Source organism: Tissierella pigra (genome assembly GCF_009695605.1).
Classification (GTDB): Bacteria; Bacillota; Clostridia; order Tissierellales; family Tissierellaceae; genus Tissierella; species Tissierella pigra.
Window position 1 is genome coordinate 57,672 of the sequence record NZ_VUNQ01000001.1, and the last position, 57,671, is coordinate 115,342.

61 protein-coding genes (2 of these 61 cut by a window edge) are annotated in these 57,671 nt (G+C 28.9%); 42 read left to right on the forward strand and 19 right to left on the reverse strand.

All coding sequences use genetic code 11. From position 1 onward, the window contains the following. The 35 genes from FYJ83_RS00335 to FYJ83_RS00505 form a co-directional block, all read left to right on the forward strand. Nucleotides 1–437, forward strand: the 3' portion of a protein-coding gene (locus tag FYJ83_RS00335) for a glycosyltransferase family 2 protein (RefSeq protein WP_154437960.1). 256 nt of this gene lie to the left of the window's left edge; the window shows 437 of its 693 coding nt (coding positions 257–693); its start codon lies off the left edge, out of view; it ends in the stop codon at nucleotides 435–437. Nucleotides 438–441: 4 nt separating this feature from the next. After that, complete coding sequence (locus tag FYJ83_RS00340) at nucleotides 442–1,248, forward strand: MraY family glycosyltransferase (RefSeq protein ID WP_154437961.1); 807 nt, start codon at nucleotides 442–444, stop codon at nucleotides 1,246–1,248. Between the two features lie 9 nt (nucleotides 1,249–1,257). Next, complete coding sequence (locus FYJ83_RS00345) at nucleotides 1,258–2,328, forward strand: DUF3866 family protein (RefSeq protein WP_154437963.1); 1,071 nt, start codon at nucleotides 1,258–1,260, stop codon at nucleotides 2,326–2,328. Nucleotides 2,329–2,343: 15 nt separating this feature from the next. Beyond that, the gene (locus FYJ83_RS00350) at nucleotides 2,344–2,886 is read left to right on the forward strand and encodes an NUDIX hydrolase (protein WP_154437965.1); all 543 of its coding nucleotides are present in this window, start codon (nucleotides 2,344–2,346) and stop codon (nucleotides 2,884–2,886) included. A gap of 64 nt (nucleotides 2,887–2,950) precedes the next feature. Beyond that, the gene (gene spoIIM / locus FYJ83_RS00355) at nucleotides 2,951–3,571 is read left to right on the forward strand and encodes a stage II sporulation protein M (protein WP_195837875.1); all 621 of its coding nucleotides are present in this window, start codon (nucleotides 2,951–2,953) and stop codon (nucleotides 3,569–3,571) included. Nucleotides 3,572–3,601: 30 nt separating this feature from the next. After that, nucleotides 3,602–4,489 (forward strand): site-specific tyrosine recombinase XerD, encoded by an 888-nt coding sequence (gene xerD, locus FYJ83_RS00360; RefSeq protein WP_154437969.1) that lies wholly within the window; start codon nucleotides 3,602–3,604, stop codon nucleotides 4,487–4,489. An 11-nt stretch (nucleotides 4,490–4,500) separates the two neighbouring features. After that, entirely contained in the window at nucleotides 4,501–5,319 is an 819-nt protein-coding gene (locus FYJ83_RS00365) for a purine-nucleoside phosphorylase (protein WP_154437971.1), read from the forward strand. A 14-nt stretch (nucleotides 5,320–5,333) separates the two neighbouring features. Continuing rightward, on the forward strand, nucleotides 5,334–6,638 hold the full coding sequence (locus tag FYJ83_RS00370; protein WP_154437973.1) for a pyrimidine-nucleoside phosphorylase: 1,305 nt from the start codon (nucleotides 5,334–5,336) through the stop codon (nucleotides 6,636–6,638). A 93-nt stretch (nucleotides 6,639–6,731) separates the two neighbouring features. Continuing rightward, nucleotides 6,732–7,892 carry a D-alanyl-D-alanine carboxypeptidase family protein gene (locus tag FYJ83_RS00375; protein WP_154437974.1) on the forward strand — a complete coding sequence of 387 codons (1,161 nt, stop codon included), beginning with the start codon at nucleotides 6,732–6,734 and terminating at the stop codon, nucleotides 7,890–7,892. 96 nt (nucleotides 7,893–7,988) lie between these two features. After that, complete coding sequence (locus FYJ83_RS00380) at nucleotides 7,989–8,579, forward strand: site-2 protease family protein (RefSeq protein WP_154437976.1); 591 nt, start codon at nucleotides 7,989–7,991, stop codon at nucleotides 8,577–8,579. Nucleotides 8,580–8,584: 5 nt separating this feature from the next. Then, nucleotides 8,585–9,328: a segregation and condensation protein A gene (locus FYJ83_RS00385; protein WP_154437978.1), complete on the forward strand. Its 744-nt coding sequence runs from the start codon at nucleotides 8,585–8,587 to the stop codon at nucleotides 9,326–9,328. 5 nt (nucleotides 9,329–9,333) lie between these two features. Continuing rightward, nucleotides 9,334–9,879, forward strand: a complete 546-nt coding sequence (scpB, locus tag FYJ83_RS00390; RefSeq protein ID WP_154437980.1) for an SMC-Scp complex subunit ScpB — start codon at nucleotides 9,334–9,336, stop codon at nucleotides 9,877–9,879. A gap of 69 nt (nucleotides 9,880–9,948) precedes the next feature. Then, nucleotides 9,949–10,518 (forward strand): DUF2953 domain-containing protein, encoded by a 570-nt coding sequence (locus tag FYJ83_RS00395; RefSeq protein WP_154437982.1) that lies wholly within the window; start codon nucleotides 9,949–9,951, stop codon nucleotides 10,516–10,518. Continuing rightward, nucleotides 10,472–10,900 carry a GerW family sporulation protein gene (gene ytfJ, locus FYJ83_RS00400; RefSeq protein ID WP_154437984.1) on the forward strand — a complete coding sequence of 143 codons (429 nt, stop codon included), beginning with the start codon at nucleotides 10,472–10,474 and terminating at the stop codon, nucleotides 10,898–10,900. Before FYJ83_RS00395 ends, ytfJ begins: the two co-directional genes overlap by 47 nt. 80 nt (nucleotides 10,901–10,980) lie before the next feature. Further along, a complete protein-coding gene (locus FYJ83_RS00405; RefSeq protein ID WP_154437986.1) occupies nucleotides 10,981–12,081 on the forward strand; it encodes a D-alanyl-D-alanine carboxypeptidase family protein in 1,101 nt (366 codons plus the stop codon). A gap of 69 nt (nucleotides 12,082–12,150) precedes the next feature. Continuing rightward, on the forward strand, nucleotides 12,151–12,858 hold the full coding sequence (locus FYJ83_RS00410) for a pseudouridine synthase (protein WP_154437988.1): 708 nt from the start codon (nucleotides 12,151–12,153) through the stop codon (nucleotides 12,856–12,858). A 13-nt stretch (nucleotides 12,859–12,871) separates the two neighbouring features. After that, on the forward strand, nucleotides 12,872–13,279 hold the full coding sequence (locus tag FYJ83_RS00415) for a GNAT family N-acetyltransferase (RefSeq protein WP_154437990.1): 408 nt from the start codon (nucleotides 12,872–12,874) through the stop codon (nucleotides 13,277–13,279). Further along, complete coding sequence (locus FYJ83_RS00420) at nucleotides 13,266–13,850, forward strand: class I SAM-dependent methyltransferase (protein ID WP_154437992.1); 585 nt, start codon at nucleotides 13,266–13,268, stop codon at nucleotides 13,848–13,850. Before FYJ83_RS00415 ends, FYJ83_RS00420 begins: the two co-directional genes overlap by 14 nt. Before the next feature lies 1 nt (nucleotide 13,851). Beyond that, a complete protein-coding gene (locus FYJ83_RS00425) occupies nucleotides 13,852–15,252 on the forward strand; it encodes an oxaloacetate decarboxylase subunit alpha (protein ID WP_154437994.1) in 1,401 nt (466 codons plus the stop codon). A 270-nt stretch (nucleotides 15,253–15,522) separates the two neighbouring features. Then, nucleotides 15,523–15,723 carry a 4Fe-4S binding protein gene (locus FYJ83_RS00430; protein WP_229768443.1) on the forward strand — a complete coding sequence of 67 codons (201 nt, stop codon included), beginning with the start codon at nucleotides 15,523–15,525 and terminating at the stop codon, nucleotides 15,721–15,723. Between the two features lies 1 nt (nucleotide 15,724). Then, a complete protein-coding gene (locus FYJ83_RS00435; protein WP_154437998.1) occupies nucleotides 15,725–16,861 on the forward strand; it encodes a 2-oxoacid:acceptor oxidoreductase subunit alpha in 1,137 nt (378 codons plus the stop codon). A gap of 1 nt (nucleotide 16,862) precedes the next feature. After that, nucleotides 16,863–17,684 carry a 2-oxoacid:ferredoxin oxidoreductase subunit beta gene (locus FYJ83_RS00440; RefSeq protein WP_154438000.1) on the forward strand — a complete coding sequence of 274 codons (822 nt, stop codon included), beginning with the start codon at nucleotides 16,863–16,865 and terminating at the stop codon, nucleotides 17,682–17,684. A 1-nt stretch (nucleotide 17,685) separates the two neighbouring features. Next, nucleotides 17,686–18,249 carry a 2-oxoacid:acceptor oxidoreductase family protein gene (locus FYJ83_RS00445; RefSeq protein WP_154438002.1) on the forward strand — a complete coding sequence of 188 codons (564 nt, stop codon included), beginning with the start codon at nucleotides 17,686–17,688 and terminating at the stop codon, nucleotides 18,247–18,249. Then, nucleotides 18,233–19,111 carry a MurR/RpiR family transcriptional regulator gene (locus tag FYJ83_RS00450; RefSeq protein ID WP_154438004.1) on the forward strand — a complete coding sequence of 293 codons (879 nt, stop codon included), beginning with the start codon at nucleotides 18,233–18,235 and terminating at the stop codon, nucleotides 19,109–19,111. The genes FYJ83_RS00445 and FYJ83_RS00450 overlap by 17 nt, the downstream gene beginning before the upstream one ends. 145 nt (nucleotides 19,112–19,256) lie before the next feature. Beyond that, the gene (locus tag FYJ83_RS00455) at nucleotides 19,257–19,871 is read left to right on the forward strand and encodes a histidine phosphatase family protein (RefSeq protein WP_154438006.1); all 615 of its coding nucleotides are present in this window, start codon (nucleotides 19,257–19,259) and stop codon (nucleotides 19,869–19,871) included. Then, nucleotides 19,872–21,098: a BaiN/RdsA family NAD(P)/FAD-dependent oxidoreductase gene (locus FYJ83_RS00460; protein ID WP_154438008.1), complete on the forward strand. Its 1,227-nt coding sequence runs from the start codon at nucleotides 19,872–19,874 to the stop codon at nucleotides 21,096–21,098. A 91-nt stretch (nucleotides 21,099–21,189) separates the two neighbouring features. Continuing rightward, nucleotides 21,190–21,543: a chorismate mutase gene (gene aroH / locus FYJ83_RS00465; RefSeq protein WP_326828276.1), complete on the forward strand. Its 354-nt coding sequence runs from the start codon at nucleotides 21,190–21,192 to the stop codon at nucleotides 21,541–21,543. Nucleotides 21,544–21,591: 48 nt separating this feature from the next. Next, the gene (gene cmk / locus FYJ83_RS00470) at nucleotides 21,592–22,251 is read left to right on the forward strand and encodes a (d)CMP kinase (protein WP_229768444.1); all 660 of its coding nucleotides are present in this window, start codon (nucleotides 21,592–21,594) and stop codon (nucleotides 22,249–22,251) included. Between the two features lie 3 nt (nucleotides 22,252–22,254). Continuing rightward, nucleotides 22,255–22,869: a lysophospholipid acyltransferase family protein gene (locus FYJ83_RS00475; RefSeq protein WP_154438012.1), complete on the forward strand. Its 615-nt coding sequence runs from the start codon at nucleotides 22,255–22,257 to the stop codon at nucleotides 22,867–22,869. Then, entirely contained in the window at nucleotides 22,850–24,817 is a 1,968-nt protein-coding gene (locus tag FYJ83_RS00480) for a bifunctional 4-hydroxy-3-methylbut-2-enyl diphosphate reductase/30S ribosomal protein S1 (RefSeq protein ID WP_154438014.1), read from the forward strand. The genes FYJ83_RS00475 and FYJ83_RS00480 overlap by 20 nt, the downstream gene beginning before the upstream one ends. 87 nt (nucleotides 24,818–24,904) lie before the next feature. Then, the gene (locus FYJ83_RS00485) at nucleotides 24,905–25,681 is read left to right on the forward strand and encodes a CheR family methyltransferase (protein ID WP_154438016.1); all 777 of its coding nucleotides are present in this window, start codon (nucleotides 24,905–24,907) and stop codon (nucleotides 25,679–25,681) included. Nucleotides 25,682–25,715: 34 nt separating this feature from the next. Next, the gene (locus tag FYJ83_RS00490; protein ID WP_154438018.1) at nucleotides 25,716–26,771 is read left to right on the forward strand and encodes a M42 family metallopeptidase; all 1,056 of its coding nucleotides are present in this window, start codon (nucleotides 25,716–25,718) and stop codon (nucleotides 26,769–26,771) included. Beyond that, on the forward strand, nucleotides 26,762–27,781 hold the full coding sequence (locus FYJ83_RS00495; protein ID WP_154438020.1) for a M42 family metallopeptidase: 1,020 nt from the start codon (nucleotides 26,762–26,764) through the stop codon (nucleotides 27,779–27,781). Before FYJ83_RS00490 ends, FYJ83_RS00495 begins: the two co-directional genes overlap by 10 nt. Further along, nucleotides 27,781–28,779, forward strand: coding sequence for a M42 family metallopeptidase (locus tag FYJ83_RS00500; RefSeq protein ID WP_154438022.1), 999 nt, complete (start codon nucleotides 27,781–27,783; stop codon nucleotides 28,777–28,779). Before FYJ83_RS00495 ends, FYJ83_RS00500 begins: the two co-directional genes overlap by 1 nt. Nucleotides 28,780–29,004: 225 nt before the next feature. Further along, nucleotides 29,005–29,601, forward strand: a complete 597-nt coding sequence (locus FYJ83_RS00505) for a MerR family transcriptional regulator (RefSeq protein WP_154438024.1) — start codon at nucleotides 29,005–29,007, stop codon at nucleotides 29,599–29,601. Between the two features lie 35 nt (nucleotides 29,602–29,636). Here the strand turns inward: FYJ83_RS00505 and FYJ83_RS00510 are convergent, their stop codons facing one another. Further along, nucleotides 29,637–30,953 carry a pyridoxal phosphate-dependent aminotransferase gene (locus FYJ83_RS00510; RefSeq protein WP_154438026.1) on the reverse strand — a complete coding sequence of 439 codons (1,317 nt, stop codon included), beginning with the start codon at nucleotides 30,951–30,953 and terminating at the stop codon, nucleotides 29,637–29,639. A 138-nt stretch (nucleotides 30,954–31,091) separates the two neighbouring features. Then, nucleotides 31,092–31,298: a hypothetical protein gene (locus tag FYJ83_RS00515; RefSeq protein WP_154438028.1), complete on the reverse strand. Its 207-nt coding sequence runs from the start codon at nucleotides 31,296–31,298 to the stop codon at nucleotides 31,092–31,094. Between the two features lie 318 nt (nucleotides 31,299–31,616). Between FYJ83_RS00515 and miaB the strand changes: the two genes are divergently transcribed. The 6 genes from miaB (at nucleotide 31,617) to FYJ83_RS00545 (ending at nucleotide 40,155) form a co-directional block, all read left to right on the forward strand. Further along, on the forward strand, nucleotides 31,617–33,071 hold the full coding sequence (gene miaB / locus FYJ83_RS00520; protein WP_154438030.1) for a tRNA (N6-isopentenyl adenosine(37)-C2)-methylthiotransferase MiaB: 1,455 nt from the start codon (nucleotides 31,617–31,619) through the stop codon (nucleotides 33,069–33,071). Between the two features lie 27 nt (nucleotides 33,072–33,098). Beyond that, nucleotides 33,099–35,720: a DNA mismatch repair protein MutS gene (mutS, locus tag FYJ83_RS00525; protein ID WP_154438032.1), complete on the forward strand. Its 2,622-nt coding sequence runs from the start codon at nucleotides 33,099–33,101 to the stop codon at nucleotides 35,718–35,720. After that, a complete protein-coding gene (mutL, locus tag FYJ83_RS00530; RefSeq protein ID WP_154438033.1) occupies nucleotides 35,713–37,542 on the forward strand; it encodes a DNA mismatch repair endonuclease MutL in 1,830 nt (609 codons plus the stop codon). The genes mutS and mutL overlap by 8 nt, the downstream gene beginning before the upstream one ends. Nucleotides 37,543–37,554: 12 nt before the next feature. Next, nucleotides 37,555–38,502: a tRNA (adenosine(37)-N6)-dimethylallyltransferase MiaA gene (gene miaA, locus FYJ83_RS00535; RefSeq protein ID WP_154438035.1), complete on the forward strand. Its 948-nt coding sequence runs from the start codon at nucleotides 37,555–37,557 to the stop codon at nucleotides 38,500–38,502. 12 nt (nucleotides 38,503–38,514) lie between these two features. Continuing rightward, nucleotides 38,515–38,736 (forward strand): RNA chaperone Hfq, encoded by a 222-nt coding sequence (gene hfq / locus FYJ83_RS00540; protein WP_154438037.1) that lies wholly within the window; start codon nucleotides 38,515–38,517, stop codon nucleotides 38,734–38,736. Between the two features lie 114 nt (nucleotides 38,737–38,850). Further along, nucleotides 38,851–40,155 (forward strand): methionine gamma-lyase family protein, encoded by a 1,305-nt coding sequence (locus FYJ83_RS00545; protein ID WP_154438039.1) that lies wholly within the window; start codon nucleotides 38,851–38,853, stop codon nucleotides 40,153–40,155. Nucleotides 40,156–40,185: 30 nt separating this feature from the next. Here the strand turns inward: FYJ83_RS00545 and lexA are convergent, their stop codons facing one another. After that, nucleotides 40,186–40,803, reverse strand: coding sequence for a transcriptional repressor LexA (gene lexA / locus FYJ83_RS00550; RefSeq protein WP_154438041.1), 618 nt, complete (start codon nucleotides 40,801–40,803; stop codon nucleotides 40,186–40,188). A gap of 186 nt (nucleotides 40,804–40,989) precedes the next feature. Between lexA and yneA the strand changes: the two genes are divergently transcribed. Then, nucleotides 40,990–41,295, forward strand: a complete 306-nt coding sequence (gene yneA, locus FYJ83_RS00555; RefSeq protein ID WP_154438043.1) for a cell division suppressor protein YneA — start codon at nucleotides 40,990–40,992, stop codon at nucleotides 41,293–41,295. Nucleotides 41,296–41,305: 10 nt separating this feature from the next. Here yneA and FYJ83_RS00560 read toward each other — a convergent pair whose 3' ends face one another. From FYJ83_RS00560 to FYJ83_RS00635, 16 genes are all read right to left on the reverse strand, one after another. Further along, complete coding sequence (locus tag FYJ83_RS00560) at nucleotides 41,306–42,280, reverse strand: tyrosine recombinase XerC (protein WP_154438045.1); 975 nt, start codon at nucleotides 42,278–42,280, stop codon at nucleotides 41,306–41,308. A gap of 615 nt (nucleotides 42,281–42,895) precedes the next feature. Continuing rightward, nucleotides 42,896–43,516: a WecB/TagA/CpsF family glycosyltransferase gene (locus tag FYJ83_RS00565; protein WP_326828272.1), complete on the reverse strand. Its 621-nt coding sequence runs from the start codon at nucleotides 43,514–43,516 to the stop codon at nucleotides 42,896–42,898. A gap of 395 nt (nucleotides 43,517–43,911) precedes the next feature. Beyond that, entirely contained in the window at nucleotides 43,912–45,105 is a 1,194-nt protein-coding gene (locus FYJ83_RS00570; protein ID WP_154438047.1) for a pyridoxal phosphate-dependent aminotransferase, read from the reverse strand. Between the two features lie 26 nt (nucleotides 45,106–45,131). After that, entirely contained in the window at nucleotides 45,132–45,515 is a 384-nt protein-coding gene (locus FYJ83_RS00575; protein WP_216585154.1) for a PadR family transcriptional regulator, read from the reverse strand. Beyond that, nucleotides 45,515–46,330, reverse strand: a complete 816-nt coding sequence (locus tag FYJ83_RS00580) for a PHP domain-containing protein (RefSeq protein WP_154438049.1) — start codon at nucleotides 46,328–46,330, stop codon at nucleotides 45,515–45,517. Before FYJ83_RS00580 ends, FYJ83_RS00575 begins: the two co-directional genes overlap by 1 nt. Before the next feature lie 65 nt (nucleotides 46,331–46,395). After that, nucleotides 46,396–46,656 (reverse strand): stage V sporulation protein S, encoded by a 261-nt coding sequence (locus tag FYJ83_RS00585; RefSeq protein ID WP_154438051.1) that lies wholly within the window; start codon nucleotides 46,654–46,656, stop codon nucleotides 46,396–46,398. A gap of 76 nt (nucleotides 46,657–46,732) precedes the next feature. Beyond that, on the reverse strand, nucleotides 46,733–48,268 hold the full coding sequence (gene rny / locus FYJ83_RS00590; RefSeq protein WP_154438053.1) for a ribonuclease Y: 1,536 nt from the start codon (nucleotides 48,266–48,268) through the stop codon (nucleotides 46,733–46,735). Between the two features lie 163 nt (nucleotides 48,269–48,431). Continuing rightward, nucleotides 48,432–49,085 carry an AAA family ATPase gene (locus FYJ83_RS00595; RefSeq protein ID WP_154438055.1) on the reverse strand — a complete coding sequence of 218 codons (654 nt, stop codon included), beginning with the start codon at nucleotides 49,083–49,085 and terminating at the stop codon, nucleotides 48,432–48,434. Between the two features lie 4 nt (nucleotides 49,086–49,089). Beyond that, nucleotides 49,090–49,338, reverse strand: coding sequence for a hypothetical protein (locus FYJ83_RS00600; RefSeq protein WP_154438057.1), 249 nt, complete (start codon nucleotides 49,336–49,338; stop codon nucleotides 49,090–49,092). Nucleotides 49,339–49,349: 11 nt separating this feature from the next. Beyond that, nucleotides 49,350–50,804 (reverse strand): AAA family ATPase, encoded by a 1,455-nt coding sequence (locus tag FYJ83_RS00605; protein ID WP_154438059.1) that lies wholly within the window; start codon nucleotides 50,802–50,804, stop codon nucleotides 49,350–49,352. After that, complete coding sequence (locus FYJ83_RS00610) at nucleotides 50,794–51,786, reverse strand: metallophosphoesterase family protein (protein ID WP_326828273.1); 993 nt, start codon at nucleotides 51,784–51,786, stop codon at nucleotides 50,794–50,796. Before FYJ83_RS00610 ends, FYJ83_RS00605 begins: the two co-directional genes overlap by 11 nt. Before the next feature lie 39 nt (nucleotides 51,787–51,825). Beyond that, on the reverse strand, nucleotides 51,826–52,884 hold the full coding sequence (recA, locus tag FYJ83_RS00615; protein ID WP_154438063.1) for a recombinase RecA: 1,059 nt from the start codon (nucleotides 52,882–52,884) through the stop codon (nucleotides 51,826–51,828). Between the two features lie 80 nt (nucleotides 52,885–52,964). After that, entirely contained in the window at nucleotides 52,965–54,203 is a 1,239-nt protein-coding gene (locus FYJ83_RS00620) for a competence/damage-inducible protein A (protein ID WP_154438065.1), read from the reverse strand. Nucleotides 54,204–54,214: 11 nt separating this feature from the next. Continuing rightward, complete coding sequence (gene pgsA / locus FYJ83_RS00625; RefSeq protein WP_154438067.1) at nucleotides 54,215–54,760, reverse strand: CDP-diacylglycerol--glycerol-3-phosphate 3-phosphatidyltransferase; 546 nt, start codon at nucleotides 54,758–54,760, stop codon at nucleotides 54,215–54,217. Further along, nucleotides 54,757–56,085 (reverse strand): 30S ribosomal protein S12 methylthiotransferase RimO, encoded by a 1,329-nt coding sequence (rimO, locus tag FYJ83_RS00630; protein WP_154438069.1) that lies wholly within the window; start codon nucleotides 56,083–56,085, stop codon nucleotides 54,757–54,759. Before rimO ends, pgsA begins: the two co-directional genes overlap by 4 nt. Before the next feature lies 1 nt (nucleotide 56,086). Further along, a protein-coding gene (locus tag FYJ83_RS00635; protein WP_154438071.1) for a DNA translocase FtsK crosses the window boundary here: on the reverse strand, nucleotides 56,087–57,671 show its 3' portion. 623 nt of this gene lie beyond the right edge of the window; only the last 1,585 of its 2,208 coding nucleotides appear in the window; its start codon lies off the right edge, out of view — the gene reads right to left on this strand; it ends in the stop codon at nucleotides 56,087–56,089.

Below are 57,671 nucleotides of genomic sequence, written 5' to 3' on the forward strand. Positions count from 1 at the left end.
TTGATGGAGATTTAGGGGAATCTAGTATTCAAACAGAAAAATTAATTTTACCCGTAATAAATGGGGAGGTGGATGTATCTATAGCTAAATTTTCAGATAGAAGTACAATGACTAATACTAAAGGTGGATTTGGTATAGTAAAGAGATTTGCAAAAAGTGGAATTTATTTTTTTACTAAAAAAGAAATAGATACATCTTTATCTGGACAAAGAGTATATAAAAAGCAAGTTATAGAGAAAATGAACTATATACCAGATAGATATGGTATAGAAGTGGCAATGACTATTCAAACTATAAATAACGGTTTTTCAATAATGGAAGTACCAGTAACTATGAATCATAGGTATAGTCAAAGAAATTTACAGGGCTTTATTCATAGGGGAAAACAATTTATAGATATATTAAAGACATTTATAGTAATGTATTTTAGAGGGTGATAATATGATGATAATTAGTTTTGCTATATCTATTATTTTATCTTGTATTGGACTGCCAATGATTAAGGATTTGCTATTGAATGCAAATGTGGTTTGTGAAAACTATGAATCAAAAACTATACCAATATCCATGGGTCTTTTATTTATATTTGTTCAAGTAGCCACATTGGGAACTATGGAAATATTATTTGATTTTAATAGTAATTTTAATTTAGTGTATCTTTTAGGAATAAGCTTTATTGGATTAATAGGATTATTAGACGATTTAATAGGAGAAAAAAAAATAAAGGGATTAAAAGGACATATAAAATCTTTTTTTAAAGGAGTTCTTACAACAGGGGCAATTAAAGCTTTTTTAGGATTTTTTATTGCCTTGGTAGTCAGTTCTTCTATTTCTCATACATTAGTTGACTTTATTATTAATTCATTATTAATTGGTTTATTTACTAATTTTATTAATTTATTTGATTTACGTCCTGGCAGGGCAACTAAGGTTTTTTTAATTATTTCCATATTATTATTTTTAACTAGCTTTAAAAATGAGAATACATATATTTTATTTTCATTTTGGGGCATACTTATACCTTATATAGGATTAGATTTAAAAGCTAAGGCAATGATGGGCGATGTAGGTTCTAATGCTTTAGGATTTACATTAGGTATATATACTGCATCATATTTCAATACTATGACTAGAGGAATAATTTTATTGATACTGATTATTTTTCATATTATGGCTGAAAAGGTATCTTTCTCTAAAGTTATTGACAGCAATAGATTTCTGAAGTTTTTAGACAATATAGGAAGGTAGTGAAATAGTTTGATTAATTATAGAAGTGGAATTGTAAAATCCATAATTAATGATGAAAAAGATATAACCATAGTTAATGTTAATGTTGAGGGTAAAGTATGTAAAGCTGTAAATTACAAGGCTTTTACAGGTGAAGTTAATGTAGAAGATGAAGTTGTATTAAATACTACAGCAGTCGATCTATGTCTAGGTACAGGGGGGTGCCACTTTATTATATATAATCATAGAAATAAAGTAATGGAATCTAAAGGGCCAGGACATATAATGAAATTAAGATATACTCCTTATCAAATGAGTTGTTTAGTAACAGAGGAGGAAGATAGTCCCTATCATAATATATTTAATGACTTTAAATCGTTAGATAATCATGTATTTGTTGTATCCACTCTACATAGCATGGTTGCACCTATTGCTGCTATGATTAAATATATAAATAAAGATTTGAATATTAACTACATTATGACAGATGGTGGAGCATTACCAATAGCATTTAGCAACACTGTCCGTGATTTAAAGCATAAGGAAATACTGAATAAGACAATAACTGTAGGACACGCATTTGGTGGAGATTTAGAGACTATAAATATATATACAGGTTTAATAGCTGCTAAGGAAATACTAAAAGGAGATATAACAATAATATCTATGGGTCCTGGAATTGTAGGAAGTGGTACGAAATATGGATTTACAGGTATGGAGCAAGGTTATATAGTTGATGCTATAAATAATCTAGGAGGATTAGCGGTTGCTGTACCTAGAATAAGCTTTAAAGATTTAAGAGAAAGACATAAAGGTATTAGTCATCATACTATTACAGTTTTGTCTCAGATTACTAATACTAGAGCAAATATAGTTTTACCTTATTTAGAAAAAGAAAAAGAAGATTATATTATAAATCAAATAAGCAAAGCAAAAATTCAGGAAAAACATAATATCATATTCCAAAATGGGGAAAAGATTCAGAAAGCAATGGATAAGTTTAATTTAAAAACAAGTTCTATGGGAAGAACAATAGAAGATGATAAAGATTATTTTATTAGTTTAGGTTCTGTAGGACAATATGTAACAAGTCTATTTTAATAGAGGAGGATATTTATGATATTTGAAGAAAAAACTATGAAATCAGACAAATTATATGAGGGGAAAATACTTAATTTAAGAGTAGATACCGTAGAAATACCAGATAAAAAATATTCTAAAAGAGAGATTATTGAGCATCCAGGGGGAGTAGCAATAGTAACTTTAACTGATGATAACTCTATTATTCTTGTAAAACAATATAGAAAAGCAGTTGAGAAATTTTTGCTTGAAATTCCTGCTGGTAAATTAGAAGTAAATGAAGAACCAAGGGAAACAGCCGTAAGAGAACTAAAAGAAGAAACAGGATTAGAGGCTCAAAAAATAGAATATATAACAGAATTCTATACATCTCCTGGTTTTTGTAATGAAAAAATATATTTATTTTTAGCTACAGATTTAATGGAAGGAGAACCTAATCCAGATACTGGTGAATTTATTGAAATTGTAAAGTATAGTATGGATGAAGTTGTTAAGATGGTTGATAGAGGTGAAATAATAGATAGTAAAACCATAATAGGTATTAACTTTGCAAAAAAATATTTAGACAAAAAACAATAAGTGATATTATTCTCCCTTTTAGCATAATAATGTATAAGGCTTGTATACAAAGGGGGAAAATAAATTGTTATCTGTAAGAATTAGAAATTTAAGCAAAAGACATTTTCAATCTAATTTTAGTGTATATTTTATTTTAACTATTTGTTTTATATTAGGTATAATTGCTGGGGCATTTTTAATTAACAGACTGAATTATGAAGAAAGTTTAAAGTTTGCTAACTATTTTAGCTGGATTTTTGAGTATATACAAGTAGGAAACTCTAAATCAATAAATATATTTAAATCATCTTTATTCTACAATACAAAGATGATATTAATCATTTGGTTTTCAAGTCTAATTAGCATAGGAGTATTAATTATACCATTAATTGTTTCTTTAAAAGGTATAACCATAGGAGTGACAGTTGGTTTTCTAGTTAAAAAATTTGGAATGAAAGGTTTTATATTTGCATCATCAGGTCTTTTGCCTCATTATTTAATAATTATACCTGGATTTTTGGCAATAGGTGCATTAGGAATAACTTATTCACTCTATAGTACAAAAAATAAAAAAGGTAAAGTCAATAATAATATGATAGACTATTCAATTTTAATTTTATTGTTTTTTATAATTATTATATTGGGAGTTTTAATAGAAGGATTCTTTACTCCTTATTTATTGAATTTAATTCAATTTAAATTATAGCTTTTAAAATCACTACAAAGGAGAAGTAAAATGTCAGACAGGATTATGATAGATTATTTAGATTATATAAAAGAAGAAAAGAAATTGAGAAAAAATACATTAGAAGCATATAGCAGAGATATTTTACAATTCAGGGAGTATCTATTAGAACATGAAATCAAAGGATATGAAGATACAAATAAAACCATTATTATTACATATCTAATGAGTTTACAGAAAGAAGGTAAAGCTACATCTACAATATCCAGAAGTTTAGCTTCCATTAGATGTTTCTTTCAATTTTTATTAAATAATAATATAGTCAAAGAGGATCCAACATTAAATTTAAAATCACCAAAGACAGAAAAAAAAATACCTTCTATTTTAACTATTGATGAAGTCAATCTTTTATTATCTCAGCCTAAGTCAAAGAATTTTAAAGAAACTAGGGACAAGGCAATGCTTGAATTGTTATATGCTACTGGTCTTAGGGTTTCAGAGATAATTTCTATTAATATTAATGATATAGATTTAGAGTTAGGACTACTTGCTGTAAAAGAAAATGATGATAATCATAGAGTAATACCTATTGGTACTTTGGCATTGGAGGCATTAAATAGCTACATTTCCATATATAGACCTAAAGATAAAAGTGATGAAGAACCACTTTTTATAAATTATAGCGGTAATAGATTGAGTAGACAAGGATTTTGGAAAATAATAAAACAATATACTAAAAAAGCTAATATAGATAAGATCATAACTCCTCATACCTTGAGACATTCCTTTGCAGTACATTTAATAGAGAACGGCGCAGATATTAAGACGGTTCAGGAAATTTTAGGACACTCTGATATATCTACAACACATATATATTCATTTGCATCTAATGATGAAGAGTTAAGAGAAGTATATAAAAAATCACATCCAAGAGCATAGGAGGAAAAGAAATGGAATACATAAATAAAATAAAAGAGGCAGTTACGTTTATAGCATCAAAAACTACAGATTTACCTAAAGTTGGATTAGTGTTAGGATCAGGACTAGGAAGTCTGGCAGATAAAATCGAAAATCCTACTATAATTAAATATACAGATATACCTAATTTTCCTAAGTCAACTGTAGAAGGCCATGCTGGACAGTTAGTAATAGGAAAACTATCAGGTAAAGTAGTTGTTGCCATGCAGGGCAGGTTTCACTATTATGAAGGCTATCCACTAAAAGATGTTACTTTTCCCATTAGAGTAATGACTAGCTTAGGTGTAGAAAGTCTTATAGTAACTAATGCAGCAGGTGGTGTAAATACAGAGTTTACTCCAGGAGACTTGATGATAATTACAGACCATATTAATTTTACAGGACAAAATCCATTAATCGGTGAAAATTTAAATGATTTAGGTCCTAGATTTGTTGATATGTCGAAACCATATAATAGAGAATATATTAAAATGACTAAAGAAATAGGAGAAAAACTAGGATTAAACTTAAAGGAAGGGGTTTATATGTGGTTTACAGGGCCTACATATGAAACACCGGCAGAAGTAAAACTGGCTAGAATTGTAGGTGCTGATGCAGTTGGTATGTCCACTGTTCCAGAAGTAATAATTGCTAATCACGAGAATATTAAAGTTTTAGGAATATCCTGTATAACTAATATGGCATCTGGAATATTAGACCAGCCCCTTAATCATGAAGAAGTAGTAGAGACTTCCAATAAAGTAAAGAACAATTTTGAAAGACTATTAATAGAAATAATTAATAATATATAATAGGAGTTGAGCTTATGAGAATCTATGATATTATTAAGAAAAAAAGAGATGGTTACTCTTTAAGTACTGAAGAAATTAATTATTTTGTTGAAAATTATACAAATGGAAATATTCCAGATTATCAGGCGTCAGCTTTATTAATGGCTATTTATTTTAACAAAATGGATAAAAGAGAAACTTTAGATTTAACAAAGGCTATGATTAATTCAGGAGATACATTTGATTTATCTAATATAAATGGTATAAAGGTAGATAAGCATTCTACTGGAGGAGTAGGAGATAGTGTAACATTGATATTAGGGCCTATGATTGCAGCCTGTGGTGTTCCCTTTGTAAAAATGTCTGGTAGAGGATTGGGGCATACTGGTGGTACTTTAGATAAATTAGAGTCTATTAAGAATTTTAAAGTTGAATTAAGTAATGATGAATTTGTGAGAAACACCAATGATATTAATATTTCTATTTGTAGCCAGACGGGAAATATTACTCCGGCAGATAAAAAATTATATGCTTTAAGAGATGTTACGGCTACAGTTGAAAATCTGTCTTTAATAGCTGGAAGTATTATGAGTAAAAAACTTGCTATAGAGTCAGATGCCATAATCTTAGATGTAAAAGTTGGTTCTGGAGCATTTATGAAAAATATAGATGATGCTATTTCTCTAGCAAATGAAATGGTTGATATTGGGAATTCTTATGGTAGAAAGACCATAGCCATAGTTACAAATATGGATGAGCCTTTAGGTAAAGCCATAGGAAATGCTTTGGAAGTAAAAGAGGCAATAGAAACTTTACAGGGTAATGGACCAAATGATTTGTACGAGCTTTGCTTAAAATTAGGTTCTAAACTCCTGCTTCTTGCTAAAAAAGTGGACAAAGAAGAAGATGGAAGAAATATGTTAATAAATGTTATAAAATCAGGTAAAGCCTATGAGAAATTAATAGAGCTAGTACAACATCAAGGAGGGGACATTTCCTATGTGAAAGATACTGATTTGCTTCCAAAGGCTAAGTATATAGTGGAAGTTAAATCGAAGGTGGAAGGATATGTTAAATCTATTGATGCAGAAGAAATTGGCAAAGCTGCCTTATATTTAGGAGCAGGAAGGGAAACCATAGAATCTAAACTGGATTTAGCTGTAGGTATTGTTTTAAATAAAAAGGTAGATGATAAGGTAGAGTTAGGTGAAGTCTTAGCTTATATTCATTTAAATAATATGGAGAAAGCCGAAGAAGTAGAGAGGAGGCTACATGAAATATATTTGATTGGTGATAAAAATAATGCTAAAAAACAATTAATTTATAAAGAAATAGAATAGATTATTTCCAATTAATGTAAAGAACTTAGACATTGCATAAGTAAAGATTTTGTGGTTAATATAAAAGCAAACATATGAAATGGAGGTAATAGCTTGAAAAAGAAACTTATATCCGCCATATTATTGCTTTTAATTTTAATCACTTCTATTCCATCAGAAATATATGCAGTAGAGGATTTAAAGATTAATGCTAAATCAGCAGTACTTATGGACATTAATACTGGTGCTGTTCTTTATAAATTAAATGAAGATGAAAAATTGGCTCCAGCTAGTATAACTAAAATAATGACTATGGTACTGGGTATGGAAGCTTTAAGCAAAGGTAAAATTACTCTGGACGATAAAGTAATGGTAAGTGAGTATGCAGCAGGAATGGGTGGTTCTCAAGTATTTCTAGAAGCAGGAGAAACTCAAACTGTGGAAAATTTATTTAAGGCTATTGTAATAAGGTCTGCAAATGATGCTTCAGTAGCTTTAGCTGAACATATATCGGGTTCAGAAGATATATTTGTAAAGATGATGAACCAAAAAGCTAATGAATTAGGTATGCGAAATACTCAATTTTATAATTGTAGTGGATTACCTCATAATGAGCATCATACTTCTGCATATGATGTAGCTTTAATGTCTAAGGAATTGTTAAAGTACGAAAAAGTTCACGAATGGTTGACTATTTATATGGAAGATTTAACTGTAGGAAAAAATAAAAACAGTATACAGACCATGGTAAATACCAATAGATTAATTAAAGAATATGATGGAACTACTGGTGTAAAAACTGGTTCTACAAATGAAGCAGGTTTCTGTGTATCTGGATCTGCAAAGAAAGGTAATTTAGAATTAGTAGCAGTAGTTATGGGAGCTACTGATTCAAAGACTAGATTTAATGAAGCTAAAAGAATGTTAGATTATGGATTTGCAAACTATGATTCTGCTGAGATTGGTAAGAAGGGAGATATTTTGGCCACAATACCTGTAGAAAAAGGTAAGTTAGAAGAAGTGGATATAATGCTTTCCAAAGATTCTTATGTACTATTACCAAAAGGTAAGAAAGGTAATATTGAAAAGGAGACTGTCTTACCAGATATACTACATGCACCTATATTAGCAGGGGATGAAATAGGAGAATTAATAATCAAAATAGATGGAAAAGAAATGGATAGGATAAAATTAGTTTCTAAATCTGATGTAGAAAAGGCAAATTTAGTTAATATTTTAAATAAATTTATAAATAATTATTTAAAGGGAAGATAATTATTTGATATAAAGATTTTTTATACAACCTCGACTTTATTGAGTCGAGGTTGTATAATGTTATAATATAGATTAATAGAAAGAAAGGTGTTAATAATGGATATGATTTATAATTTACCAGGTCTTTTTACTGCTATTATATTCCATGAACTAGCTCATGGATTGATGGCTTATAAATTAGGGGATTCTACAGCAAAGGATGCAGGGAGATTAACCTTAAATCCTTTAAAACATCTTGATTTAACAGGATTCATTTTTCTACTTTTATTTAGATTTGGATGGGCCAAGCCTGTTCCTATAAATTCTTTTAATTTTAAGAATAGAAAACTAGGTACTATAATGGTTTCTTTAGTGGGTCCTATATCTAATTTTATAATAGCTTTTATTGTTGGATTTATTTTATCTTTAGATTTGATTACCAATGCCATAGTATTTGAAATATTATTTATAACTCTATGGTATAATATTATGCTAGGTGTGTTTAATTTACTTCCTTTTCCACCTTTAGACGGCTCAAAGATAGTTGCATCTTTACTTCCTAAAAAATTAGAATATTATTTCTATAAATATGAGAGATATTTCTATTTAATTCTTATTATTTTAATAGCTACTAATACTGTAGATAAGTTAATGAGACCTATTATAGATGCAGTATTAAATTTATTAATCTTTATAGTAGGATGGTAAAGTAGATGGATTACAAAATAGTAATAGATGCTTTTGAAGGTCCTATGGATTTATTAATTCATCTTATTGATAAGGCGGAAATAGATATATACGATATACCTATTAGTCTCATAGCAGAACAATTTGTAGAATATATTCGTCAAATGGAAGAATTGAATTTAGAAGTAACAGGCGAATTTTTAGTAATGGCAGCCACGCTTTTAGAAATAAAATCTAAATTATTACTTCCAAACAAAACTACTTCGGAAGATATGCAGTTAGAACTTGAAGAAGTAGATCCTAGGGTAGAGTTAGTCAGAAAGCTAGTAGAATATAAAAAATATAAAAATGCAGCAAATGAATTAAAAACTTTAGAAAATATATATTCTAAAGTTTATTATAAGCCAAAAGAAGATTTAATAGAGTTGGAAAGTGAAGACTTTCAACTGGAAGGTTTAAATATAGAAGTATTACTAAAATCCATAAATAATATTATTAAGAAAAGAAATAAGACTACATTAAGTCTAGACATTGGAGAGATTCAAAGGGAAGAATATACATTAGAAGAGTGCATGGAAAGTATAAAAAGTAATATAGTAGTAGGAGGAGTATTAAAATTTAGTTCTTTAATTGATGAAGATAGTACTAAAAATCAAATAATAACTTATTTTTTATCTGTACTGGAATTAATTAGACTTAAGTATATAAATGTATTTCAAGAGGAGGATTTTTCTGACTTAGTCATTAGTAGAAGAATAGAAAAGGAGTAATATGTATGGATTCTAAAGAGCTTAAATCAATTATTGAGGCATTATTATTTACTTGGGGTGATCCTCTGGAGATTAAAGACATAGCTTCAATTTTAGAATTAGATAAAGAAGAAGTGGGTACTATTATGAGTGAAATGATAGATGAATTCGATTATAATATGAGAGGGTTGAAAATAATAAAAGTAAATGATTCCTATCAGTTGGGAACAAGACCTGAACATTTTTCATGGATAAAAAAATTATCTAGTCCTAAGGTAGTAAAAAATTTATCTAACGCTGCCTTAGAAACATTATCTATTATAGCTTATAGACAGCCCATTATTAAATCCGATATAGAAGCCATAAGAGGTGTAAGATGTGATAAGGCAATAGAAACATTGACGGACAGGGAATTAATAGAAGAAATTGGAAGACTTGAACGAGTAGGACGTCCAATATTATATGGAACTACAGATGTTTTTTTAAGAACTTTTGGATTGGAAGGTTTGGAAAACTTACCACCATTAAATGAACTTATTGATGATTTTGATAGTAGAGAAGATGAAAAATAATACTAAAACTTAGTATTATTTTTCTTTTTTGGGAAATATTACATAGTGACCTTAAAAGGATGTGATTAAATGCTATATGTTATATTTTCATTGTTTTTATTTGTAATTTTATTTATTATGCCATTAAAAGTTAATATATACTATGAGTTTACTGATGAATCAAAATATAAAATAATTATTACATATTTATTCGGACTTATAAAAAAAGAAATTGATTCAACTAAAAAGGAGGAAACTAAATATAAAAATAGAAAAATCAAATTTAAAATAAATCCTAAAGATTATATATATTATATGATTCATGGTGGTAATGTAAAAAAAATACATTTTAAGATGAATATTGGATTTAAAGATCCCAGTTTACTAGGTATGTCTATTGGAATTATTTGGGCAATAGTCAATGGCTGTTTTGCTTATATCTTCAGAAATAAAAATATAGACAAAATTAAAGAAAAAAACATACAGGTAAATCCTATTTTTGATGCAGATGTATTTGAAATATTTTTTTTATGTATAATTAATGTAAAATTGGTTTATATTATTATTGCATACATTAGAATTTTAAAAGAAAGAAAAGAAGGTGGAGATAGTGTTGCCAGAACATCCAATAGAAGGCTTAATGAAAACTACAATGAATAATCTAAAAGAAATGGTAGATGTAAATACTATAGTAGGTGAAGCAGTCCATGCAGCAGATGGGTCTGTAATAATACCTGTATCTAAAATTTCCTTTGGATTCGCATCGGGTGGTAGTGAGTTTAATAGAGGAAAAAATAATGGACAGGAAGAAAAACTGCCCTTTGGTGGTGGAAGTGGAGCAGGAGTTGCAGTATCCCCTGTAGGATTTATTGTAGTTGGTAATGAACAAATAAAGTTGTTGACAGTAGATGAAGGTAGTAGTGCTTTAACAAATCTATTTGGATTTGTTGAAAAAATGACTGATAACTTACAGAAATCATTTACTAGTAAAAATGATACTATGAATACAGCGGAAACTGCCAATACTACTGAAATGAAGTAAAGGTTTATAAATAATTTTCCATAGGAGCAGGATGAATATCTTGCTTCTTTTAAATTATTTATATTTAAGGAGGGTATTATATGAAGAAAACAATATATCTTATTATAATTGTAATGATTATTTTAAGCTGGAATATAGCATATGGTGAGGACCTAAATTTAAGTGGAGAATCATATGTTTTAATAGATGCTGAAACAGGAAGAGTTTTATATGAAAGAAATGCACATAAAAAGATGCCTATGGCAAGTACTACAAAGATAATGACTGCTTTAGTTGCCTTAGAAAATGGGAAACTAGACGATAAAATAGCAGCTAAAGGAGAATGTATTGGAGTAGAAGGATCCAGTATATATTTAAGAGAAGGGGAAGTTCTTTCATTAAAAGACATGCTTTATGGTCTAATGTTAAGATCAGGTAATGATTCATCTGTGGCAATTGCTAATTATATTGGAGGTTCTTTAGAAGGTTTTGTATCTTTAATGAATAAAAAAGCACAATCCATAGGAGCAATAAATACTAATTTTGCTAACCCACATGGTTTACATGATGATTCACATTATTCCACAGCATATGATTTGGCATTAATAACAAAAGAAGCATTTTCTTATGAAGAATTTGGTAATATAGTAAAGTCTAAATCCTATACTGCAGATAGGGAGGAGAACAATTATTTTTACAATAAGAATAAAACTCTTTGGGAATATAATGGGGGGGATGGAGTAAAAACTGGATATACCATGAGATCAGGTAGGTGTTTAGTTTCATCTGCCACGAGAAATGGTATGCATCTTATAGCTGTATCTCTAAATGCAAGTAATTGGTTTAATGATAATTATAAACTATTAGATTATGGATTCAATAATTATAACAGACAATTTGTATATGATAGCAATCAATTCATTAAAAAAATTTATGTTTTAAATGGAAATAAGGAATATCTCAACTTAGTAACTGAAAACAGTTTGTTTTATCCTTTTAAAGAGGGAGAAAGAGAAAATATAAAACTTAGTATTGACGTACCTGATACTATAGAAGCACCTATAGAAAAGGGAGATAAAATAGGTTATATTTATACTTATCTTGATGGGAAATTAATACACGAAGGTAGTTTAATAGCAAAATCCACTATAAAAAGAATCAATAAATTTGAAAGTATAATTAATAAGTTTAAATTCAAATAAATATTTGATTTTACTTTTTAATGGAAAAAAGGTAATATAGTAGTACAAGATGGTGAGAGGGGTATTGAAATGAGACTGCAGAAATATATTGCATTATGTGGAATAAGCTCAAGAAGAAAAGCAGAACAATTAATAATAGAAGGTAAGGTAATGGTAAATAATAAAATAATTACAGCATTAGGAACTACAATAGATCCTAGTAAAGACGTAGTTAAGGTAAACGATAAAAAAATAAAGGAAGAAAAAAGCAAAGTTTATATTATGTTAAATAAACCCATAGGATTTGTAACTACTTTAAAAGATGAAAAGGATAGAAAAATAGTTACAGATTTAATAGAAGGAGTTAAAGAGAGAATCTACCCAGTAGGAAGGTTAGATGCTGATACTACTGGATTATTATTATTGACAAATGATGGAGATATGGCATATAAACTTACTCATCCAAGTAATGAAATAATGAAAAAATATATAGCCATAGTAGAAGGAGTTCCTAACAAAATGGAACTAGAAAAATTCAGACGTGGATTAATAATAGATGGGAAAAAAACATCTAAAGCATATATTAAAATAGCTAAAAGATATGATACTGAATCTATTCTTGAGATTGTAATCCATGAAGGTAGAAATAGACAGGTAAAAAAAATGTGTGAAGCAATAAATCACCCTGTTAAAAAACTTAAAAGAGTTTCCATAGGAGAAATCGAACTAGGCGGTTTAGATATTGGAAATTGGAGATATTTAAATGATGAGGAAGTTAAATATTTAAGAGGAATATAGTAGTGGAGGAAATATGTTATCATTAAGAAAATGTTTAGAAGAGGAAAAGCATAAAATTCAACAAATTCTAACTAAGGAAAATATCATAGACTTATGTTTAAAAGATATTGTATATGTAGGGCTAGAGAATGAAGAATTATTTGGAGTAATAAAGGCAGAAAAAGAAGGAAATAAATGGATATTAAAATATTTAGTAATTAATGATGATAAAAGGGGACAAAACTTAGGGGATGCACTTCTGAGATCAATACTTAATTATCTTTACAGCCAAGGAGTTCATAGGATTTATTTCAAATCTAAGGAAACCTATTTTCTTAAAAAAGGTTTTTCTGTAAATAATAATGATGAATTGGAGTTAAATATACCTGATTTCTTCAGTAAAGGATGTAATAGTTGCGGAGGATGTAATGAAGTACAATGAAATAGTAAATACTTTAAAAATAGCTAAAGATATAATTTTAAATTGCGTAAAAGATGGACAAGTTGTAGTAGACTGCACTGTAGGTAATGGAAATGACACTATATTATTAGCAAAATTAGTAGGAAAAACTGGAATAGTATATGGCTTTGATATTCAAAAAACAGCTTTAGAAATAACAAAAGAAAATTTAGCTTGTGAAAACATAGACAATGATGTAAGATTAATACATGACGGTCATGAAAATATTGATTTATATATTAAAGAAAAAGTTGATTTTATTATTTATAATTTAGGGTATCTACCTAAGGGTAATAAAAGTATAAAGACTAATAAGGATACTACTCTTAAATCTTTGCAAAAAGCAATAACTATACTAAATGATAGTGGTATAATATTGATTACTTGTTATATTGGGCATGAAGGTGGTTTAGAGGAAAAAGAAGAAGTAGAAGAATTTTTAAAAACTTTAAACCAGAAACAATTTAATGTAATAAAATATGATTTTATTAATCAAATAAATCATCCGCCTATTTTATATGGCGTAGAGAAATCCAAAACTAGGAGGGAGTAAAATGGCAGGTGTAAAAATTACAGATACAATTTTAAGAGATGCTCATCAGTCTTTAATAGCAACAAGAATGAGACTGGAGGATATGCTTCCTATAGCAGAAAAACTTGATAATGTTGGTTTTTATGCACTTGAAGTATGGGGAGGAGCTACTTTTGATTCCTGTTTAAGATTTTTAAATGAAGACCCTTGGGAAAGATTAAGGGCTTTAAGAAAGGCTTTTAAAAAGACTAAGCTTCAAATGCTGTTAAGGGGACAAAATCTTTTGGGGTACAGACATTATCCTGATGATGTTGTAGAGGAATTTGTTAAAAAATCTATAGAAAATGGTATAGATATTATTAGAGTTTTTGATGCGTTAAATGATTTAAGAAATATAAAGACGTCTATAGAAGCTACAAAAAAATATGGTGGACATGCACAGGCTGCTATTTCATATACTACTAGTCCTATACACAATATCGAATATTATGTAGAATTAGCTAAAGATATGGAAAAAATGGGTGTTGATTCAATATGTATTAAAGATATGTCAGGTATTTTACTGCCATATGTAGCTGAAGATTTAGTTAGAGAAATGAAAAAGAGTGTTAAAGTTCCTATAGAAATTCACTCACATTTTACTAGTGGATTAGCAAATCAAACATATATGAAGGCTATAGAGGCAGGAGCAGATATAATAGACACAGCAATATCTCCACTTGGAAACGGAACTTCTCAACCAGCTACTGAGCCAATGATTGCATCTTTAGAAGGTTCACCATATTATCCAAAGGATATTAATATGGAGTTATTACTAGAGGTTTCAGAATACTTTAAAAAACTTAGAGATAGATATTTAGAGGAAGGTCTCCTTAATACTAAGGTATTAAACGTAGATGTAAATACATTAGTATATCAAGTACCGGGTGGAATGCTTTCAAATTTAGTATCTCAATTAAAAACTCAAGGAAAAGAAGATAAATTTGATGAAGTATTACAAGAGGTACCTAGAGTAAGAGAGGATTTTGGTTATCCTCCTTTAGTAACTCCAATGAGTCAAATGGTAGGAACTCAAGCAGTATTTAATGTTATACTTGGAGAAAGATATAAAATGGTTCCAACAGAAGCTAAAAACTATGTAAAAGGTTTATATGGAAAATCTACTCTACCTATTTCTGAAGAAATTAGAAAGAAAATCATAGGAGATGAGGAAGTATTTACAGGGAGGCCTGCCGATTTAATGGAACCGCAATTAAATCAATTTAAAGATGAAATAAAACAATATATTGAACAAGATGAAGATATATTAACTTATGCCTTATTCCCACAGATTGCTATAGAATTTTTTAAGCAAAGACAGGCAGAAAAGTATAAAATAGAAAATGATTTATTAAATGAAGAGTATAAAACTCATCCAATATAAAAAATAAAAAGTAAGCTTATTCATAGGATACTTCCAAAGTAGATAGTTTAATTAATTTTTAATAGATTATCTACTTGGAGGTATTTTTTGATGGAGAAAATTAATAATTCTTTAGAAATATTTTTTATTATAGATTGTTATAAATATTATCAATATGAAGTGAAACTTGCAAAAAAATATTAATTGTTATAAAAATGAAATAAATCTTGCAATGAATATTTTATTTTGATATTATTATATTAACAAATAATGTATAAGGGGGAAATAGAATTGCCAACCAAAACTGATAAGACTCTCACAGTAGACAAAAAATGGTGTAAGGGTTGTGGAATATGTGTTGCATTTTGTCCGAAAAATGTACTCGAGATAAAAGAAGGCAAGGTTAATATTAAAGATTTAGAAGCATGTATACAATGTGGACAGTGTGAACTTAGATGTCCTGATTTTGCTATTTATTTGGGAGGTAAGTAATATGGCTGATAAAATAATCAAATTAATGCAGGGAAATGAGGCTTGTGTAGAAGGTGCTATAGCTGCTGGTATGAGATTTTATGCAGGATACCCTATTACCCCCTCTACTGAAATTGCAGAACTATCTGCAGAAAAACTACCGCAAGTAGGTGGTAGATTTATTCAAATGGAAGATGAGATAGCTGGAATTTCTGCTACTATAGGTGCTGCAATCGCTGGAGAAAAAGCTATGACGGCCACTAGTGGTCCAGGATTTTCTTTAAAGCAAGAAGGCTTAGGATATGCAGTTATAACTGAAACTCCTTGTGTAATAGTTAACGTACAAAGAGGAGGACCAAGTACAGGTCTACCTACTGCGCCAGCTCAAGGCGAGATTATGCAAGCAAGATGGGGAACACATGGAGATCATTCCATTATTGTCTTATATCCTTGGTCAGTTAAAGAAATATATAATACTACTATTAGAGCTTTTAATTTAGCAGAAAAGTATAGAACTCCAGTTATTCTCTTAATGGATGAAGTAATTGCTCATATGAGAGAGAAAATTGAACTATCTAATGATAATAAAGTAGAAATTTATAATAGAAAAAAACCAACTTGTTCACCAGAAAACTATAAGCCTTATGAAGTTAAAGAAGGTGATTTAGTTCCAGAAATGGCTGGATTTGGTGAAGGATATAGATTCCATGTAACGGGGTTAGTACATAGTGAATCAGGATTCCCATCTGGAAATGAAAAAGTGGCAGAAACATTAATTAATAGATTAATAGATAAAATAGAAGATAACAAAGATGATATAGTTGAAGTAAATGAATATCTTACTGATGATGCAGATATTGCCATAGTAGCTTTTGGTGCTACATCACGTTCCGCTAAGTCAGCTGTAGATACTTTGAGAGAATCTGGTATAAAAGCAGGACTATTTAGACCTATAACTATTTGGCCTCTTGCCGAAAAAGAATTACTTGAATTAGCAAAGAAAGTAAAACGTATAGTAGTTGTAGAGATGAATATGGGACAATATTTCTTAGAAGTTGATAGAATTGCTGGTAAGTTTACTAAAGTAGAGAAATACGGACGTCTAAATGGAGAACTAATAACTCCAGAAGAGATTATTTCTTTTGTTAAGGAGGGTTAATATGCCTAGTCAACTAGTTAATGAATATTTTAGAACGGAAAATTTACCACATATATGGTGTCCAGGCTGTGGTAATGGTATAGTTACAAGAGCGATAGTTAAGGCAATTGATAATTTAGGATTAGATAAAGATAATGTATGTGTAGTATCTGGAATAGGATGTTCTTCTAGAGCATCAGGATATTTGGATTTTAATACTATACATACCACTCATGGTAGAGCTCTTGCTTTTGCTACTGGAATTAAACTTGCAAAACCAGAACTAACAGTAATAGTTATAACAGGAGACGGAGATTGCTCTGCCATAGGCGGAAATCATTTAATTCATGCTGCTAGAAGAAATATAGATATAACAACTGTTGTATTCAACAATAATACTTATGGAATGACAGGAGGGCAATATTCTCCTACGACTCCTACTGGAGATAAAGGAACTACTGCGCCTTATGGAAATATTGATATGAATTTTGACCTATGTGAACTTGCTAAAGCAGCAGGTGCTACTTATGTAAGCAGAGGTACTATATTTACTGCAAATATGTTAATCAAACAAGTAGAAGAGGGAATAAAGAATAAAGGATTTTCTTTTGTAGAAGCAATTACAATTTGCCCTACTTATTATGGTAGAAAAAATAAAAAAGGCGAAGCTGTGGATATGATGACTTATTTAAAGGAAAATGCTATAAATATTGCCGCATATGATAAATTAACTGAAGAACAGAGATTAGGCAAATTTGTTGTTGGAGAATTATATAAAAATAATAGGGCGGAATACACAGAAGAATATCAAAAAATAATTGAATCTTTTCAAAAGGAGCGATAATATGATACGTCAAGAATTAAGATTAACTGGTTCAGGAGGTCAAGGACTTATACTGGCAGGAATTATATTGGCGGAAGCAGCTTTGTATGATGGCATGAACGTAGTTCAATCTCAATCTTATGGCCCTGAAGCTAGAGGTGGGGCAAGTAAAGCAGAAGTAATAATAAGTAAGGAAAAAATAAATTATCCAAAAGTCAATGAATGTGATATAATGCTTACTTTAACACAAGTTGCCTGTGATAAATATATAAACTCATTAAAATCAGGTGGAATATTAATAGTAGATAAATCTATAGAAAAATTGCCAGAAAGAGACGATATTAAAATATATAGAGTTCCTATATTAGAAACTGCTATAGATAAGCTAGGTAAGCCAATGGTGGCTAATATAATAGCTTTAGGAAGCATATATGAGTTGACTAAAATAGTATCAAAAGATTCTCTTGAAAGAGCTGTACTTGGGAGAGTACCAAGGGGAACAGAGGAACTTAATAAAAAAGCCTTAGAAGAAGGATTTAATCTAATAAGGGAACATAAGGAAGATTGCTATGGAGAAGTATGTTGATCTTCTAAAGAATATTCAAAACAGCTTTAATAACCTGAGTAAAGGTCAAAGACTCATAGCAGAGTTCATTATAAATAATTATGATAAAGCTGCTTTTATGACCGCTGCATCCCTTGGAGAAACTGTTAATGTAAGTGAGTCTACAGTTGTACGATTTGCTAATACATTAGGATATAATGGGTATAGAGAACTTCAAAAAGAACTTCAGGAACTAGTGAAAAACAAACTTACTACTGTTCAAAGACTTACAATGGTAAATAAATACTCAAGTAAAGAAAACGCATTAAAAGCAGTTATGGAAAAGGATATAGAGAATATAGGAAAAACCATACATGAAATGGAATATGGTGCATTTCAAGAGGCTATAGATTTAATATTGAATGCAGAAAATGTTTATATCCTTGGATTAAGATCATCCTCATTTTTATCAGGATATTTAGGTTTTTATCTTAATTTCCTAATTAAAAGAGTTACAGTAATTGCTTCTGGGCCTAATGATGTATTTGAACAGTTGCTAAAAGCAGATTCGCAAGATGTTATTATCGGCATTAGTTATCCTAGATATTCTAAGAGGACTCTTGAAGCATTGGAGTTTTGTAAAGACGAGGGATGTAAAATTATAAGTATAACAGACAGTTTAATTTCTCCTGCTTCGAAATACTCAGATATTGCCTTAATTGCTGGTAGCGATATGCTGTCATTTGTTGACTCATTAGTTGCTCCAATGAGCTTAATAAATGCTTTAATAGTATCTATTGCAATGGAGAGAAAGGATGATATTAAATCGTCATTTGAGGATTTAGAAAGTATATGGAACAAATTTAATGTATACAATATAAATGATAAAGAAAACAACAATTAAAACAACAAATAAAAACGATATTCTATATATCGTTTTTATTTGTTTCCATACTATCAAAACAAATCTTATCATAAATGATACATTTGTTTATAAATTAAATTTGTTATAATATAAATATAAGCAAAAAAACATAGAGGTGATATAATTGATAAAAATATTTTTAATCAGACATGGACAATCTGAATGGAATAAATTAAATAAAATACAAGGACAAAAAAATACTATATTAACAGAACTTGGGGAAAAACAAGCTCTATATATGGGAAATAGATTAATTAATGAAAAGATAGATATAATATATACTAGTGATTTAAAAAGAGCTTATGATACAGCAAAAATTATATCCAATGAAATAAATAAGCCTTTGATATCAAGTGATGCCATTAGGGAAATAAATTTTGGACCATGGGAAGGTTTAAATACAGAAGAATTATTAGATAAATATAAAGATGAGTATCTCACATGGAATAAAGAACCAGATAAATTAAATATGGATGGGGTAGAAACTCTAGAGGATTTAAAGAATAGAGGTATGAAATATATAAATAATATAATTAAAGAAAATCAAAATAAAAATATTGCAATTGTATCACATGGAGCCATGTTAAAGGTTATTATTCTAGGATTATTGGGTATGGAAATGTCATATTATAAAAATATTTCATTAAATAATGTATCTCTTAGTATCATAGAATGTAGAGATTATAACAATGTATTAACATTATTAAATGATACTTCACATTTAAAGGAGATAAGATAAATGGATGAAAAAGAGAAAATAGGAATCATAGGGGCAGGCCCAGCAGGAATAATTGCAGCAGGAATAGCAGGATCTAGGGGAAAAGACGTTACTTTAATTGAAAAAAATGAAAGAATAGGTAAGAAGCTTTTTATTACAGGAAAAGGTAGATGTAATATTACTAATAATTCTCCAATTGAAGATTTTTTTGATAATGTAATGAAAAATAAAAATTTCTTATATAGTAGTTTTTATAGCTTTAGCAATATAGATATATTAGATTTATTCCACAGTTATGGATTAAAAACAAAAGTGGAAAGAGGGAATAGGGTGTTTCCAGAAAGTGACAAGTCCTCTGATGTAATAAAAACTTTGCAGAAGTTCCTAAATTCTAATAATGTTAATCTAATTTTAAATACAAATATAACATCAATTTATTATGATGATTCTAAGTTTGTTGTAATAGCAAATGAAGATAAAATGGTTTTTGATAAATTAATAATTGCTACAGGTGGAGCATCTTATCCAGGAACTGGATCAACAGGAGATGGATATAAGCTTTCAAAAAGACTAGGACATAACATTACTGAATTAAAACCATCTTTAGTTCCTATTGAAGTCAATGAAGATTGGGTAAAGGACTTACAAGGTTTATCTCTTAAAAATGTAAATATATCAGCATATACAAAGAATAAACCTTTATATAATGAGTTTGGGGAAATGGTTTTTACCCATTATGGTATTTCGGGTCCTATTGTCTTATCCATGAGTAATTATTTGCATAATTATACTAATGGAAAAATTAACTTACAAATAGATTTAAAACCAGCTTTGGATGAAAAAACATTAGATGAAAGAATATTACGTGATTTTCAGATATACAATAACAAATATATACGAAATGCCTTAGATGATTTATTGCCTCAAAGACTGATACCAATTATAATATTTTCATCGGATATTGACCCAGAAAAAACAGTAAATCAAGTTACAAAAGAAGAAAGAATAAGATTATTAAATAATATAAAAGGGCTTACTTTTACATTTAAGTCTTTTAGACCAATAGAAGAAGCTATAATTACATCAGGTGGAGTATCTACTAAAGAAATAAATCCATCTACTATGGAGTCGAAATTAATAGAAGGATTATACTTTGCAGGAGAAGTTATTGATGTAGATGCTTTAACAGGAGGATATAATTTACAAATTGCTTATTCTACAGGCTATTTAGCTGGAATGAATGTATAGAAAATAGAAGGCAATAAAACTAAAATTGCTTGTCTACAAGGAGGATTTAATATATAATAATTAAGGAAGTGATATTATAAAGACTATATCTATTCGAGGTGCTATTACAGTACAGGAAAATTCAATCGAAAGTATATTAGATGGTACTAAGGAATTATTAACTGAAATAGAAAAACAAAATAATTTGGATAGGGAAAAGGTCATTAGTATAGTATTTTCTTGTACAAATGATTTGGATAAAGTATATCCTGCCAAGGCAGCCAGAGATTTAGGATATATTTATACTGGACTTATGTGTTTTAATGAAATGAATGTAGAAGGAAGTCTCAAAAAATGTATCAGAGTAATGATTATATATAATTCCGATATATCTCAAAAAGATGTTAAACATATTTATTTGCGGGATGCAAAAGTTTTAAGACCTGATTTATTAAACAATCCTTAAGCCACCCAAAGGTGGTTATTATTTTGTAGTGAAAGGATGACAGTTATAATGAATAAAAATATTACAGTGGCCATAGATGGTCCAGCAGGTGCAGGTAAAAGTACAGTTGCAAAGAAAATGGCAGAGATGTTATCTTTTGAATATATAGATACAGGTGCAATGTATAGAGCTTTAACTCTTAAAATATTAAAATTAGGATTAGATCCGATGTCTGTTGAGGATGTTGTGAATACTATGAATAGTACTTCAATTGATTTTAAGGATAATCATATTTATCTAGACAACATTCAAGTAGATAAGGAAATAAGAGAAAATATTATAAGTCAAAATGTTTCCTATATTGCTAAAATTAAAGAAGTTAGAGAAGGAATGGTAAGAATTCAGCAGGAATTAGCTAAAACTAAATCAGTGATTATGGATGGTAGGGATATAACTACAGTAGTTCTTCCCAATGCAGATTTTAAGTTCTTTATAACGGCAAGTGTTGAAGAAAGAGCAAATAGAAGATATAAAGAGCTTATTGAAAAAGGTGAAAATAATATATCATATGAAGATATAAAGAGAGAAATAGAAAATAGAGATAAAATAGATAGTACTAGGGAAATTGCTCCTTTAACACAGAGTAGGGATTCATATAAAATAGATACTACTAATAAAACCATAGATGAATGTATAGAAGAAATGATCTCTATGATCAATAGGAGGTAAGATATGAGCTTTTATACAGTAGTAAAAACGGCAGCAGGATTAGTATTTAGACTAATATATAGAATAGAAGTCCATGGAAAAGAAAATATCCCTACTGATGGCAAATTAGTATTATGTTCAAATCATATACATAATTTTGATCCAATCATTTTATCCATAGTGTTTCCAAGACAGATTTTCTGGATGGCAAAAAAACAAATATTTGAAAATAAGATATTATCATATTTGTTTAAAAATCTAGGTGCATTTCCTGTAGATAGGGAAGAATCTGATTTATCAGCCATTAAAAATTCTTTAAAGGTTTTAAAAAAGGAAGGGGTATTGGGCATATTTCCAGAAGGTACTCGAGTTAAAGAATTCAATTTAAAAAATGCTAAACCAGGAATCTCCTTAATAAGTATAAAAGCACATTCTATGGTTTTACCAGTTTATATTGAGGGAGATTATAGAATTTTTAGCAAAATAAAAGTCTATTTTGGCAAACCTATTGATTTTTCAAAATATTATAATGGAAAACTAAGTACAGATGAATATCGTCTATTAAGTCAGGAAATTTTGCAGTCAATATATTCAAATAAATATAAGGAGGAAGGCAAAATTGGAGATAATCATAGCTGATAATGCTGGTTTTTGTTTTGGTGTAAAAAGAGCTGTAGATATGACAAATACCGAATTGATAAATGCTAATAAAAACATCTATTCTCTTGGACCCTTAATTCATAATCAACAGGCTGTAGAAAGGTTTGAGAAGTCAGGATTAAAAACAGTTGATGATATAAAAGAAATTAACAATAGCAAAGTAATTATAAGATCCCATGGAGTAAGTAAAAATATTATTAATGAAATTAACCAAAAAGACTTAGAGATTGTTGATAGTACTTGTCCTTATGTAAAATCTGTACATAAGAGGGTTGAAGAATATGAAAATCAAGGATATAATATAATAATAATTGGGGATTCAAATCATCCTGAAATAATAGGTATAAATGGTTGGTGTAATAATAAGGCATTTATTGTAAATTCTTTAGAAGATGCAGAAAAGTTACCTATGATGGATAAAATATGCGTAGTTTCCCAAACTACAAATACACAAGAAAAGTTTGAAACTTTATGTGAAATTATTAAAGAAAAAGGTAATGAAGTTAAAATATTTAATACAATTTGCAATGCAACAAATTTAAGACAAGAATCATGTAAAAAATTATCATCACAGGTTGATGCAATGATAATAATAGGTGGGTATCATAGTTCAAATACAAAAAAATTAGTGGAAGTTAGTAAAAAATATTGTAAAAATGTATATCATATAGAAACTTCAAAAGAATTACCTTTACAAACACTATCAAAATTTAATAAAATAGGAATAACAGCAGGTGCTTCTACACCTGATTGGATAATTAAGGAGGTAGTTGAAACAATGGACAATATCAACAACAATGAAATGATGGAGGCAATCGAAAGTTCTTTTACAAAAATTCGTAGAGGAGATGTATTAAAAGGAGAAGTAATTTATGTTACTAATAACGAAGTTATGGTTAATATAAACTATAGATCAGATGGTATAGTTACTAGAGAAGAATTATCTAATGATCCAGAGGTAAAACCTAAGGATTTATATAAAGTTGGAGATGAAATAAATGTTTTTGTAGTTAAACTAGATGATGGTGAAGGAAATGTTGTGCTTTCTGCAAAAAGAGCTAATGATTTCAAAAATTGGGATGAAATTGAAGCAATATTTAACAATAAAGAAAGAGTTGAATGTAAGGTATTAAATAACATCAAAGGTGGTCTTTCTGTACTTGTAAATGGAGTAAATGGATTTATGCCAGCATCTCAGGTTTCTACTAATTTTGTAAGTGATTTAAATGTATATAAAGGTAAAGCCTTAATATCCAAAATCATTGATTTCGATAAAGAGAAAAGAAGAATTATATTATCAAGGAAAGAAGTAGAGAAAGAAGAATTAAACAATAAGAAAAAAGAATTATGGGCGAATATAGAACTAGATCAAGTAATAGAAGGCGTAGTACAAAGACTTACTGACTTTGGTGCATTTGTTGATTTAGGTGGAGTTGATGGGTTGATTCATATCTCGGATTTATCATGGAATAGAGTTAAACATCCTTCAAATGTAGTTAAAGAAGGACAGAAAGTTTTAGTTAAAGTATTAGCTCTTGACAAAGATAAAAATAGAATCTCTTTAGGATTAAAGCAAACTGTTGAGGAGCCATGGTCTTTATTCTCTAAAAATGTAAATGTAGGGGATATTGTTGAAGGAACTGTAGTAAATTTACTGGACTTTGGTGCTTTTGTTAGATTAAATGAAGGCGTAGACGGCTTGTTACATGTTTCTCAGATATCTAAAGATCATATAAATAAGCCATCTGATGTATTAAAAGTTGGACAGAAAATTAATGTAAAGGTTATTGATATAGATACAGAAGAAAAGAAAATAGGTTTAAGCATAAAAGAAGCTTTAGAATCAACTGAATCTGAAGAATCAGTAAGTAATGTAATAAATGAAGAACCAGAAATAACAATTGGGGATATGATAGATAAAAACTAATATTGGATAATTAAGGGTTTTGATGTACAGAAATACATTGAAGCCCTATATTGTATTTTTGTTTAAATAATTTCATGGAGGATAGATATGGATAAATATGAAATATTTAAAAAAGATGTAAATAGATTGATTAATATTGATTTGGATTATTATAAAGAAAAGCAAATGAAAAGAAGAATATCATCTCTTTTAACAAGAAATAACTTTAAAGATTTTGATGATTATTTTCTTGGATTAAAAGAAGATAAACTTCTTTTAGAGCAATTTATAAACTATTTAACAATCAATGTATCTGAATTTTACCGTAATCCTTCTCAGTGGACAGTTTTAGAAAATAACATTATTCCTGCTTTAATAGATAATAATAAAAGAGGATTAAAGATTTGGAGTTCTGCCTGTTCTACAGGAGAAGAACCCTATTCTCTAGTTATGATGTTATCCAATTTTTTCCCTTTAAAAGATATTAAAGTCTTGGCAACAGATATAGATGAAGAAGCTATGAATAAAGCTAAAGTAGGACTTTATAGTGAAAAGTCATTGGCCAACTTACCTAAAGGATTTAAGGAAAAATACTTCACTAGAATTGAAGGATCCTATAAAATTTCAGACGAAATAAAAAAATGTGTTGAGTATAAGAAAATGGACTTACTTAAGGATCGGTTTCCTACAAATATTGATTTAATAACCTGTAGAAATGTGATGATTTATTTTACTGAAGAAGCAAAAGAACTCTTATATTCAAAGTTTTATAATTCGCTAAATGATAAAGGAATATTATTCGTAGGAAGTACCGAACAAATAATTATGCCTGAAAAACATAAATTAAAGGCAGCTAAAACTTTTTTCTATGAAAAGATAGTTTAATTCTTTTAAATTTATAAAATGAGGAGGTATAAATTTGGATACAAAAGTACTTTTAGAGTTACTATGTAATGGTAATGGTGTTTCAGGGTATGAGCATAATTTACAAGATGCAATAAAATCAGCATTTAACAGGTATACTAATGATATTAAAGTAGACAAGCTAGGAAATATTATAGCCTTTAAGAAGGGAGTATCAAACTCAGATAATATTAGAATAATGCTTGCTGCCCATATAGACGAAATAGGTCTAATGGTAAAGGATATTGAAGAAAATGGTTTCATTAGGTTTACTAATATAGGTGGGATTGATCCTAGAACTATATTAGGTCAAGAAGTTATAGTACATGGTAAAGAGGATTTATTTGGCGTTATAGGTTCTAAGCCACCTCATTTACAAGAAGCATCTGAACATGATAAGGCCATAAAAATGGAAGATATGATTATAGATATTGGTTACTCAAAGGAAAAAGTCCATAGTCTTATAAACATAGGAGATACTATAACAATTAGAAGGTCTTTAACAAATCTTCAAGGTAGTAGAGTAACAGCAAAAGCATTAGATGACAGAGCAGGAGTAGCTGTTATTTATGAAACTATGAAAGAGCTAAATAAAATGAAACATGAAGCTGATGTATATTTTGTGTCTACAGTTCAAGAGGAAGTAGGAATGGCAGGAGCTATAGTCAGTACTTTTGGAATTAATCCTGATATTGGTATAGCTGTTGATGTTGGATTTGGAGCAACTCCAGAACTATCTAAGTCTGATTCTTTGGAATTGGGAAAAGGACCTGGAATTACTTTAGGAGGAAACATTCACCCAGGACTTAGAAAAAAACTTACAGAGGTAGCTGCTGAATATAATATTCCTTTCCAGATGGAAATTACTCCAGGTTTAACTGGAACAGATGCTAGAGCAATGATAATGACAAAAGAAGGTATTCCTTCTTTAGTATTATCTATACCATTGAGATATATGCACACATCAGTAGAGGTAGTTGATATGGTTGATATAAAGCATAGTGCTAAATTGTTGGCATTCTTTATTGCTTCTATTTCTAATGAGAATTTGGAGGGATTATTATGCTATTAAAACAATTAACAGAGGCTTCAGGAGTATCTGGAAATGAAAAAGAAGTTAGAGATTTGATAATAGCTGAAATAAAAGATCATGTGGATTCTTTTAAAATAGATAGAATAGGTAATATTATTGCATATAAAAAAGGTAAAGATACTAATAAAAAATTAATGATAACAGCCCATATGGACGAGGTAGGATTATTAGTTACAGATATTGATAAATTAGGATTACTTAAATTCACTACAGTAGGTGGAGTTGATAAAAGAATTTTAGTATCAAAGCCTGTTTTAGTTGGAAAAGAAAAAATTGATGGGGTAATAGGGGCAAAACCGATTCATTTACAAAAAAGACAGGAATGGACTAGAGCTCTTGGTATAGATGAATTATATATAGATATAGGTGCTAAATCTAAAGAGGAAGCTGAAAAGTTAGTTCAAATAGGTGACTATGTAATTTTCAAATCAGATTATATTGAATTTGGAGATAATTTAGTTAAGGCAAAGGCCCTCGATAATAGAGTGGGATGTTCAATTTTAATTAACTTAATTAAAGAAGTGACAGATGTAAGCTTCTATGGTGTATTTACTGTAATGGAAGAGGTAGGTTTAATAGGAGCTGGTCCTGCGGCTTATGAAGTTGATCCAGATATTTCATTGGTATTGGAAGGAACATTATGTTATGATATGCCAAAACTTGATACACATTTAATACCTACTTACCTAAATAAAGGTCCTGCCATATCTCTAATAGATAGAACTACAGTATTTGATCGTAAATTTAGAGAAAAGATTACTAGCATTGCTCAAAAGAATAATATTCCATATCAGTATAGAAAAACTTCTATGGGCGGAAATGATTCTGGAAGAATCCATACTACTAAAGAAGGTTCAGTAACCACTACTATTTCTGTACCTTGCAGATATATACATTCACCAACATCAGTAATGAGTAAAGACGATTACAATCATACTTATGATTTACTAAAGGCTATTTTATCTGAATTTAAAAGGGAGGAATTATAATGAATATAAACTTTAATCTATTAAAGGACATAGTTAGCGTATATGGACCAGCAAGTAATGAAGATTTAATTAGAGATTATATTACAAATGAAATTAAGGATTTTGTAGATGAGATAGAAGTAGATGCTCTAGGAAATCTAATTGCTAGAAAGAAAGGTAATGGAAAAAAAGTTATGATCTCTGCTCATATGGATCAAATAGGACTTATGGTAATCGATATAGATGAAAAAGGATTTTTAAGATTTACAAATGTTGGTGGAATATCTCCTATAATTTCTTTGAGTCAAAATGTCATTTTTGAAAATGGAACTATTGGAATTATCTATGCTGAACCTGTTGATGATATATCTAAATTAAAATTAGAAAATATGTATATAGATATTGGAGCATTTAGTAAAGAAGAAGCTGAGAAAAAAATAAGTATAGGTGACATTTGCATATATAAATCAGATTATGTAGAAAACGAAAATGTAGTATTCACTCCTTATTTAGATGATAGAGTAGGATGCTTTGTAGCAATTGAGGCTTTAAAATCTATAAAAAATCCAGCTAATGATTTATATTTTGTATTTTCAGTGCAAGAAGAAGTAGGACTTAGGGGAGCTAAGACTGCTGCATATAGGATTAACCCAGATGTTGGTATGGCTCTAGATGTGACGTCTCATGGTGACACTCCTAAGGCAAAGAGATTTGCTATTGGATTAAATAAAGGTGCTGCAATAAAAGTAAAAGACAATTCTATAATTTGTCATCCAAATGTAAAGAATTTACTTGTTAAATTAGCTAAAGATAATGATATACCTTATCAAATGGAAGTATTAGAATTTGGCGGTACAGACTCAGGTGCTATTCATGTGAATAAAGAAGGGGTTCCATCAGGTGTAATCTCTATACCAACTAGATATGTACATTCTACTGTAGAAATGGCTTCTAAAAATGATATAATTAACTGTACTAAACTTTTAGTAGAATTTTTGGAGGATAAACTAGAGATCTAGATTTATATAAATAAAAAAATCCAGTTTAGAATAGAAACTGGATTTTTTATTTATAACTAATATAATGTATAAAATAATTATGGTTTGACTGTTTATGTAATAATATAGTAGATTTTGTATTATTATAATATAAATTGTATGAAAAATTTTTCCTTAAAATAGAGGATTTTACTATTATATGGAGAACTATATAATAGTAGACTGGATTTGGAAGGGGAATATACTATGTTGGATTTAAATCACGAATACACTATATCTGAAGTATCTGAAATTACTGGATATGCTCCGCACGTTCTAAGATACTATGAAAAAGAATTTGAAATTGACGTTCCTAGAAATAATTCAAATCACAGATATTTTACATATAAAGAGATTGAGTTGATACAATATATAAAAACTCTGCAGGAAAAAGGTTTTACCAATAAACAAATAAAGCTAATTATACAATCTCCAGAAGTTATTATGAGTAATCAAGAAGAAGCTGGAATAGTATCAACTAGTGATAATATGTACTTTGATACATATCAATTAGCTAAAGAAATAAGTATGACTTTAGAAGAAGAGTTTTTCGAAAAATTATTTAGCCATATCAATGAAGGATCTGAAAAAAATATCAAAGTAATAGAAGAATTAAAAGATGAAGTAGCCATGCTTAGGAATGAGTTGAATTCAAAGGAAAGAGATGTATTAATATGTGAAAATGCAAAATTAAAAATGCAGGTTAAGGAAAAGGATTTTGAAAACATTGAACTAAAAAATAAATTAAAAGAAATAGAGGAAAAACAAATAGGATTTTTTAAGCGAATGTTTATGAAAAAATAAAAGGTCTACTAATTTTAGCAGACCTTTGTATTATATTATCTTTGTTCTTCATATTGTTTTAAAAGCTTAACAAAAAGCTCAGGTATTTTAGCCATATTTTCAGGTGATTCTACAAAAGAAATTCTAAATTGAGTTTTACCTGGGTTTTCATCATCATTTTTAACATCATAGAATCCCTTCATTGGTGCAACAAGAAGAGTTGTTTCTACTCCATCTATTACAGCAGAGCCTTCTCCTGCACAGTATAGAACAAATTCAATTGAATCAAATCCTGGTTTTACTACATTTCTTACATCAATTACTGAGTAAATTGATGCATCTGGACTTGATACAATCAGTTTTGGTTCTTGTTCTTTAAGTCCATTGTAAACTTTTATTATTTGGTCTTTATAGTAATCTCTTTGATTTTTACACCATCCAAGTATATCTTCTTTACTCTCATTTGCTAAGGCTCCAAAGATATATTGACCAATTACATTTGCGCATAGATTAGCTGTATATTCTGCAATTGAACGGTTATTAAAGTCTGCATTATCTGTAATCACTGCACCTATTCTTAATCCACAAGCATTCCATACTTTTGAAGCTGTTTCAATACTAATTCTTCTTCCTTCAATTCCTGGAACATCTGCATCTGTTAATCCCCAAATACTTACAAGTTTTTCATTGTCATCATAATATAATTCACGATAAGCTTCGTCACTTACCATCCACATATTATATTTAACACATAGATTTGCAAGGTCTTTTAAAATGTCATAGGTATAATATTGACCTGTTGGATTATCATAAGGTATAACTAAAAGTGCCCCTGGATTATTTGCTTTTATCATTTCTTCAACTTCGGCCATGTCGGGTAAATTGAATTTACCATCTTCATCCATATGACGTTTAATAGTTACAGTTTTACGTCCTAATCTTTCTGCAAATGAAATATAGTTTGTATAAGCAGGGTCAATCATCATAAGAGGTTTTTCCTCAGTTCCAGCTGGACCACAAACCCCTAAAATTAATAACTCCATACCAGATGAACCGCCATCTGTTATTTGAACATGAAGGTTACTTGTATCAAAACCTTCACTTTCTAAAATGTTTTTAAAAGCATTTTGTGCTTCAATAGTACCTGCTGTCCCTGAATATCTAATTATTCCATTTGCAAATGGGCTTTCCGGTGCATTAAGTTCAAACATCCTTTTTTGCATAGCTGGATTTGTTGGTAAAGATACATTTCCTATTCCCACGTTTATTACTGCTTCCGGTTTTACTGGACGCTCATCATATTTCATTTGAGCTAAACGAACATCTGAAGGTGTTCTTGATTCAAAATGTGCTGATAATATTGGTTTACTCATTACAGTCTCCCCCTCTTTTGATTTATAGAAGATTGTGCCAATAACTTTAATTAGCTACATATCTTTATTATACACTAATTTAAGATTATTTCACCTTAATAATCTTAAATTTAAAAACTTATTTATATTTACCTGGTTTTATAACGTAATCATTCCCGTTAGGTTAGCAACTCCAAGAAACATTACCAGTATACCAATAAATATATATAATATTGTAGTAGCCTTATCACCTATTAATCTTCTAAGTCTTATTGCTTTACGACTTTTCCAATAAAATGATGGTTTAAATATAGTACAAATTACTGCAAATATACCAACTATAATAAATACAACAGATAAAAACATAAGAACACCTCCAAATATAAATAATTAAAATCCAAATATATAGATATAGTGTAAAAGTACTATTATATGTAATGAAGTTATTTTTAAATAAAGGTAATATTAAATAAAATTTTAAATAGATTAGGTGAAAAAATATAATATAAATAAGATAAAATACTTTGATATTACTTCAATAATTGATATACTATTATGTGTAATCAATATGGCTATTAAACTATAATTATAAAAAGACTAGGCTTTAGTCATAGCCTAGTCTTTTTATAATTATATAAATTTGATATAATATAAAGTACTTATAAAATTTTGGAGGTTGCACAAATGAAAAATAACATTAATGATAGTAATGATATTTTGGAAATATATGATAATGAATATAAATATGATCAAGAAAACTTTTTAAACTATGCAGACAAAATTAAAACTATGAATCAGGAATTTGAACGTGTACATGGTAGGAAAAGAACTTTTATAACTAAAACCTATGGTTGTCAAATGAATGAGCATGATTCTGAGAAGATTTCTTGGATTTTAGGAAATATGGATTATGTTGAAACTGAAGATATAAATGAAGCTGATTTTATAATATATAATACTTGTTTAGTAAGAGAAAATGCAGAATTAAAAGTATATGGCAACTTGGGAGCATTGAAACAATTAAAAAGACAAAAGCCAGATTTGATGATTGCAGTATGCGGATGTATGATGCAGAGAGAAGACGTGAGAAATGTTATATTATCTAAACATAAACATGTTGATATAATATTCGGTACTCATAATATCCACAAACTACCTCAATTAATAAATAATAATATACAGAATAATGAGACAGTTGTAGATATATTTGAAGATGGAAGAGAAATAGTTGAGAATATAAATTCAAATAGAAAATATTCATATAAAGCATTTGTGAATATTATGTATGGTTGCAATAATTTTTGTACTTATTGTATAGTGCCTTATACTCGCGGTAGAGAAATGAGCAGAGAACCTGAAAACATAATTAAAGAAATTCAAGATTTAGCAAAGAGTGGATGTAAAGAGATAACTTTACTAGGTCAAAATGTAAATTCTTATGGAAAGTCTTTAAGAACAAATTATAGCTTTACAGATTTATTGAAGGATATAAATAAAATAGATGGAATAGAAAGAATAAGATTTATGACATCACATCCAAAGGATTTATCAGAGGATCTAATAGAATGTTATGCTACTTTAGATAAACTATGTGAACACTTACATTTACCTGTGCAATCAGGTAGTAATAGGATTTTAAAAGAGATGAATAGGAAATATTCTAAAGAAGATTATTTAGGAACTATTAATAAACTAAAAAAGGCAGTTCCAAACATATCAATTACTACAGATATAATAGTAGGGTTTCCTGGTGAATCAGATGATGACTTCAATCAAACACTTGAATTAGTAAAAGAAGTAAAATATGATTCAGCTTTTACTTTCTTATATTCCATTAGAGAAGGTACTAAGGCAGCTAATATGGAAAATCAAATAGATGATAAGATTAAGCATGATAGATTTCAAAAGTTAACAAACACATTAAATGAAATTGCATTAGAACTAAATCAAAAATTAGTAGGGGAGACCTTAGAAGTATTAGTAGAAGAAGTGAGCAAGAATAATCCTGATGTTTTAACAGGAAGATCAAGAACAAATAAACTTATACATTTTAAAGGTGATAAAAGTCTTATAGGTTCCATTGTTAATGTTAAAATAGAAAATGTTAAAACATTTACATTAGAAGGAGAATTAATCTAATACTTCTCTGTTAGGAGGAGAAATAATTTGGAAAATTTAACACCGATGATGAAACAATATCTAAGTATAAAAAAACAATATGATGATTGTATTCTATTTTTTAGATTAGGAGATTTTTATGAAATGTTCTTTGAAGATGCACTGAAAGCTTCAAAGGAATTAGAAATTACCTTAACACAAAGAGATTGTGGTATGGCTGAGAAGGCATCAATGTGTGGAATACCCCATCATGTTTCTGAAACCTATATATCTAGATTAGTAGAAAAAGGATATAAAGTTGCTATATGTGAACAAGTAGAGGATCCTAAGTTTGCTAAAGGTATTGTACAGCGGGATGTAATAAGAGTTGTTACCCCTGGTACTATAACAGATCAAACAGTACTAGATGAAAAAACTAATAATTATCTAGTATCTATATATTTAGATGATTCAGGTGTAGGAATTTCATATGTCGATAATTCTACAGGAGAAATGTATACAACTGAATTTTTAGGGGAATTAAGTGAAAACAACATGTTTTTAATAGATGAACTTGGGAAAATACTTCCATCAGAAATTATATGTAATGATAAAATCAATAATAATACAAAGCTTTTAAAGATTTTAGAAGGGACTATTAACCCTTATATAAATTCTTATAAAGAATCCGATATAGAGAAAGATAATCTAGCATCTTTAGTAACAGAACATTTTAATGGAAAATCATTAGATGAATTGGAAATCAATAACAAAATATACTCTATTATAGCTACTAGTAAGCTTATAGACTATTTATATAAGACACAGAAATCATCCTTAGAACATATCAATAACTTGTCTTATTATAAGCCGAATAATTATATGGTTTTAGACATAAATACTAGGGCCAACTTAGAGATACATGAAACTATTATAAAAAGAGATAGAAAAGGAGCATTAATTGGTCTATTAGATAAAACTTCAACTTCCATGGGTGGAAGACTTTTAAAAAAATGGCTGGAACAACCGTTAATTAATATTAAAGAAATTGAAAAAAGAAATAATGTTGTAGAATACTTTTTAAATAATATTGTAATTATGGATGATATAAAAACATATCTAAAACAAATTTATGATATTGAAAGACTAGCTAGTAAAATTTCTAATGGTAACTGTAACGCAAGAGACTTATTATCTTTAAGAAATTCTATTTCTGTCTTACCAGATATAAAGAAACTATTAAAGAATTTACAAAACCTTGAGTTAGTCAATATGAGTATAAATTTAGATAGTCTTGATGATATTTACTCATTATTATGCAAATCCATAAGTGAAAATCCTCCTATAACTTTGAAAGATGGAGGAATTATAAAAGAAGGTTATGATAAAGATTTAGACCAAGTTAAAGAGGCTTGTTCAAAAGGAAAAGAATGGCTTAGTACATTGGAGGCTAGAGAAAAAGAAAAAACAGGTATTAGAAATTTAAAGATTGGATTCAATAGGGTTTACGGATACTATTTAGAAGTAACTAAATCTAATATATCATTAGTTCCAGATTATTTTATTAGGAAACAGACATTGGCTAATTCAGAAAGATATTATACTGAAGAATTAAAAAATATGGAAGATAAGATACTAGGTTCAGAAGAAAAATCTTTAATATTAGAGTATGAAATATTTACAAGAATAAGAGATGAAATAAAAAAACATATAGATAGAATTCAAACTACAAGTAAAATAATATCCCAGCTTGATGTATTAAATGCTTTTGCACAAGTAGCATATAAATTAAATTTTGTAAAACCTAGTCTTAATACAAAAGGAGTCATTGAAATTATAGAAGGAAGGCATCCTGTTGTAGAAAATAATATTCAAAACAATTTATTTATACCAAATGATACTTATTTGAATACAAAGGACAGGATGGTTCAGATTATTACTGGACCCAATATGGCTGGTAAATCTACTTATATGAGACAAGTGGCTATTATAACTTTATTAGCTCATATAGGTTCCTTTGTACCGGCAAGTAAGGCAAATATATCTATAGTTGATAGGATATTTACTAGAATAGGTGCACAAGATAACCTTTCTCAAGGTGAGAGTACTTTTATGGTGGAAATGAATGAAGTATCCAATATCATAAAATCAGCTACTAAAGATAGTTTGATTATTTTAGATGAGGTAGGAAGAGGTACTAGTACCTATGATGGTTTAAGTATAGCTTGGGCAATTGTAGAGCATATTACCACAAATATAAAAGCTAAAACACTATTTGCTACTCATTATCATGAGCTAACTCAATTACAGAATGGAAATAATAATATAAAAAACTTAACTATTGTTGCTGAAGAAAGTGGGGAGCAAATTGTATTCTTGAGAAAAATCGTTGAAGGAAGTACAAATAAATCTTATGGAATAGAGGTTGCAAAACTAGCAGGTATAGATGAATCAGTGATTAATAGAGCAAATGAAATACTATCCCTTATTGAAGGAAATCATCAGATTAATATAAATAGCAAAGTAAAAGAAGAACCAAAACAATTGAATTTAATAGATTATAAAAAAGATTACTATGTAGATAAGATTTTAAACTTAGATATAGACAATATGACACCTAAAGAAGCATTAAATATTCTTTATAGTTTAAAAGAAGGTGCTAAAAATCTAAGGAGAGATAATAATGAGTAAAATCAGGATTTTAGATAATATCACTATACAAAAAATAGCAGCTGGAGAGGTTATAGAAAGGCCATCATCTATAGTGAAAGAATTGGTTGAGAACTCTTTAGATGCTGGTGCAGATAATATAACTATAGAAATAAAAGATGGTGGTAAGAGTTATATTAGGGTTACTGATAATGGAGATGGTATTGATGGTGATGATTTAAGCCTAGCGTTTATGAGACATTCAACTTCTAAATTATCTAAAGCTGAAGACTTATATAAAATTAAGTCTTTAGGCTTCAGAGGAGAAGCCTTAGCCAGTATATCTCATGTTTCTAGAGTAGAGGTTATGACGAAAACAAAAGATGCTTTGGGAGGAGTTAATGCCTTAATTGAAGAAGGTAAAATTTTATCACAGGAGTCAATTGGGTGTCCAAAAGGTACTACTATGATAGTAAGGGATCTATTTTACAATATACCAGTTAGAAAGGACTTTTTAAAATCCGACTTAACGGAGTCTAATCAAGTTTCTGATATAGTATATAAGGTAGCGTTAGGAAGTCTCAAAACTTCATTTAAATTTATAAAAGATAATAAAATTATCTTAAACACTTCAAAAAATAATAATATGAAATCTCATATTTATAGTATATTAGGAAAGGATTTCTCTAAAAATCTTACTGAAATTAATTTTGAAGAAAATGGAGTTCATGTATATGGATATATATCTAATAATAAATTATATAGGAGCAATAGGAGTCATCAATATATATATATTAATGGAAGATATGTAGTTGATAAAAGTCTATCTAGTGTTATTGAGAACCACTATAAATCTACTATTCCATTAAATAGATTTCCCTGCTTTATTATATTTCTTGATTTAGATCCTAGTAATATAGATGTAAATATTCACCCAACAAAACAAGAAATTAAATTTGCTAATGAGACTCAAGTAATGGAAGTAATGAATAAAGGTATAAAGGAAGTACTATATCCATCTTTATCTATACCTAGTATGGATTTCAAAATTAATAGTATAAAAGATAAACAACAAGAATTCACACCTTTGTTGGCGACAGATAATGATATGGACATTCATAAGGACATAATAGTTAGGGATTTTACTGATACAATACTATATAAAGAAAAAGATGAGCCTAAGATTATAGAAACCGATTTATTTGAAGAAAGTAAAATGATAAAAGAAGAATTTATATGTGAAGAAGATATATACGATGAAAAAACCAAGAATATCAGGAACGTACTTTCTAGAATTAGACCTATGGGTATAATTTTTAATACTTATATACTTGGAGAAGATGAATTAAATCAAAGTTTATATTTTATAGATCAGCATGCTGCTCATGAGAGAATTATGTATGAAAAATATCTAAAAGAATTTCGTACAGAAAGTATAGTTACTCAAAATCTTTTGGCACCAGAGATTATAGAATTAACCAATATGGAAAAAATAAAGCTAATGGAGAATATAAATATATTTAAAGATTTAGGTTTCGATGTTGAAGAATTTGGAAATAATAGTATAGCTATAAGAGCTGTTCCTCTTGTATTTGGAATACCTAGAATTAAAGATTTATTTTATGAAATACTTGATAATATTGATAGTGTTAAAAGTAATTATGATGCTAAATTAGAAAAAATAATGAAAATAGCCTGTACTAAAGCAGTTAAAGGTGGTGATCATATGGGAAAGATTGAAATTTATGCTTTGATACAACAACTAAAACTATGTGATAGCCCACATAGTTGCCCTCATGGAAGACCTACTGTTTTAGAAATGACTAAAAGAGATATAGAAAAGTCATTTTTAAGGATTGTTTAGAAGGATGATAATATGAAAGATAATTTATTTATTTTAATAGGACCTACAGCCATAGGAAAAACATCTATATCCATTGAATTAGCTAAGAAAATGAATGGTGAAATAATTTCAGCAGATTCCATGCAAATATATAAGTATATGAATATAGGATCTGCGAAAGTGTCTAAGGAAGAAATGCAGGGTATTCAGCATCATTTAATCGATGTAATTTATCCTGATCAAGAATTTACAGTTTCAGACTATAAAAAAAACGCTGAAGTATTAATCAAGGATATTAATAAAAATCATAAGCTTCCAATGGTTGTAGGGGGGACTGGATTATATATAAACTCTTTGGTATATAAGCTAAATTTCGCAGAAGTGCCACCAAATAATGAAACTAGAACTAAGTTGGAATTATTAGGAGAAAGGTATGGCAATAAATATTTACATGAAATGTTGAAAAACATAGATATAGAAAGTGCTGAGAGGATAAGTATTAATGATAGAAAGAGAATAATTAGAGCTATAGAGATATTTGAAATAACTGGTAAAACTATGACTGAATTTAATAAGAATTTTAGAGAACCCATTGAAAAGTATAATTTAGTTATGATTGGGTTAAATATGAATAGAGAGAAATTATATAACAGAATCAATCGTAGAGTAGATATAATGGTAGAAGAGGGTTTAATTGAAGAAGTAAAAAAACTTTTAGAAATGGGTTATAAGAAGGAACTTGTATCTATGCAGGGAATAGGTTATAAAGAAATAGTAATGTATTTAGAAGGTGAAATTTCTTTAGATGAGTCTATGGAAAAGATAAAACAAGGTTCGAGAAATTATGCCAAAAGACAGTTGACATGGTTTAGAAGAGATAATAGAATTAAATGGATTGATATAGATGAGTTTAATAATTTAGAAGATTTAAGTCAATGTATAATTGACTATTCTAAAGATAAGTTTATAATTAATAAATAAGGAGGGGACAAAATGAAACAGAATATAAACTTACAAGATGTTTTTTTAAACAGAGCACGTAAGGACAATATTAGTATTATAATATTCTTAGTTAATGGTTATCAGATAAAGGGACAGGTAAAGGGATTTGATAATTATACTTTAATATTAGAAAGTGAAGATAAGCAGCAGTTAATTTATAAACACGCTATTTCCACAATAATACCTACAAAGCAGATAAACTTAGATAATTAATTTTTACTTAAATAATTTAATTAGAAAAAGTCTCTGATATAATCAGAGGCTTTTTCTAATTAAACAGAAGCTTCTATAGAAGCTTCTGTTATTTTAAAGAAAAGGGTGATATAAATGAATAGGTTGACGGAAAATATATTATGTAAACAATTTGGAATAAAAGAGGAAGTTGTTAAATTTGTAATACAAAAAGAAAAACTAATTTTAGATAAATTTAAAGATATTGATGAAATTAAAGAGTACAATCAATATAAGGTTATAAAGGCTATGCAACAATGTAGATTGGCTTCTACAGACTTTAACTGGACTACAGGGTATGGATATGGTGATGTAGGAAGGGAGAAAGTAGAGGAGATATATGCCAATGTGTTTAATACTGAAGATGCTCTAGTAAGACCTGCAATTGCTTCAGGCACTCATGCCATTACATTAGCTCTATCTGGTATATTAAGACCTGGAGATGAACTCATAGCCATAACAGGTGCGCCTTATGATACCTTACAGAAAGTAATAGGTGTAAAGGGGAATATGTCTGGTACTTTAATGGACTATGGAGTAAAATATAGAGAAATTCCTTTAAAAGAAAATACTATTGATACAGATAAAGTAAGGGAATCCATATCAGAAAACACTAAAATGCTTATGATTCAAAGGTCCACTGGATATAGCGATAGGAGAGCACTGACAATTGAAGAAATAGAAAATGCAATCAACGCTATTAGAAAATACAATAAAGATGTAATTATTATGGTCGATAACTGCTATGGTGAATTTTTAGAGTTTCAAGAGCCTACAGATGTAGGAGCCGATGTTATGGCAGGATCGTTAATAAAAAATCCTGGTGGAGGAATTGCCTTATCTGGTGGATATATTGTAGGAAAATCCAACTTAATCGAACAAGTTTCAAATAGATTGACAGCGCCAGGACTAGGAAAGGAATGTGGGCTGACGTTTGGAACAACTAGAAGTACCTTACAAGGATTGTTTTTAGCGCCCCATATAGTGTCTGAGGCTGTTAAAGGTGCATTGCTGGTTGGGATTGTATATAAGGAACTTGGATTTAAAATAGTCCCAAATATAGATGACATAAGATCAGATATAATTCAAGGGGTAGAGTTGAAAAGTCCAGAAAGAGTCATAGAATTTTGTAGAGGAATTCAAGCAGCTTCAGTAGTAGATTCCTATGTTGTGCCAGAAGCATGGGATATGCCTGGGTATGAAGATAAGGTTATAATGGCAGCTGGTGGCTTTATAGAAGGTTCATCTATTGAACTTAGTGCAGATGGTCCCATAAGAGAACCTTATTTTGCATATTATCAAGGTGGTTTGACATATGAACATTGTAAATTAGGAGTTATGAAATCTTTAAACAATTTATATGAAAATAAATTAGTGGATATAAATCAAAACAAAAATTAAATGTAAAACGGTAGGATAAATCCTACCGTTTTACATTCTTCTAAATAAGCCTATTACTTTGCCCAATATAGATACATCTGTACTATATATTGGTTCCATAAATTGATTTTCAGGCTGTAATCTCACTTTATCTTTTTCTTTGAAAAATCTCTTCACAGTTGCTTCTTCTCCTAGTAATGCAACTACTATATCTCCGTTTAATGCAGATTTCTGCTCTTTAACTAAAACTAAATCTCCATCTAATATACCTGCATCAATCATACTTTCACCTTGAACTTTTAACATAAATACATCATAATCTTTTACAAATTCCACTGGAATGGGATAAGTATCTTCAATATTTTCTACAGCTAATATAGGAGCACCAGCGGTTACTCTTCCTACAATAGGCACATCTACTGTTTTTTTAGAAACAAGTAAAAAATCGTCATTCTTGTCGAGGATTTCAATAGCTCTTGGTTTTGTAGGGTCTTTCCTAATATAACCTTTAGATTCAAGTTTTTCTAAATGACTATGAACTGTAGAAGTTGACTTTAAATCAACACCTTTACAAATATCCCTAACTGATGGAGGATAGCCTTGTCTTTGAACCTCAGATTTTATATATAATAGTATTTCAATTTGTTTCTGAGTTAATTCTTCATACATAAAATACACCTCTCATATCATATAATATATCAACACAAATACTTTTATTTAATTAATTATAACATATTAATTAATTAAATTCAAACAAAGGTTCGATTTTTTTGTAAAAATCTATTGACACGGAACCTATGTTTGAGTAGAATATATTTAGAACGATTGTTCAGAACTAATGTGCGAGGTGCTATTATGAAGAAAAGGTATAAAATAATTAACAAAAACAGATTTTATTCATTTATTACTTCAAGTTTTATCATACTATCTTTAGTGATATTTAGTCTATTAACAACTAATAAAGTTCATAGTTCCATTTATAAAATTGATTATAAAGAAGTAAAAGTAGCTGAAGGTGATACTCTTTGGACTATTGCAATGAATCATTTACCAAGCAATATGGATATAAGAAGGATGGTATATGAGATTAAAGAATTTAATGATATGGATAGTGGCTACATATATCCTGGGAATATAATAAAAGTTCCTGTTATAAAATAAGAAGAGCCATTTAGCTCTTCTTATTTTTTCTATTTGATAAAGGATTGCTTTTAATTGCATCTCTAAGTCTATCGTCGTCTATATGAGTGTAAATTTGAGTAGTGGATACAGATTCATGTCCTAATATTTCCTGTAAAGCACGTATGTCTACATTTCCATATTTATACATTAAGGTAGCTGCAGTATGTCTTAACTTATGAGTAGAGTATATAGATGGATCTAAACCCGATTTCTCTAAATATCGATCAATCATGTGTTGAATAGCGCGATTACTCATTCTATTTTTTCTTTTACTTATAAACATAGCTTTGCTGTCTTTTGAATTTTGAGGTCGTATTTCAAGGTAATCTTTAATTGCAGATACACAGGCTTCATTTAAGAAAATTGTTCTTTCTTTATTTCCTTTTCCAATAACGGAGAGGGTATCATTATCCTTGATTTTATCAATGTCTATACTTGCTAATTCTGAAAGACGAAGTCCACAATTTAAAAACAACATAATAATTGCATAATCTCTTTTTCTATATTCTTCATTTTTATTTTCTAATACATTGTTTAGCAGTGATTCCGATTGTTCTAAAGTGAGATAAACAGGGTGTCTATTTTCTTTTTTGGGAAATTCTAAAGCTTCAGCAGGATTCTTATCTATTAGATTAACTTTGGAATATAGATAGTCGAAAAAAGACCTAAGGGAGGCAACTTTTCTAGATTTAGTATAATTGTTATTTTCTCTTTTTTTATCAGCATAAGATATATATGCGTGAAGGTCCTGAATTCCTAATTTACTTATTAAATCTAAATCTACATCTGAAATATTGATGTCGTCAAACTTTAAATCTTGTTCAACTAATTTATATCTTTGCTTAATGAATCTAAAAAAAGTTCGCAAGTCTAAAAAGTATTCTTTTACAGTGTTAGGAGACACACCTTTGATTGTTTCCATATAATTTAAGTAATCCTCTAGAAGCATTGGTATATCAGTCATTATAGCCCTCCATTTTCTTTATAACATTAGTCACAAAATAACTATTTTGTGACTAATGTTATTTTATACTAAAATTATCCAAAAAGCAATATTCAAAATAAATTTATTTAACATCAAATAGTATAAAATCTTACTTTAATAGCAAAATCGAATTTAACTAATATAACAAGCCTATAATTAAATTTTAAAGACTATCCATACAAATATATTCCTGTGAGAATTTGAAGTCCTTAAAGCCCATTTTAAAAGGTCAAAATTTAAGCATTTATCCATTATATAATAAGTAAGCTCTTAAATAGACTTGTAATATTATTATTTTATATAATCTATAAACTACTCTTTAGATTTATAAATTTAAAATCCTAAAATGAAGTTATTATCAATTCTGTTATAAGAAACCTAGTATCCATTGGTCATACTGTTGCTCTATTCCATTTTTTTAAAGTGATGTAAAATATTTTTTTAAAACTCAGTTCCACCAAAATAATTAACATAATTATATTATGTATACATTTATGAAGTTGTGCTTTAAAATGAAAGTAGTTGACATATTATATTTATGTGAACTACTTAAGTTCAATGATAAGTGTCAGATTTTACTAGGTATATCCTATTTTAATTTTTACTAATTACTTCACCAAATACTCTATATGCAAAAATCTTTAACCGTTTCTGTCGTTCCTTTCGTGAAGGAGTGATGATTCTACGGTGTAACCATTCTAACTTCATTTTTTTCCAAATCTCTGGTGTACGTTTAACTTTTCCTGTAATAACATCTAAACTTCCACCTACACCAAAAGTAACTTTCGCAGGAATTCTATCTTTATATGTATATATCCATTTGTCTGCCAATGGTGATCCTAATGCAACAATAAGGATATCTGGTTTTGAGTTTTCAATATCTTCAATTATCTGTGTCTCTTCTTGCTTATTGAAGAAACCATTATGCCTACCCGCAACTTTAACATTAGGATAATTTTCAACTACATATTCCTCCATCTTTTTGTTTACTGATTCCTCTGATCCAAAGAAATAAAAAGACCATCTTCTTTGGTTTCCCAATCTTAGTAATTCTAAAAGTAAATCAAAACCAGTAACACGTTCAGGTATTGGATTTCTTTTTAATTTTGATGCTAAAACAATGCCAACTCCATCAGGAGTAATTAAGTCAGATTCGAGTGATATTTTCTTTAATTCAGGGTCCTCCTGAATATCTATTGCAATTTCTGGATTCACAGTGATGATGTGAAACGTTTTATCTCTGTATTCCTTAATCTTATTATCAATTAAATCAACAGTATCCAATAAAGTTAATTTTGAAAATCAAATTCCTAAAATATTTACATAATTATTCATGTTTCATCTCCACCTTTTACGATTTAAATAAATTACAAAATTGTAAAAAAACTATTTACCTTTATCATAATCTTGAACATAAAAATATTCCAGAATGCTCTTTAGTCATTTTACTTCTTTCTCTAATTTCTTAATATGCTTGTTTTTTGACACAAACCGAACAATTCATATACACAATATACTATATATACTAATAATAATCAAATGGTTTTACAAAAGAAGAATGGTTGACATATTATATTTATGTCAACCATTCTTCTTTTGTAAATTATTTTTTATTCTTCTACTATTTCTTTAATTCTTCTTAATCCTTCTTTAATATTATCCATAGATGTAGCATAAGAAAGTCTTATATATTTATCATCACCAAAAGCTACTCCAGGAACTACTGCTACCTTAGCTTCATCTAATAATAAGTTAGCAAAATCCATAGAAGAGTTTATTTCTTTACCTTTAATAGTTTTGCCTAATAATTGTGTGAAGTTTATCATTATATAAAAAGCACCTTCAGGTTTTCTACAACTTAATCCCTTAATGGAATTTATTGTTTCTGCCATATAATCTCTTCTCTCAACAAAATGTCTTTTCATCTCTTCTACACTAGCTTGATCACCTTTAAGACCTTCAACACTTGCATATTGAGATATAGAACATGGATTAGATGTTGCATGACTTTGGATATTGCTCATTATCTTAACTATCTTTTCATGGGCTGCTGCATATCCAATTCTCCAACCTGTCATAGCATGGGATTTTGACATACCATTGATTACTATTGTTAAATTTTTTATATCTTCATTTAAAGAAGCTATACTGATATGCTTATTATTATCATAAATTAATTTTTCATAAATCTCATCAGAAATAATAAACACTTTGTTTTTTACTGCCCAATCAGCGATTGCTCTTAATTCTTCTTCAGTATAAATAGATCCTGTTGGATTGCTTGGACTATTTAAGATAATAGCTTTAGTTTTGTCAGTTAAAACTCTATTTAAATCCTCTACGTTAAATTTGAAATCATTTTCTTCTTTTGTTTCAATATAAACAGGAACTCCATCAGCTAATTTTACTAAGTCTGGATAGCTAACCCAGTATGGAGTACCAAATATAACTTCATCTCCAGGATTAAGTATTGCCAACAAAGCATTATGTATAGAATGCTTTGCACCACTTGATATTATAATATTACTTGGTTTATAATCTAGGTTATTATCTTCTTTAAATTTTTCGCATATAGCATTTTTAAGTTCAACTATTCCAGAAGCTGGAGTATATCTAGTCAAACCCTCTTTTATTGCTCTAATTCCTTCATTTTGAATATTCTCAGGTGTATTGAAGTCTGGCTCTCCTGCACCAAAACTTACAACATCTATTCCAGAGTCTTTCATAGCTTTTGCCTTTGCAGTAATTTCCAAAGTAATAGAAGGTTCAATTCTTAAACCTTTAGTTGATAAAATAAAATCCATGAATAATCATACCTCCATAATTATATTTATATTTTTTCCTTATATATATCTTTTAACACATTTTTAACAATAAGTAAAGAATCTTCGAAAGAAGATTTGTTTTGTAGCAATAATATTTTATAATGTTTTATTCCTTCATCTGTTATCCTATATCTTCTTATGGATCTTTTTTCAGGCTCATCCCATGAACCTTCAATATATCCCTCACTTTCCAACTCCCTAAGTAGTGGGTATATCATCCCAGGACTTGGCTCCCATTTGTTGTCTAATCTTTTTTTTATTTCATCTTTAATTTTATTACCATAATAAGATTTTTCATTTAACAAATGTAGTATATAAAGTTTTACAAAGGAAGTAGTACTTATTTTGGTTGGAAATTGTCTTTGTCTTTCACCTTTATATATACTCACTATATCCTCTCCTTAAATTTAGGATTATCATCAATATTGATGAAGTAGTTACCTAACAATTCTTTTCCATCCTTAGAGTCTCCATGAAAATCAGAACCTCCTGTAATAATAAGATTATTTCTTTTTGCAATGTTCATCAAAAGATTAGTATCTTCTTCACTATGTTTAGAATGTATACATTCTAGTCCATTTATATCTAATGAAATACAATAATCTATAATTTCTTTATTCTTCAATAGACCAGGATGAGCTAAAATAGAAATTCCACCAATATTTTTAATTAAGCTTATTATTTCACCAACACTTATTTTATATCTATCTACATAAGCTGGTTTACCTCTATCTAAGAATTTATCAAATCCTTCTGATACATTGGAGATATAGCCTTTCTTAATCATGGCTCTTGCAATATGTGGTCTGCCTATATACCCTTTTCCTGAAAACTCCATAACATCTTCTAGTGTAAGTGTCATACCTAGTTCATTTACTTTTTTAATCATATCTATTCCACGATTCCACCTAGATTTTCTCAAAGTATTTGTCAAATCTATGAGTTCTTTATTTTTATAATCTATAAAATACCCTAGTATATGTACTTCTTCATCCTCAAATATACAACTAAATTCAATACCAGGTATTATTATGAAATCATTATGTTTTTTACCATATTCCAATGCTATTTCTATTCCAGTTACTGTATCATGGTCTGTAATTGCTATGCCCTTTAGATTCTTTTCAATAGCTAAATCCACAACTTCATTTGGAGAATACAAACCATCTGAATGGTTTGTATGAATATGTAAATCGAAAAACATAGTTATCCTCCTTTAATCAAATTATACTTAATACAAAAAACCCGCCATATTGGCAGGTTTTTGTATTATCTTGGTTCAATAATTAGTTTAATAGCTGTTCTTTCTTCACCATCTATTATAATATCCGTGAAGGCTGGTACACAAATAAGATCGATTCCACTTGGAGCAACAAAACCTCTTGCAATAGCCACTGCTTTTATAGCTTGATTTAAAGCTCCTGCCCCTATTGCTTGGATTTCAGCAGCTCCTTTTTCTCTTAAAACACCTGCTAATGCTCCTGCAACAGAATTTGGACTTGATTTTGCTGATACTTTTAATACATCCATTAAAATATCCCCCTCTAACTAAATTTTTTAAATATAATTTTTACAATATTTAATTTTACATTTATTTAAAAAATCATTATTTAGCATATTCAATAGACCTAGTCTCACGTATTACATTTACTTTAATTTGGCCTGGATAATCTAATTCAGCTTCAATTTTCTTTACAATTTCCCTTGCTGTATGAATCATTTGGCTTTCAGAAACTTCTTCAGGCTTTACTAAAATCCTAATTTCACGACCAGCCTGGATTGCATAGGATCTTTCTATTCCTTCAAAAGAATTTGCTATCTCTTCAAGCTTCTGTAATCTTTTTATATATGTTTCAAGAGTTTCCCTTCTTGCACCTGGTCTTGCAGCTGATATAGCGTCAGCTGCTTGTACTAAAACTGCTTCAACAGTTTCAGGCTCACAATCTCCATGGTGAGCAGCAATTCCATGTAAAACTTCTTTAGATTCTTTATATCTTCTAGCTAAGTCTACTCCTATATCAACATGAGGACCTTCTACCTCATGATCCACTGCTTTACCTAAGTCATGAAGTAAACCTGCTCTTTTTGCAATTTTTATATCTGCTCCTAACTCTGCTGCCATTATTCCAGCAAGATGAGCAACTTCTATGGAGTGTTTCAATACATTCTGTCCATAGCTCGTTCTATATTTAAGTCTGCCTAGAAGTTTAATTAATTCTGGATGAATGCCATGAACACCTGCATCAAAAGCAGCTTGTTCACCTTCTTCTCTAATTATATTATCTACTTCTTTCTTAGCTTTCTCGACCATCTCTTCAATTCTAGCAGGATGGATTCTGCCATCAACTATGAGTTTTTCTAAAGCAATTCTAGCTATTTCTCTTCTTACAGGATCAAATCCTGATAAAACTACGGCTTCTGGAGTATCATCAATAATTAAATCAATTCCAGTTAATGTTTCTAAAGTCCTAATATTTCTACCTTCTCTACCAATAATTCTACCCTTCATTTCATCATTTGGAAGGGCCACAACTGTTACTGTAGTCTCAGCTACATGATCAGCTGCACATTTTTGTATTGCAGTAGATATAATTTCTCTTGCTTTCTTATCAGCCTCTTCTTTGGCTTTATTCTCGGTTTCTTTAATCATAATAGCAGATTCATGTACTACTTCTTTTCGAATTTCATCTAGTAATAATTCTCTTGCTTCATCTGAGGTTAAACTAGAAAGTCTTTCTAATTCTAAAACTTGACTTTTATAAATATCATCAATTTGAGTTTCTTTATCTTCTACTTCTTTAATCTTCTTAGATAGTAATTCTTCTTTTCTTTCAATAGCATCAGATTTTCTATCTATGCTTTCTTCCTTATTAATGATTCTTCGTTCAAGTTTTTGAAGTTCATTTCTACGCTCACGATTTTCCTTTTCAGCTTCACTTCTAAGCTTATGAATTTCTTCTTTAACTTCTAATAGAAGTTCTTTTTTACGAGCTTCTCCATCTCTTTCAGCATCTTCAACAATTCTTTTAGCTAACTCTTCAGCATTATTTATTTTACCTTCGCCAATATTTTTTCTTATTAAATAACCAGCGATAATTCCAATAATTGCTCCGAGAAGTCCTTTTAAAATGTCAATTATCAATAACTAAACACCTCCTATTGTATTAAATTTTCAAGTTTCAAACTACATTTCAAATTTCATTGATTATAAGCATAATAAAAGCTTAATAAATTGAAATAGTAAATATGTATAGGATATACATATAGTTTAATTCTATTACTTTTATAAGACAATGTCAAGACAATTAAGATGTAATCCTTGTTACAGTGCTTTCAGAGCCTTTTAACTCAACTCTATAAGCATCATTCCCAATAGAGGCTAAATGGTCATTGTGAGTTACCATAATAATTTGTCTGTTGAATAGTTCTGATGTTTGTTTTAAAAAATCTGCAACATTGAAAATATATTCATCACTAACATGTTTAGCAGGTTCGTCTAAAATTAAAGGTCCCTCTATCTTAGGTTTATGAGTTTGTAAAAATGCTATTCTAAGGGCTAAAGAAACAATATCCACAACTCCCCCACCTCTAGATAATTCAGGTTTAGTTTTGATTAAAATATCTTCAACTTCATTAACAACATAAAATTCTGCATTTGACTTTCCTCTTTGTTCTTCTATTTCAATTAAAAATTTAATGTCAGATTCAAATATAAACTGTAGGCATTTAGTTACTAAGGATTCAATCTGATTTTTAGATTGTTCCCTAGCAAATTCAGATGTTTTTTGAAATAAGATACAAACTTTAGATAATAAGTCTAGATTTTTTTCTATTTCAGCAAGGGAATAATTTGCTAATTCTAATTGCTCTTTAACTTTATCTTTTTTTCCAGATTCTCTAGCTAAATGTTCCTTGAGCTTAATTAAAGAATTATTCAATTCATCTATATTAGCTGTCATTTAATCACTTCTTTTCCAATAAATCTTTAGGTAATAATTTATTTGCTTCTTGAAATAATTTATCTATATCTAAAGTTAGTTTATTTATTTCATCTTCTAACTCTTCTGGCTTTATACCCAAAGCATTTAATTCTTTGATGATTTCCTCTTCTTGCTGATTTAGTTGTTCTAGTCTTGCCTCGGCTTTATATTTTAGGTTTTTGGCTTTTTCCAAATTTTCTTTTAAGTCATTAAGTTCTTTTTCATAATCCATCACAATACCTCCTAATTATAATGATCTATAATATGATTTATTTTTTCATCATCAATAACACTAAAGCATAAAGGACAAACTTCTTGCTTCAATAATATTTCTCTATATCGCATAATTTGAGTTTCAACTTGATTTTTATACTTATCTTGTAAGATTTTTGTTTGGATAATATCTTTTCTATTGGAAGTATATCTATCCTGTAATTTATTTAAGGTAAGAAGAAGTTTAATTTGTTTTTGTAGTTTTTCATAAACTACAGAGATTCTATCTACTTCCTGTAATCTTTCAACATATTTTATTCCAATGGCTAAACTTTTATTGAGAGAAGAAGTCTGTTTTTGAAATGATACTAGCCTAGTTAATTCTTTAATATCATTATCAATCCTACGAATATTATCTTGTAAAATATCAATAGAGTCTAGCTTATTCCAAATTATTTTTATATCTTTGATTTCTGAATTTAAGTTTTTAAATTTGAGATTATAGTTAACTAAATTAATTCTTAGGTTACATGATGAGGCTATATTTACCATATGATTTTCCGCTACTTCAATATCCTTCAAAGATTTTAAAACTAATTTAGTATTAGACTTATTTAATAATAATCTATTTAAGTTATCTTTTTGTTTTTTTAATTCCTTATACTTACTAGCATTTAACGAAATATTATTTAATATCTTATCTAAGGATTCTATACCACTAAGTTCTTTTATATAATAATTTACTTTATTTTTTTCTTGGTAAATAGATAAATGTTTTGTTAGTAAAACTTTATATCTATTAAGAGATATATTTTTATCCTCTATTTGCTTTTTGATATTATCAATATAGAAAATAGTATTACTTAATTCTTCTAAATAATTATACTCAAGTAATTCCTTCTCTAATTGATTTATATTATCCTCTACATTTCTTTTAGTATTAGATAAATTACGAGTATCCTTTAAGGCTTCTCTTAAGGCATCATCAATAATATTAACACCTACAAGTCTACCAATGGAACTTGCTCTAGTTGAAGTCTTTTCCGATAATAAGAAAGCTCCTTCTAACTGATCACTTAAATTTATTGCCTTAGAAAGATCACTATCTAATAATATTTTTTTTATTCCTGTTTTTTCTATAATCTCATAGGGAACAGAAGTGCCAAATCCCTCAAATTTAGTTTCATTATTATATATATCATAAAGAAAGTAGATATTTTTACTTTTACTCCTATATCTCTTTATCTTAGTTCCATCATTGAATATAACTGTAACACTACATTCACTTTCACCTTCCCTAATAAAATAATCTCCAGAAGGTTCATTATAAAGAGCCCACCTAATTCCCCTAAGAATTGCAGTCTTACCACTATCTGATGGCCCAAGGATAACATTTAGCTGATTATCGAATTCTAAAACTGAGTATTTATGAGATTGAAAGTTTTCTAAAATTACTTTTTGAATATATATCATACTAATCACCATTTAAACCCTTCATTTGAATAAGAGCAATTCTTTTAAGCGCTTCAATCTTTACATCTTCTTCTACATCTTCCGCAGTAGAAACTTCTATTAATACTTCATTTATATCCATTTTTTCAAAATCTAAAGCTGCATCTATAGTTTGTTTAAACTCTGTAATTCTTTCATTTTTAAATAAGTTTTTTTCTATTTCTTGTCTATCCAGCACATTTGCACCTGGAAAAGCAGTTTGTAGAGGAACTTCTCTTATTATAATATCTTCCTTTAATTCTATTATTACTACTTTTGGGATTCTTTCTATTTCTCTTAGACTATTTGTTACTCTAACTAAACTTCCTGGATTGATAAAGTATTTATTATTGATTTTACTGGTTTTAAAACCAGAATGATAATGACCACAAAGAGTAATATCTGCTAAAGTATCCTTTATATCATCAATTAAAGTATAAGGTATTCCTTTTATAAAAGGCTTATCGAGAAGCATACCATGTACCATATGGATAGAAAAGTTTACATCATCTTTTACATCTTTTAATATATAGTAATCTCTTTTATCTAAGGAATCAATATCATATACATAGGGCTGACCTGTTAGTTGAACTTTTACATTATCTTTTTCCAGAATGATTTTTTCATTAGATCTAATTAAATTAATTACTCCAAGTGCATCTAATAATCCCAACATAGTTCTATTAACAGTATCAGGGTTATGACCGTATATATCGTGATTTCCACTAATTAGATAAAATGGGACTTGTATTTTATCCAAAATCATTGCAAATTTACTAGCTATTGATATAGATACATCTGGTCTGTCAAATAAATCTCCACCGTGTAATACAAAGTCTATTTTATTTTTCTTAATTATATCATTGATTTCAATTAACTTCTTTTCCAAGGTATCTACAAATATATCTTTTCTGTTTTTAGGAGTATTCCCTCTTATATGAGTATCAGTAAAAAATAATAAATTCAAATATAACACCTCACAAATAAACCTCCTATAACATTAGGAGGTTTAGGTTTATTTATCTTTTTCATTCTCTGAATTGTTAGTCTCATGTATAGAACTTGTATTGTTGTCATTATTTTTATCTAAATCAAATTCAGCACGAATTCTATTTTCAACCTCTAAAGCTACCTCAGGATTATCTCTTAAGAAGTCTTTAGCATTTTCCCTTCCTTGTCCGAGCTTATGCTCATTATAACTATACCAAGAGCCAGATTTATTTATAATATTAGCAGCCACACCGGAATCCAAAATATTACCTTCTTTAGATATACCAGTACCATACATAATATCAAACTCAGCTTGTTTAAAAGGTGGTGCTAATTTGTTTTTTACTACTTTTACCCTAGTTCTATTTCCAATAATATCATCACCTTGTTTTAGAGATTCTATTCTTCTTATATCTAATCTTATACTTGCATAGAACTTCAGAGCTCTACCTCCCGTAGTGGTTTCAGGACTACCAAACATAACTCCAACTTTTTCTCTAAGTTGGTTAATAAACATTACAGTAGAATTAGATTTATTTATTGTACCTGCTAATTTTCTAAGAGCTTGGGACATAAGTCTGGCTTGAAGGCCTATATGACTGTCTCCCATTTCTCCATCTATTTCTGCCTTAGGAACTAAGGCGGCAACAGAGTCAATAATTACTATATCTACAGCTCCACTTCGAACTAGAGCTTCTGCTATTTCTAAACCTTGTTCTCCAGTATCAGGTTGAGATATTATTAAATTTTCAATATCTACTCCTAATCTCTTGGCATATGCAGGGTCTAAAGCGTGTTCTGCATCTATAAAGGCAGCTATACCACCAAGTTTTTGAGCTTCTGCAACTATATGAAGAGAAACTGTAGTTTTACCTGAAGATTCAGGACCAAAAATCTCAATAATTCTTCCTCGAGGAATTCCACCAATTCCTAAAGCAATATCAAGATCTAAAGAACCAGTTGGTATTACATCAATATTTAATTTTGCATCCTCTCCTAAACGCATAATTGATCCTTTTCCAAATTGTTTTTCAATTTGATTTAAGGCCAAGTCTAAAGCTTTTTTCTTTTCGCTATTATCCATATTAATACCCAGTTAAACTGGATTCACCCCTTTCACTTTTCGAACATTAGTTCCAACTATATATTATAACATAATCAGATTTAAGTCAATGATTTATTTAATAAAAAATTTCTTAATTCAGCAAAGGCTCTAGTGGTAGTTTTATTTTGTATAGTTTCCCTATTTCCACTGAAATTGCACTTAATAGATATAGTTTTTTCTTTACTAGAAATACCTAAATATACTAATCCAATAGGCTTATTTTCAGTAGCACCATTTGGACCGGCAATGCCTGTTACAGATAAAGTTATATCTAAGTTGGACTTAATTCTAAGTCCATTGGCCATTTCTATAGCTGTTTTTTCACTTACAGCTCCAAACTCTTCCAATGTACTAGATTCTACACTTAATTCCTCTATTTTAGAATTATTACTATATGAAACAATTGCCCTATCAAACACTTCAGACACTCCTGGTATTCGACCAAAACGACTACTTATTAACCCACTAGTACAAGATTCACAAAAACCGATTTTAAGCTTTCTTTCTCTTAGTATATTAAATACTACGACTTCTATAGGAATATTATCGAAACCATAGATGTATTTATGGAATCTATTTTGTAATATGTTGATTATATTATAGACTTTGTCTTTTATTAATTCCTCATTGTTTCCTTTACCGATTATTTTTATTTCTGTTTCACCTTCTTTAGCGAAGGTAGCAATCATAACAGAAGGTTCACTGTTTATTAAATCTTTAATATCCATCTCTAATTGCGATTCACCTATTCCAATTAAGTTAATAGACTTTTTTATAATAATAGAATCTTCATGAATACGAGGTATTACTTCATTATTAAACATTAACTCCATTTCATTAGGAGGTCCTGGAAGCATTATTATTTTTTTATTATCTTTAGATAAAAAAATTCCAGGAGCTGTACCTATAGAATTGTTTAAAAACTCACTGCCTTCTAATTTAAAAGCTTGTTTAATATTATTTGATGGCATGGATTTATCTAGTCTATTGAATATGCCTTCAATAGATTGTTCCATATCTTTATCTCTTACTAACTTTAAATTTAAAGACTCAGCAATGACTTCTTTTGTCATATCATCATCTGTAGGTCCTAATCCGCCAGTAGTAATTATAATATCTGATCTTTGTAATGCGATGTTCATAATATTTTTGACTCTTTCTCTATGGTCATCAACAGAAGTATGATAATAGGTTTCAATTCCTATATCTAATAATTTACTAGAAATATATTTACTATGGGTATTTAAAGTACTACCTGTAGTAATTTCAGTTCCTATTGTAATAATCTCTGCTATCATTTTATCACCTTTTACTTTATACCCATTTTTAGGGCTGATTTATTTCTATATATATAGTCTACTCCAGATACTATGGTAAAAAACAAGGAAATATATAACATAATCATATCAAAAGGAAAATTAATTAAATTAAAAGGAAAATTATTAATCAATAAAAATATTATTGCTATTAATTGAGTAATAGTCTTAATTTTCCCCAAGGGGCTTGCTGCTATAGTTATTCCTTCTGAAGCTGCAATTACTCTAAATCCAGTAATAGTAAATTCTCTGGCGATAATAGTGACTACTACCCAACCAGGAATGGCACCTAGATCAACAAGAGAGATAAGAGCAGCAGAAACTAAAACCTTGTCTGCTAAAGGATCGATAAATTTTCCAAAGTTAGTGATCATATTTCTGCTTCTAGCAATATATCCATCTAATGTATCAGTTAAAGATGCAAAAATAAAAACTCCAGCAGCTATATAAGTACTATACTTAATGTCAGAGTATAGTACTAACATAAAAATAGGAACTAAAAATACTCTAAAAATGGTTATTTTATTTGCTAAATTCATTTGATTGCCTCCCCTATTAAGTCATATTCTAAAGAATCAGTAATTTTAACTTTAATAAAACTACCTAACTCTATATCTTGAGAAGAATTAACATATACAACTCCATCAATATCAGGACTATCCATATATGTTCTGCCTATATAAAGGTTCTCTTCTGAAAGCTCTTCTATTAAAACATCAAATATCTTTCCAACTTTATTTGTCATAATTTTTTCTGATAACTCTTGTTGGAGTATCATAATTTTATCTTTTCTGATTTCTTTTATTTCATCTTCTATTTGATTTGGAAGATTATATGCAGGAGTATCTTCTTCTTTTGAATAAGTAAACACTCCCAGTCTATCAAACTCTATATCTTTAATAAAATTATAAAGTTCATCGAATTCTTCCTCAGTTTCTCCAGGGAATCCCACAATAAAAGTTGTTCTAATTACTATATCTGGTATTTCATGTCTTAATTTATTAATTAAAATTCCAATGTCTTCTTTACAAGTTCTTCTATTCATTCTTTTTAAAACATTATTATTTATATGCTGTAATGGAATATCTACATACTTAAGTACTTTCTCATTATCCTTCATAGATTGAATTAATTTATCATTAAAATTATCAGGATATAAATATAATACTCTAATCCATGAGATACCATTTATATTATTTAGCTGATTCAACAATTTATATAGAGAGTATTCACCATATAAGTCTATTCCATAATCAGAAGTATTTTGCCCAATTAAAATTATTTCTTTAGTTCCATTATTGGCAAGGCTTTTTACTTCTTTCACTATATCTTCTATTTTTCTACTACGATGTTTTCCTCTTAATTTGGGAATGATACAATAAGTACAGAAATTGTCACATCCTTCAGAAATTCTAACGTATTCAGTAGTATTAAAGTTAATTCTAGTTACTTCTTCTAAATAATTAGTATTAATACTTCCTATCTTTTTAATTCTTTCTTTTTTAATTTCTATTTCATCAATAATAGAGGATATTTCTTTTATATTTCCAGTTCCTATTATTGCATCAATATCTGTAATTTCATCCATCAATTCTTGAGAATATCTTTCTGCTAAACATCCTGCTAATATTAAATATTTACAATTACCCTCATCTTTATACTTAGTCATCTCCCAAATAGTTTCTATGGATTCTTCTTTAGCTTTATCTATAAATCCACAAGTATTTACAATAATAATTTCTGCTTCATCTAAAGACTCAGCTTTTATATAATTATTATCCTTTAATATGCTCATCATTAATTCTGAATCAATTTCGTTTTTGGAACATCCTAAAGTAACTATAGAAATCCTTTTTAACTTCATTTTATCTCTCCTTAAGTTTTAAGTCTAAATCATCTGGTGTTAATAATACTTTTCTCGGTTTACTTCCTTCATATCCTCCTATGACTCCTCTTTCTTCCATTTCATCTACTATTCTGGCAGCTCTAGCATATCCTATTTTTAATTTCCTTTGTAGTAATGATATAGAGGCCTGTCCTTCTGCTACTACTAATTCTATTGCTTTAGGCAACAAATCGTCACTATCATTAAGTTCTATTTCTTTGGGATTTTCTATTATTTCAATTATATCTTCATTATATTCTGTAATATCCTGGGATTTTAGGGAATTTACTACGGCTTCTACCTCTTCATCAGATATAAAAGCTCCTTGAAGTCTAGCAGGTTTAGAATAAAAAGAGGGGTAGAATAACATATCACCCTTACCTAATAGCTTTTCAGCTCCAGACATATCAAGTATAGTCCTAGAGTCAACTTGTGAGGATACAGCAAAAGATATTCTGGAAGGTATATTAGCCTTTATTGTCCCAGTTATAACATCTACAGAAGGTCTTTGAGTAGCTACAATTAAGTACATTCCTGCTGCTCTAGCCATTTGGGCTAATCTACATATATAGTCTTCAATTTCTTGTGCTGCAACCATCATTAAATCCGCTAGTTCATCAATGATTATAACTATCATAGGCAGCTTTTCTTCATTGTTTTCTTTGAGTTTATTATTATAGGAGTTAATATCTCTTACATTATTTTGTGCAAATAATTTATATCTTTTTTCCATTTCTTCTACAGCCCAATTCAATGCAAAAGAAGCCTTTTTAGCATCAGTTACAACTGGAATCAGTAAATGTGGTATACCATTATAAATATTTAACTCTACTACCTTAGGATCAATTAATAACAGCTTAACATCTGCAGGTGAAGATTTATATAAAATACTCATAATAATGGTATTGATACAAACAGATTTTCCTGAGCCAGTAGCACCAGCAATAAGTAAGTGCGGCATTTTATCAATTGTAGAAACTATAGAGTTTCCAGATACATCTTTGCCAAGAGCTAAAGGTATATGAGAGCCTATATTATTATAAGCTTCAGACATAAGAATTTCTTTTAATAATACACTACTTTTAGTTTTATTTGGAACTTCAATTCCTACAGCTGATTTACCTGGTATTGGTGCTTCAATTCTTATATCTGATGATGCCAAGCTTAATGCTATATTATCAGATAAGGAAACAATTTTACTCAACTTTATACCAGGAGATGGCTGTAATTCATAGCAAGTTATAGTAGGTCCTTTATTAATTTGATTAATAGTAGCATCAATACCAAAGTTTTTCATAGTTTCTTCAATTATCTTAGCATTATTTAATATCTCCTTTTTATCATTTCCATCTTGGTTATTTGTAGGTGAATTTAGTAATGATAATGATGGGATATTATATGTAGAAACTTGAGTTTTTTCCTTTTTACTTTCTATTTCTTCATTTATAGTATTTAATACTGTATTATTTGAATCATCTTTAAAACTTATTTCTTTGATTTCTTTAATTAAGTTTTTCTTCTCTTCCATAGAAGCATTTTCCAGAGATTCTTTAATGTGAATATCT

Excerpts from the sequence above, each read along its gene's own strand:
- FYJ83_RS00585 (WP_154438051.1), bottom strand. The coding sequence starts at position 46,656 with ATGGATGTATTAAAAGTATCAGCAAAATCAAGTCCAAATTCTGTTGCA.
- FYJ83_RS00380 (WP_154437976.1), top strand. The coding sequence starts at position 7,989 with ATGGATATGATTTATAATTTACCAGGTCTTTTTACTGCTATTATATTC.
- rimO (WP_154438069.1), bottom strand. The coding sequence starts at position 56,085 with ATGAAGTTAAAAAGGATTTCTATAGTTACTTTAGGATGTTCCAAAAAC.
- scpB (WP_154437980.1), top strand. The coding sequence starts at position 9,334 with ATGGATTCTAAAGAGCTTAAATCAATTATTGAGGCATTATTATTTACT.
- FYJ83_RS00450 (WP_154438004.1), top strand. The coding sequence starts at position 18,233 with ATGGAGAAGTATGTTGATCTTCTAAAGAATATTCAAAACAGCTTTAAT.
- miaB (WP_154438030.1), top strand. The coding sequence starts at position 31,617 with ATGAAAAATAACATTAATGATAGTAATGATATTTTGGAAATATATGAT.
- FYJ83_RS00505 (WP_154438024.1), top strand. The coding sequence starts at position 29,005 with ATGTTGGATTTAAATCACGAATACACTATATCTGAAGTATCTGAAATT.
- FYJ83_RS00605 (WP_154438059.1), bottom strand. The coding sequence starts at position 50,804 with ATGGTGATTAGTATGATATATATTCAAAAAGTAATTTTAGAAAACTTT.
- FYJ83_RS00510 (WP_154438026.1), bottom strand. The coding sequence starts at position 30,953 with ATGAGTAAACCAATATTATCAGCACATTTTGAATCAAGAACACCTTCA.
- FYJ83_RS00350 (WP_154437965.1), top strand. The coding sequence starts at position 2,344 with ATGATATTTGAAGAAAAAACTATGAAATCAGACAAATTATATGAGGGG.
- FYJ83_RS00620 (WP_154438065.1), bottom strand. The coding sequence starts at position 54,203 with ATGATAGCAGAGATTATTACAATAGGAACTGAAATTACTACAGGTAGT.
- FYJ83_RS00580 (WP_154438049.1), bottom strand. The coding sequence starts at position 46,330 with ATGTTTTTCGATTTACATATTCATACAAACCATTCAGATGGTTTGTAT.
- hfq (WP_154438037.1), top strand. The coding sequence starts at position 38,515 with ATGAAACAGAATATAAACTTACAAGATGTTTTTTTAAACAGAGCACGT.
- FYJ83_RS00545 (WP_154438039.1), top strand. The coding sequence starts at position 38,851 with ATGAATAGGTTGACGGAAAATATATTATGTAAACAATTTGGAATAAAA.
- FYJ83_RS00410 (WP_154437988.1), top strand. The coding sequence starts at position 12,151 with ATGAGACTGCAGAAATATATTGCATTATGTGGAATAAGCTCAAGAAGA.
- xerD (WP_154437969.1), top strand. The coding sequence starts at position 3,602 with ATGTCAGACAGGATTATGATAGATTATTTAGATTATATAAAAGAAGAA.
- pgsA (WP_154438067.1), bottom strand. The coding sequence starts at position 54,760 with ATGAATTTAGCAAATAAAATAACCATTTTTAGAGTATTTTTAGTTCCT.
- FYJ83_RS00500 (WP_154438022.1), top strand. The coding sequence starts at position 27,781 with ATGAATATAAACTTTAATCTATTAAAGGACATAGTTAGCGTATATGGA.
- FYJ83_RS00435 (WP_154437998.1), top strand. The coding sequence starts at position 15,725 with ATGGCTGATAAAATAATCAAATTAATGCAGGGAAATGAGGCTTGTGTA.
- FYJ83_RS00600 (WP_154438057.1), bottom strand. The coding sequence starts at position 49,338 with ATGGATTATGAAAAAGAACTTAATGACTTAAAAGAAAATTTGGAAAAA.
- FYJ83_RS00340 (WP_154437961.1), top strand. The coding sequence starts at position 442 with ATGATGATAATTAGTTTTGCTATATCTATTATTTTATCTTGTATTGGA.
- cmk (WP_229768444.1), top strand. The coding sequence starts at position 21,592 with ATGAATAAAAATATTACAGTGGCCATAGATGGTCCAGCAGGTGCAGGT.
- FYJ83_RS00425 (WP_154437994.1), top strand. The coding sequence starts at position 13,852 with ATGGCAGGTGTAAAAATTACAGATACAATTTTAAGAGATGCTCATCAG.
- FYJ83_RS00595 (WP_154438055.1), bottom strand. The coding sequence starts at position 49,085 with ATGACAGCTAATATAGATGAATTGAATAATTCTTTAATTAAGCTCAAG.
- FYJ83_RS00460 (WP_154438008.1), top strand. The coding sequence starts at position 19,872 with ATGGATGAAAAAGAGAAAATAGGAATCATAGGGGCAGGCCCAGCAGGA.
- FYJ83_RS00445 (WP_154438002.1), top strand. The coding sequence starts at position 17,686 with ATGATACGTCAAGAATTAAGATTAACTGGTTCAGGAGGTCAAGGACTT.
- FYJ83_RS00515 (WP_154438028.1), bottom strand. The coding sequence starts at position 31,298 with ATGTTTTTATCTGTTGTATTTATTATAGTTGGTATATTTGCAGTAATT.
- lexA (WP_154438041.1), bottom strand. The coding sequence starts at position 40,803 with ATGTATGAAGAATTAACTCAGAAACAAATTGAAATACTATTATATATA.
- FYJ83_RS00415 (WP_154437990.1), top strand. The coding sequence starts at position 12,872 with ATGTTATCATTAAGAAAATGTTTAGAAGAGGAAAAGCATAAAATTCAA.
- FYJ83_RS00365 (WP_154437971.1), top strand. The coding sequence starts at position 4,501 with ATGGAATACATAAATAAAATAAAAGAGGCAGTTACGTTTATAGCATCA.
- mutL (WP_154438033.1), top strand. The coding sequence starts at position 35,713 with ATGAGTAAAATCAGGATTTTAGATAATATCACTATACAAAAAATAGCA.
- FYJ83_RS00420 (WP_154437992.1), top strand. The coding sequence starts at position 13,266 with ATGAAGTACAATGAAATAGTAAATACTTTAAAAATAGCTAAAGATATA.
- FYJ83_RS00475 (WP_154438012.1), top strand. The coding sequence starts at position 22,255 with ATGAGCTTTTATACAGTAGTAAAAACGGCAGCAGGATTAGTATTTAGA.
- recA (WP_154438063.1), bottom strand. The coding sequence starts at position 52,884 with ATGGATAATAGCGAAAAGAAAAAAGCTTTAGACTTGGCCTTAAATCAA.
- FYJ83_RS00405 (WP_154437986.1), top strand. The coding sequence starts at position 10,981 with ATGAAGAAAACAATATATCTTATTATAATTGTAATGATTATTTTAAGC.
- yneA (WP_154438043.1), top strand. The coding sequence starts at position 40,990 with ATGAAGAAAAGGTATAAAATAATTAACAAAAACAGATTTTATTCATTT.
- FYJ83_RS00395 (WP_154437982.1), top strand. The coding sequence starts at position 9,949 with ATGCTATATGTTATATTTTCATTGTTTTTATTTGTAATTTTATTTATT.
- FYJ83_RS00385 (WP_154437978.1), top strand. The coding sequence starts at position 8,585 with ATGGATTACAAAATAGTAATAGATGCTTTTGAAGGTCCTATGGATTTA.
- miaA (WP_154438035.1), top strand. The coding sequence starts at position 37,555 with ATGAAAGATAATTTATTTATTTTAATAGGACCTACAGCCATAGGAAAA.
- FYJ83_RS00440 (WP_154438000.1), top strand. The coding sequence starts at position 16,863 with ATGCCTAGTCAACTAGTTAATGAATATTTTAGAACGGAAAATTTACCA.
- FYJ83_RS00495 (WP_154438020.1), top strand. The coding sequence starts at position 26,762 with ATGCTATTAAAACAATTAACAGAGGCTTCAGGAGTATCTGGAAATGAA.
- FYJ83_RS00485 (WP_154438016.1), top strand. The coding sequence starts at position 24,905 with ATGGATAAATATGAAATATTTAAAAAAGATGTAAATAGATTGATTAAT.
- FYJ83_RS00370 (WP_154437973.1), top strand. The coding sequence starts at position 5,334 with ATGAGAATCTATGATATTATTAAGAAAAAAAGAGATGGTTACTCTTTA.
- FYJ83_RS00560 (WP_154438045.1), bottom strand. The coding sequence starts at position 42,280 with ATGACTGATATACCAATGCTTCTAGAGGATTACTTAAATTATATGGAA.
- FYJ83_RS00570 (WP_154438047.1), bottom strand. The coding sequence starts at position 45,105 with ATGGATTTTATTTTATCAACTAAAGGTTTAAGAATTGAACCTTCTATT.